Origin of the sequence: Pseudomonas sp. 5C2, from assembly GCF_034314155.1 — a bacterium.
Taxonomy (GTDB): Bacteria; Pseudomonadota; Gammaproteobacteria; order Pseudomonadales; family Pseudomonadaceae; genus Aquipseudomonas.
In genome coordinates this window covers 519,045-576,715 of sequence record NZ_JAVIWH010000002.1, presented here as the reverse complement: position 1 = coordinate 576,715, position 57,671 = coordinate 519,045, and the positions used below count along the sequence as shown (strand labels likewise).

General features: G+C 57.9%; 49 protein-coding genes (2 of these 49 cut by a window edge). 36 read left to right on the top strand and 13 right to left on the bottom strand.

Annotated features, from left to right (window positions below):
• A protein-coding gene (locus RGU44_RS03285) for an LD-carboxypeptidase (RefSeq protein ID WP_322179847.1) crosses the window boundary here: on the bottom strand, positions 1-816 show its 5' portion. Its footprint begins 135 nt before the window's first position; 816 of the gene's 951 nt are visible here — the first part of the coding sequence; its start codon is at positions 814-816; its stop codon lies off the left edge, out of view.
• 181 nt (positions 817-997) lie between these two features.
• Here RGU44_RS03285 and RGU44_RS03280 point away from each other — a divergent pair, with 181 nt between their 5' ends.
• Entirely contained in the window at positions 998-2,212 is a 1,215-nt protein-coding gene (locus tag RGU44_RS03280; RefSeq protein ID WP_322179849.1) for an alanine--glyoxylate aminotransferase family protein, read from the top strand.
• Positions 2,213-2,297: 85 nt separating this feature from the next.
• Here RGU44_RS03280 and RGU44_RS03275 read toward each other — a convergent pair whose 3' ends face one another.
• A complete protein-coding gene (locus RGU44_RS03275) occupies positions 2,298-3,773 on the bottom strand; it encodes a mechanosensitive ion channel family protein (RefSeq protein WP_322179851.1) in 1,476 nt (491 codons plus the stop codon).
• A 92-nt stretch (positions 3,774-3,865) separates the two neighbouring features.
• Entirely contained in the window at positions 3,866-4,627 is a 762-nt protein-coding gene (locus RGU44_RS03270; RefSeq protein WP_322215600.1) for an SDR family oxidoreductase, read from the bottom strand.
• A 237-nt stretch (positions 4,628-4,864) separates the two neighbouring features.
• Here RGU44_RS03270 and RGU44_RS03265 point away from each other — a divergent pair, with 237 nt between their 5' ends.
• Positions 4,865-5,869 carry an NADP-dependent oxidoreductase gene (locus RGU44_RS03265; protein WP_322215597.1) on the top strand — a complete coding sequence of 335 codons (1,005 nt, stop codon included), beginning with the start codon at positions 4,865-4,867 and terminating at the stop codon, positions 5,867-5,869.
• A gap of 36 nt (positions 5,870-5,905) precedes the next feature.
• Here RGU44_RS03265 and pyrF read toward each other — a convergent pair whose 3' ends face one another.
• Positions 5,906-6,604: an orotidine-5'-phosphate decarboxylase gene (gene pyrF / locus RGU44_RS03260; RefSeq protein ID WP_322179855.1), complete on the bottom strand. Its 699-nt coding sequence runs from the start codon at positions 6,602-6,604 to the stop codon at positions 5,906-5,908.
• A 205-nt stretch (positions 6,605-6,809) separates the two neighbouring features.
• Between pyrF and RGU44_RS03255 the strand changes: the two genes are divergently transcribed.
• On the top strand, positions 6,810-6,977 hold the full coding sequence (locus RGU44_RS03255; protein ID WP_219060556.1) for a DUF2897 family protein: 168 nt from the start codon (positions 6,810-6,812) through the stop codon (positions 6,975-6,977).
• A 63-nt stretch (positions 6,978-7,040) separates the two neighbouring features.
• Here the strand turns inward: RGU44_RS03255 and RGU44_RS03250 are convergent, their stop codons facing one another.
• The gene (locus RGU44_RS03250) at positions 7,041-7,862 is read right to left on the bottom strand and encodes a substrate-binding periplasmic protein (RefSeq protein ID WP_322179856.1); all 822 of its coding nucleotides are present in this window, start codon (positions 7,860-7,862) and stop codon (positions 7,041-7,043) included.
• 106 nt (positions 7,863-7,968) lie between these two features.
• Positions 7,969-8,586, bottom strand: coding sequence for a TetR/AcrR family transcriptional regulator (locus RGU44_RS03245; protein WP_322179857.1), 618 nt, complete (start codon positions 8,584-8,586; stop codon positions 7,969-7,971).
• A 171-nt stretch (positions 8,587-8,757) separates the two neighbouring features.
• Here RGU44_RS03245 and RGU44_RS03240 point away from each other — a divergent pair, with 171 nt between their 5' ends.
• From RGU44_RS03240 to RGU44_RS03205, 8 genes are all read left to right on the top strand, one after another.
• Positions 8,758-10,563, top strand: a complete 1,806-nt coding sequence (locus tag RGU44_RS03240) for an acyclic terpene utilization AtuA family protein (RefSeq protein WP_322215594.1) — start codon at positions 8,758-8,760, stop codon at positions 10,561-10,563.
• Between the two features lie 34 nt (positions 10,564-10,597).
• Positions 10,598-11,467 (top strand): SDR family oxidoreductase, encoded by an 870-nt coding sequence (locus RGU44_RS03235; protein WP_322215592.1) that lies wholly within the window; start codon positions 10,598-10,600, stop codon positions 11,465-11,467.
• Between the two features lie 3 nt (positions 11,468-11,470).
• The gene (gene atuC / locus RGU44_RS03230; RefSeq protein WP_322215589.1) at positions 11,471-13,087 is read left to right on the top strand and encodes a geranyl-CoA carboxylase subunit beta; all 1,617 of its coding nucleotides are present in this window, start codon (positions 11,471-11,473) and stop codon (positions 13,085-13,087) included.
• A 40-nt stretch (positions 13,088-13,127) separates the two neighbouring features.
• Complete coding sequence (gene atuD / locus RGU44_RS03225; RefSeq protein ID WP_322215587.1) at positions 13,128-14,285, top strand: citronellyl-CoA dehydrogenase; 1,158 nt, start codon at positions 13,128-13,130, stop codon at positions 14,283-14,285.
• Complete coding sequence (locus RGU44_RS03220) at positions 14,282-15,088, top strand: enoyl-CoA hydratase/isomerase family protein (RefSeq protein WP_322179863.1); 807 nt, start codon at positions 14,282-14,284, stop codon at positions 15,086-15,088. The genes atuD and RGU44_RS03220 overlap by 4 nt, the downstream gene beginning before the upstream one ends.
• 24 nt (positions 15,089-15,112) lie before the next feature.
• Positions 15,113-17,089: an acetyl/propionyl/methylcrotonyl-CoA carboxylase subunit alpha gene (locus tag RGU44_RS03215; RefSeq protein WP_322215584.1), complete on the top strand. Its 1,977-nt coding sequence runs from the start codon at positions 15,113-15,115 to the stop codon at positions 17,087-17,089.
• A gap of 48 nt (positions 17,090-17,137) precedes the next feature.
• Positions 17,138-17,680: an exonuclease domain-containing protein gene (locus tag RGU44_RS03210; protein WP_219060547.1), complete on the top strand. Its 543-nt coding sequence runs from the start codon at positions 17,138-17,140 to the stop codon at positions 17,678-17,680.
• Positions 17,681-17,785: 105 nt separating this feature from the next.
• Positions 17,786-18,067, top strand: coding sequence for a pyrimidine/purine nucleoside phosphorylase (locus tag RGU44_RS03205; RefSeq protein ID WP_219060546.1), 282 nt, complete (start codon positions 17,786-17,788; stop codon positions 18,065-18,067).
• Positions 18,068-18,103: 36 nt separating this feature from the next.
• Here RGU44_RS03205 and RGU44_RS03200 read toward each other — a convergent pair whose 3' ends face one another.
• Positions 18,104-19,882, bottom strand: coding sequence for an ABC transporter transmembrane domain-containing protein (locus RGU44_RS03200; protein WP_322215581.1), 1,779 nt, complete (start codon positions 19,880-19,882; stop codon positions 18,104-18,106).
• Positions 19,883-20,174: 292 nt separating this feature from the next.
• On the opposite strand from RGU44_RS03200, the gene RGU44_RS03195 reads away from it, so the two are divergent.
• Positions 20,175-20,351 (top strand): PA1571 family protein, encoded by a 177-nt coding sequence (locus tag RGU44_RS03195; RefSeq protein WP_219060544.1) that lies wholly within the window; start codon positions 20,175-20,177, stop codon positions 20,349-20,351.
• A gap of 81 nt (positions 20,352-20,432) precedes the next feature.
• Here RGU44_RS03195 and pdxB read toward each other — a convergent pair whose 3' ends face one another.
• Entirely contained in the window at positions 20,433-21,575 is a 1,143-nt protein-coding gene (gene pdxB / locus RGU44_RS03190) for a 4-phosphoerythronate dehydrogenase PdxB (RefSeq protein ID WP_322215578.1), read from the bottom strand.
• A gap of 139 nt (positions 21,576-21,714) precedes the next feature.
• Here pdxB and RGU44_RS03185 point away from each other — a divergent pair, with 139 nt between their 5' ends.
• Entirely contained in the window at positions 21,715-23,115 is a 1,401-nt protein-coding gene (locus RGU44_RS03185) for an MATE family efflux transporter (RefSeq protein ID WP_322179867.1), read from the top strand.
• A 36-nt stretch (positions 23,116-23,151) separates the two neighbouring features.
• On the opposite strand, the gene tusA is transcribed toward RGU44_RS03185, so the two are convergent.
• Together tusA and rlmM are read right to left on the bottom strand one after the other, a co-directional pair.
• Positions 23,152-23,406: a sulfurtransferase TusA gene (gene tusA, locus RGU44_RS03180; RefSeq protein ID WP_219060542.1), complete on the bottom strand. Its 255-nt coding sequence runs from the start codon at positions 23,404-23,406 to the stop codon at positions 23,152-23,154.
• Between the two features lie 80 nt (positions 23,407-23,486).
• Positions 23,487-24,551 carry a 23S rRNA (cytidine(2498)-2'-O)-methyltransferase RlmM gene (gene rlmM / locus RGU44_RS03175; RefSeq protein ID WP_322179868.1) on the bottom strand — a complete coding sequence of 355 codons (1,065 nt, stop codon included), beginning with the start codon at positions 24,549-24,551 and terminating at the stop codon, positions 23,487-23,489.
• Positions 24,552-24,773: 222 nt separating this feature from the next.
• On the opposite strand from rlmM, the gene acnA reads away from it, so the two are divergent.
• The 4 genes from acnA to RGU44_RS03155 all read left to right on the top strand — a co-directional run bounded on the left by acnA (position 24,774) and on the right by RGU44_RS03155 (position 31,661).
• Positions 24,774-27,515, top strand: coding sequence for an aconitate hydratase AcnA (gene acnA, locus RGU44_RS03170; protein WP_322215575.1), 2,742 nt, complete (start codon positions 24,774-24,776; stop codon positions 27,513-27,515).
• A gap of 256 nt (positions 27,516-27,771) precedes the next feature.
• Positions 27,772-28,563: a CPBP family intramembrane glutamic endopeptidase gene (locus tag RGU44_RS03165; protein ID WP_322215573.1), complete on the top strand. Its 792-nt coding sequence runs from the start codon at positions 27,772-27,774 to the stop codon at positions 28,561-28,563.
• 124 nt (positions 28,564-28,687) lie between these two features.
• On the top strand, positions 28,688-30,253 hold the full coding sequence (locus RGU44_RS03160; RefSeq protein WP_322215571.1) for a PAS domain-containing methyl-accepting chemotaxis protein: 1,566 nt from the start codon (positions 28,688-28,690) through the stop codon (positions 30,251-30,253).
• 757 nt (positions 30,254-31,010) lie between these two features.
• The gene (locus RGU44_RS03155) at positions 31,011-31,661 is read left to right on the top strand and encodes a hypothetical protein (RefSeq protein ID WP_322179872.1); all 651 of its coding nucleotides are present in this window, start codon (positions 31,011-31,013) and stop codon (positions 31,659-31,661) included.
• A gap of 86 nt (positions 31,662-31,747) precedes the next feature.
• On the opposite strand, the gene RGU44_RS03150 is transcribed toward RGU44_RS03155, so the two are convergent.
• Entirely contained in the window at positions 31,748-33,733 is a 1,986-nt protein-coding gene (locus RGU44_RS03150; RefSeq protein WP_416194627.1) for an autotransporter outer membrane beta-barrel domain-containing protein, read from the bottom strand.
• Between the two features lie 673 nt (positions 33,734-34,406).
• On the opposite strand from RGU44_RS03150, the gene RGU44_RS03145 reads away from it, so the two are divergent.
• The 4 genes from RGU44_RS03145 to RGU44_RS03130 all read left to right on the top strand — a co-directional run bounded on the left by RGU44_RS03145 (position 34,407) and on the right by RGU44_RS03130 (position 41,469).
• Positions 34,407-35,297, top strand: coding sequence for a hypothetical protein (locus RGU44_RS03145; protein ID WP_322215567.1), 891 nt, complete (start codon positions 34,407-34,409; stop codon positions 35,295-35,297).
• Positions 35,182-36,258, top strand: a complete 1,077-nt coding sequence (locus RGU44_RS03140; RefSeq protein WP_322215565.1) for a hypothetical protein — start codon at positions 35,182-35,184, stop codon at positions 36,256-36,258. Before RGU44_RS03145 ends, RGU44_RS03140 begins: the two co-directional genes overlap by 116 nt.
• 261 nt (positions 36,259-36,519) lie before the next feature.
• Positions 36,520-38,379, top strand: coding sequence for an addiction module component (locus RGU44_RS03135; RefSeq protein WP_322215562.1), 1,860 nt, complete (start codon positions 36,520-36,522; stop codon positions 38,377-38,379).
• A 69-nt stretch (positions 38,380-38,448) separates the two neighbouring features.
• Positions 38,449-41,469, top strand: coding sequence for a hypothetical protein (locus tag RGU44_RS03130; RefSeq protein WP_322215560.1), 3,021 nt, complete (start codon positions 38,449-38,451; stop codon positions 41,467-41,469).
• Between the two features lie 61 nt (positions 41,470-41,530).
• On the opposite strand, the gene RGU44_RS03125 is transcribed toward RGU44_RS03130, so the two are convergent.
• Positions 41,531-42,220, bottom strand: coding sequence for an alpha/beta family hydrolase (locus RGU44_RS03125; protein WP_322215558.1), 690 nt, complete (start codon positions 42,218-42,220; stop codon positions 41,531-41,533).
• An 89-nt stretch (positions 42,221-42,309) separates the two neighbouring features.
• Here RGU44_RS03125 and ccoN (RGU44_RS03120) point away from each other — a divergent pair, with 89 nt between their 5' ends.
• The 14 genes from ccoN (RGU44_RS03120) (at position 42,310) to hemN (ending at position 56,495) form a co-directional block, all read left to right on the top strand.
• The gene (gene ccoN / locus RGU44_RS03120) at positions 42,310-43,734 is read left to right on the top strand and encodes a cytochrome-c oxidase, cbb3-type subunit I (RefSeq protein ID WP_322179879.1); all 1,425 of its coding nucleotides are present in this window, start codon (positions 42,310-42,312) and stop codon (positions 43,732-43,734) included.
• A gap of 10 nt (positions 43,735-43,744) precedes the next feature.
• Complete coding sequence (ccoO, locus tag RGU44_RS03115; protein ID WP_322179880.1) at positions 43,745-44,353, top strand: cytochrome-c oxidase, cbb3-type subunit II; 609 nt, start codon at positions 43,745-43,747, stop codon at positions 44,351-44,353.
• 3 nt (positions 44,354-44,356) lie between these two features.
• Positions 44,357-44,560, top strand: coding sequence for a cbb3-type cytochrome c oxidase subunit 3 (locus tag RGU44_RS03110; RefSeq protein WP_322179881.1), 204 nt, complete (start codon positions 44,357-44,359; stop codon positions 44,558-44,560).
• Positions 44,557-45,507 (top strand): cytochrome-c oxidase, cbb3-type subunit III, encoded by a 951-nt coding sequence (ccoP, locus tag RGU44_RS03105; RefSeq protein ID WP_322215556.1) that lies wholly within the window; start codon positions 44,557-44,559, stop codon positions 45,505-45,507. Before RGU44_RS03110 ends, ccoP (RGU44_RS03105) begins: the two co-directional genes overlap by 4 nt.
• Before the next feature lie 505 nt (positions 45,508-46,012).
• A complete protein-coding gene (gene ccoN, locus RGU44_RS03100; protein WP_322179887.1) occupies positions 46,013-47,455 on the top strand; it encodes a cytochrome-c oxidase, cbb3-type subunit I in 1,443 nt (480 codons plus the stop codon).
• Complete coding sequence (ccoO, locus tag RGU44_RS03095) at positions 47,455-48,063, top strand: cytochrome-c oxidase, cbb3-type subunit II (RefSeq protein WP_322179888.1); 609 nt, start codon at positions 47,455-47,457, stop codon at positions 48,061-48,063. The genes ccoN (RGU44_RS03100) and ccoO (RGU44_RS03095) overlap by 1 nt, the downstream gene beginning before the upstream one ends.
• A gap of 5 nt (positions 48,064-48,068) precedes the next feature.
• The gene (locus tag RGU44_RS03090; protein WP_219060523.1) at positions 48,069-48,260 is read left to right on the top strand and encodes a cbb3-type cytochrome oxidase subunit 3; all 192 of its coding nucleotides are present in this window, start codon (positions 48,069-48,071) and stop codon (positions 48,258-48,260) included.
• Entirely contained in the window at positions 48,257-49,234 is a 978-nt protein-coding gene (ccoP, locus tag RGU44_RS03085) for a cytochrome-c oxidase, cbb3-type subunit III (protein WP_322179890.1), read from the top strand. Before RGU44_RS03090 ends, ccoP (RGU44_RS03085) begins: the two co-directional genes overlap by 4 nt.
• A gap of 383 nt (positions 49,235-49,617) precedes the next feature.
• A complete protein-coding gene (gene ccoG, locus RGU44_RS03080) occupies positions 49,618-51,033 on the top strand; it encodes a cytochrome c oxidase accessory protein CcoG (RefSeq protein ID WP_322215554.1) in 1,416 nt (471 codons plus the stop codon).
• 12 nt (positions 51,034-51,045) lie between these two features.
• Positions 51,046-51,585 carry a FixH family protein gene (locus RGU44_RS03075; RefSeq protein ID WP_322179892.1) on the top strand — a complete coding sequence of 180 codons (540 nt, stop codon included), beginning with the start codon at positions 51,046-51,048 and terminating at the stop codon, positions 51,583-51,585.
• 9 nt (positions 51,586-51,594) lie between these two features.
• Positions 51,595-54,042, top strand: a complete 2,448-nt coding sequence (locus tag RGU44_RS03070; protein WP_322215552.1) for a heavy metal translocating P-type ATPase — start codon at positions 51,595-51,597, stop codon at positions 54,040-54,042.
• A gap of 25 nt (positions 54,043-54,067) precedes the next feature.
• Positions 54,068-54,298 (top strand): cbb3-type cytochrome oxidase assembly protein CcoS, encoded by a 231-nt coding sequence (gene ccoS / locus RGU44_RS03065; protein WP_322215549.1) that lies wholly within the window; start codon positions 54,068-54,070, stop codon positions 54,296-54,298.
• Positions 54,291-54,974 carry a sulfite exporter TauE/SafE family protein gene (locus tag RGU44_RS03060; protein WP_219060517.1) on the top strand — a complete coding sequence of 228 codons (684 nt, stop codon included), beginning with the start codon at positions 54,291-54,293 and terminating at the stop codon, positions 54,972-54,974. Before ccoS ends, RGU44_RS03060 begins: the two co-directional genes overlap by 8 nt.
• A gap of 138 nt (positions 54,975-55,112) precedes the next feature.
• Positions 55,113-56,495: an oxygen-independent coproporphyrinogen III oxidase gene (gene hemN / locus RGU44_RS03055; protein ID WP_322215547.1), complete on the top strand. Its 1,383-nt coding sequence runs from the start codon at positions 55,113-55,115 to the stop codon at positions 56,493-56,495.
• Positions 56,496-56,543: 48 nt separating this feature from the next.
• Here the strand turns inward: hemN and RGU44_RS03050 are convergent, their stop codons facing one another.
• Positions 56,544-56,969, bottom strand: coding sequence for a hypothetical protein (locus RGU44_RS03050; RefSeq protein WP_322179896.1), 426 nt, complete (start codon positions 56,967-56,969; stop codon positions 56,544-56,546).
• Between the two features lie 155 nt (positions 56,970-57,124).
• Between RGU44_RS03050 and fnr the strand changes: the two genes are divergently transcribed.
• A protein-coding gene (fnr, locus tag RGU44_RS03045) for a fumarate/nitrate reduction transcriptional regulator Fnr (RefSeq protein WP_219060514.1) crosses the window boundary here: on the top strand, positions 57,125-57,671 show its 5' portion. 188 nt of this gene lie beyond the right edge of the window; 547 of the gene's 735 nt are visible here — the first part of the coding sequence; its start codon is at positions 57,125-57,127; its stop codon lies beyond the right edge, outside the window.

Here is a 57,671-nt window from a genome sequence, read left to right as displayed (position 1 = left end):
CAGACGTTCGTTGAGCACGTCCGCCAGACTGATCTGCCCTGCCGCGCCTGCGGGCTCGCTGAACTGCCCCACCGCCACGCCCGCCAAGCGCTGCAGGATGCCGCAATTGCGCAGGTGCGTGAGCATTCGATCGACACGGTACGCGGCTTCGGCCACGTCCTCGATCAGCAGGATCGCGCCGTTCAGGTCGGGCATAAATGGCGTGCCAATGGAGGTACTGAGCATGCTCAGGTTTCCGCCCAACAGAATCCCTTGGGCAACACCCGTGCTGCGCACACTCACCGTCGCTTCTGCGGGGTCGGCCCTGATCAGCACCGGTTCGGCGCTCATCAACGCGTGTTTTACGCTGCTATTCGTCAGGCCGCCCCGCTCAAGCTGCGCGGCCACCGGACCGTGGATACTGGCCAACCGTGCGTTGCGCCAGAGCGCTGCATGCAAGGCCGTGATATCGGAAAATCCCAGCACCAGCTTGGGGTCTCGCCTTACTGCATCAAAGTCCAGGTGTTCAATAATGCGCTGCACACCATAACCACCGCGGTTGCAGATGACCGCACGGATCTCGGGATCGGCCAACGCGTCGTTCAGGTCCGCAGCACGATGCTCATCCCTGCCCGCATGAAACGAGTTTTTATCCAGCGCATGGGGATAGATACGTGGTCGCAGGCCCCAATCGCTGAGCACCTTGACCGCGACCTCGACGCGCGCCTGAGCCACGGGCCCGGCAGGCGACACCAGCGCAACCGCATCTCCGACTCGAAGCCGTTGCGGGTGCAGTGTCGGTAAACCGCTGTGTTCTTGAGTGTGATAAAAATCCATCGTTACTCGCCGCCCCCTGGTTTTGATAAAACAGTTAACCACAAATCGAACCGCCGTTTATTGTCACCCAAAACCCAAGGCATGAACTCACTGCCCTCGTTGAGGTATGCTCAGCGGCGTCCGATACAGCGCTAGGTTGCTTAGGTAGCGCTCCTATTTCATCGACCCATAAAGAACGTTCATGAACATTAAAATCCCGGCTTCCATCATCGCGCTTGATCAAATTCTGCCTCAGGAACCGTTGCTGATGATGGGCGCGGGCCCCGTACCGCTGCCGCACAAAGTGGCCTATGCGAACTCCATCGTCATCAATCACCTGGGCGATGTGATGAACCAGGTGATCGACCAGGTCAAGGACATGGGCGCCTACGTCTTTCAGACCGCATCCAAGCATGTATTGGGTGTAGCCGGTCCCGGTTCAGCGGCGATGGAAATGGCGATCTGCAACCTTGTGACCCCAGACAGCAAGGTCCTGTCGATCTGCAACGGTTACTTCAGTCGTCGTATGGCCGAGATGGCGTCGCGTGTCGGCGGTGCAGTCACCATTATGGAGGTCCCGGACAATCAGGCGGCCGACCCCGATATCGTTGAGCACTACTTGAAGCAGGGTAATTTCCGCACCCTGACCATTGTTCAGGGCGAGACCTCGAATACCGTTTATAACCGCCATCTGGAAACGATTTCGCGACTGGCGCATTCCTATGACTGCGCAGTGATTGTCGATGCGGTTTGCACCTTGAGCACCATGCCGTTCGACATGGATGAGTGGCAAGTCGACGCGGTCATCACCGGCGGACAAAAAGGCTTATCGTCCATTCCCGGCGTTTCGCTGCTGGCCTTTTCCGATTACGCATGGGCACGAATCGAGGCGCGCAAACAGCCTATCGCCCACTGGTGCCTGGACGCACTGTTGGCAGACAAGTTCTGGAACCAGCGCTCCTATCACTACACCGCACCGGTCTCCGGCATTCTGGCGCTGCATGAAGCGTTGCACTTGGTGTGCGAAGAAACCCTGCCACGTCGATTCCACCGGCATGAGCTGTGCTCAAAAGCCCTGCAAAGAGGGATGGAAGCCATGGGCCTGGAACTTCTGGTCCCGGAAGAAGTGCGCCTCAACTCGGTGATCGGCATCAACGTTCCCAAAGGTGTATCCGCTGACCTGGTCAGAAGCCATATGACAGCCGTACACAGGGTCGAAATCTCCGGTTCGTTCGGCCTCAATATCGTGCGTATCGGTCAGATGGGTGAGCAAAGCCGCGTGCACAACCTGTTCCGCACCTTGCACGCTCTGGGGTCGAGCATGCGCCATGCCGGCGCTTCTCTGGACCTGCCAACCGGAATCTCCGAACTGGAACGGTATGTGTCTCGTGATACAGCCTCGGCCGCTGCCAGCTAAAGCCCCATCAAAGGCGCATGCGACACCAGCCGCTTGGTGTCGCATGCGCCCGTGATGAAAACGTTTGTGTTCGTGCTGTGGCGACTCAACTGAGTTTGTCCGTCGGCCCGCGTTCGTTACCCGGCTGAAAGCGAGTGACGCTTTTGCGCAACCATTGCAGGAAACCGTTCTGGCCCACATCCAAGGGCTTATGCTGAATCATCGTCGCCCGAGCCTGCGCGCGGAAGCGTACCAACCCTGCCAGAGCCCCACGCAATTCACCGTGTTCTTCCAGCCAAGGCTCAAGGTCTTTGCTTTCGATGCGATAGACCATGCAGTCGGTCATCGCACTGAAACGAGCGAGGCTGGCCGACTGGTCGACAATACCGGTTTCGCCAATCAGTTCGCCCGGCCCCATGCGCCCGACCTCAAGCCAGCCATCAGGCCGTTCAACAGCCGCCGTCACCACCCCAGACTCAATGATCAACAGCGCATCGGGAACGACACCTTGAGCGAGAATCACCGCGCCAACAGGGTACGAGCGCAAGTGCATGTGACGCTCGAGTTCGGCACGATCTTCATCGCTGAGCATGCGCAGCACCCCTACCGTGTTGAGTACTGCTGACTGCCGCGTCGCAGGCTTGATCTGATCCTGACGCAGGGTTTCGGACGCCGCCAGCTGGCGATAGATCAAGTCATAGAGCTGGTTACTCACCGCGCTACAACGGTCCCTGGATTTGATGTAGCCGGTGATCTCATACTGCACGGAGCGTAAACCGGAGGCTTTGACCACGGCCCCGGCTTTGGGTTTTGCCAGCAGCTCACGGCAGCCCTGCAAGGCTTTCTCCAGCGAGTCCAGCACCAGGCTGGGACGCAAGCGTACTGGCAGCTCGACGGTCAGGGTCACGGAATGAAAGTGATCGGGGCGGCTGAAATTGACGATCCGGGTCTTGGCCGCCATCGCGTTGGGAATCACCGCCATGCTGCCTTCGGACGTCAGCAGATGGGTTGAGCGCCAATCAATTTCGATCACCTTACCTTCTATGTCGTCGACGCGAATCCAGTCATCGACCCTAAAGGGCTTGGTTGCGTTGAGCACGATCCCTGAAAATACGTCGCCCAGCGTGCTCTGCACTGCCAGACCTAGGATGATCGCCACCGCGCCCGACGTCGCCAGCAAGCCTTTGACTGGCAAATCGAGGATGTACGCGGCGGCAGCGACGACGGCGACCAGAAAGATGATCGCGCCCATCAGGTCTTGGAGCAAATGCCCCTTGCCACCGATCCGCGGTTCCAGAATCACCACCGCCAATACGGTCAGGGTTCGTGCGCCGTACAACCACCAGACAATAGCCAGTACGGTCGCCAGCGTGTGGCGCGGTGGCAGGACCGCATCGGGCACCGGAAACAGAGGGCTCAACCCGGCATCCAGCAATGCCATGCTGAACAACAGAAACAGGCCCAGCCGCACCGCCATCTTCCAGCGCACATGCCGTGGATCAACCCACTGCCAAAGGGTCAGGTCGATAATGATCAGCACCAAGGCACTGACCAGTGGGTAGGCAAACCACATGAAATCCATCGACTCACTCCTGACACATAGACCACTACAGGAGGCGAGCTTAGCCGATCGGTGTGTGCAGGGTAAGCACGTACTGCAGGCGCTGGCGGGCCTTAAATCGCGGTCACCCCGCCGTCCACCGCCAGCGCGTGGCCGGTGGTGAAGCTGGCGCCATCGCTGCACAGATAAAGCACGGCGCTGGCGATTTCTTCGACGGTGCCGACACGACCGACTGGGTGCATGACGGCCACGTATTCGGCTTTTTTCGGGTCGGCTTCATAGGCGCGACGGTACATGTCGGTGTCGATCACTGCAGGACAGACGGCGTTGACGCGAATTTTCTTCTTCGCATATTCAATCGCGGCTGATTTGGTCAGACCGATCACGGCATGCTTCGACGCACTGTAGATACTCATCTTTGGTGCAGCGCCAAGGCCAGCCACTGATGCGGTGTTGACGATGGCCCCACCGCCTTGGGCGAGCATCAGCGGCAATTGGTACTTCATGCACAACCAGACGCCTTTGACGTTGACGCCCATGATTGCATCGAACTCGGCTTCGCTGCCCTCGGCCAAGCGACCCTTTTCGATCTCGATGCCAGCATTATTGAAGGCATAGTCGACGCGGCCATACGTGCTCACTGCCTGCTCCATCAACTGGCGCACTTCAGCTTCCTTCGTGACGTTGCAGCGCACAAACACTGCATCGCCGCCCGCTGCACGAATCAATTCAACTGTGCCTTCCCCGCCTTCACTGTCCAGGTCTGCCACCACCACTTTCAGGCCCTGCTCAGCGAAGGCCAATGCGGTCGCGCGACCAATACCCGCAGCAGCGCCCGTGACCAAAGCCACCTGACCGGAAAAAGTCATGCTCATGTAATTGTCCCCTGACGGTTGAATAGTGATGCAGTCTAGCCATCCCCCACAGGCGTACGTCAGCACTATCAGAGACCCGGTTATGCACGTATGCGCCAGAGTGATTAAGCCCGTGGAGGCTCATCACCCAACTGGATCAGCCTGCATTCGCCAGACGGACAAACCTTGCCGGAACGGCGGCCAACGACTATCACGTAGGCTTGTTCTCCCTCCTTCCTGTCTAAAAGAGTGCCTGCCATGACTGCCCAGACCAACCGTCAATTCCTGCTCGCCAAGCGCCCTTCAGGGGCCGCGAGCCGCGACGACTTTACCTTCCAGCAAGTGCCTGTCGGCGAAGTGGCGGCAGGTCAGGTTATGGTCGAGAACGAATACCTGTCGCTGGACCCGGCCATGCGCGGCTGGATGAACGAAGGCAAGTCCTACATTGCGCCCGTCAATCTGGGTGACGTGATGCGCGCGTTGGGTGTAGGCAAAGTCATCGCCTCACAGGTCCCTGAATTTGCCGTCGGTGATTACGTGCAGGGCGCACTGGGGGTGCAGGATTATTTTCTCGGTGAGCCCAAGGGTTTCTACAAAGTCGACCCGAAACTGGCACCACTGCCGCGTTATCTGTCCGCACTGGGCATGACCGGCATGACCGCTTATTTTGCCCTGCTGGACGTCGGCGCGCCGAAAGCCGGTGAGACTGTGGTGATTTCCGGGGCCGCAGGTGCAGTGGGCAGCGTTGCCGGGCAGATCGCCAAAATCAAAGGCTGCCGCGTAATCGGCATCGCCGGGGGCAAAGAAAAATGCCAGTCGCTGATTGATGAACTGGGTTTCGACGGCGCCATCGACTACAAGAATGAAGACGTCCACGCGGGCCTCAAACGTGAATGTCCGAAAGGCGTTGACGTGTATTTCGACAACGTCGGTGGCGATATCCTCGACGCCGTTCTTTCCCGCCTGGCGCCCAAAGCACGGGTGATCATCTGTGGCGCCATCAGCCAGTACAACAACAAGGAAGCGGTCAAAGGCCCGACCAACTACCTGTCATTGTTGGTGAACCGTGCGCGCATGGAAGGCTTCGTGGTCATGGACTACGCCCCCAAATTCGCCGCAGCCGGTCAGGAAATCGCCGGCTGGCTCGCTTCAGGCAAACTCAAAAGCAAGGAAGACATCGTCGAGGGTCTGGAGACTTTCCCCGAAACCCTGATGAAGCTGTTCAAGGGTGAAAACTTCGGGAAACTGGTGTTAAAGGTGTGATCGGAGGCGCCTGAACCGACGCCTCGCGAATAGCTTTTACGCCAACTCAGCCACGACCGCTGCCAGCGCTTTTGCCGGGTCGGCGGCCTGGCTGATGGGACGGCCGATGACCAGATAGTCGGAGCCGGCGTCCAGCGCCTGACGCGGTGTCAGGATGCGGCGTTGATCGTCCTGGGCGCTGCCTGCCGGACGAATGCCAGGGGTGACCAGTTTCAACGACGGATGGGCGGTCTTCAGGGCACGGGCTTCGAGTGCCGAGCACACCAGACCGTCCATACCGGCTTTTTCCGCCAACGCAGCCAGGCGCAGCACCTGCACCTGCGGTTCGACGTCCAGACCAATAGCCGCCAGATCTTCACGTTCCATGCTGGTCAGCACAGTGACCCCTATGAGCAACGGTTTTGGCCCGCTACGCTGATCAAGCACTTCACGGCAGGCTGCCATCATGCGCAAACCGCCGGAGCAATGGACATTGACCATCCACACGCCCATTTCCGCAGCGGCCTTTACCGCCATCGCCGTGGTGTTGGGGATGTCGTGGAATTTCAGGTCAAGAAACACCTCGAAGCCCTTGTTGCGCAGGGTTTCGACGATGTCCGACGCACAGCTGGTAAACAATTCCTTACCGACTTTGACCCGGCACAGCTTCGGGTCCAACTGATCGGCCAGTTTCAACGCGGCGTCGCGGTTAGGGAAATCCAGGGCGACGATGATAGGAGTCTGGCAGGCGGACATGAGTAGGCTCTCAGGCAAGTCGAAATCGGCGCGTATTGTAGCCGAACCGACCCATTTTCGGGACCCAGTGATCGATAATTGATCCAGATCGCGCGCCCAGCCCTGAACAAACAGCATGCCGCTAACAAACCGGGCACAGGGCGCCTAGAATTGAACCACTGGCAATATAGATTGCTCAAAGTGATATCACTTCAAGGAGAGCCCTATGCCCTGGTATGCCTGGTTAATTCTGATAGTTGCAATTGGCTCGATCGTTGGCGGTCTGTTGATGTTGCGCGATACCGCTACAAAGGTTGATTTGACCGATGAGCAACTCAAGCGCGTTCATGAACGCAACGCCGAGATGGATGCCAAAGACGCGAAGGACCGTTGACCCACGTGATTGTTTTCGCGGGTTTGCCTGCGAAAACAATGCGTCTCCTGTCTGATAGCGGGATTAGTGCGTTCCATACGCAGTCATCGAGTGATTGTTCTGTAGCGATGTGACCGCGATTCGATACGGCTGAAAAATCCTGAACATCTGCCCGTTATCACGAAGTTGCTGCAATAACTGGCTGAACTGCTCCCCCGTAATAGGTGCCTGCGGACGCAGCAAGGCGTAATGCCGATAAATCTGATCGACCCGCTCGGACACCAAAAACTGGCGGGCTTCATCATGATTACGCGCCATGAAATCGCTCAGGTACGAGCGCGTCACCAGAGCAATGTCAGCCCGTTCGCGCAGCACCATCAGCAAGTTGCTGTCATGGGAATACGTCAGCGTTGCGTTGTAGTGTTCGGCCAGGAATTTGGGTTCGGCATTGAAGTGGGCAAACGCATAGTGATAGCCACTGAACAAGGCCAGACGCTTGCCCTGCAAGTCATCGAAGTAGTTTTGTGTGCGCCCTTCTTCGCGCTTGGCGACGAAGATTTCAGCGTCTTCAAGGCCCATGTCGACATTGACGTGGGCAATATTCTTCCAGCCCCAATCCGGATTTTCGAAGATAGCCATGTCGAACCGGCCGTCCTGAAAATCACGAAAGCGACGTGGAATGGAGGTCGGCACGAGCAAAAACTGAAAGTCGCTTTGCGCCGCATTCAAGGCAATGACCAACTGCGGCAACAAACCGGTGTCTTCGCCTTTTTCGGGGTGAACAGTGTAAGGCGGAAAATGCGCCGCACCGATACGCACCAGCTGCACGGCACATGCCTCACTAGCCCATAACGTACTGATAGCCAAGAACAAAATTCGGTAAGCCGTCCGCAAAGGCAAAGACATCGACACAGCACACCTCAGGTAACCGGATGTGGATAAGCTATGCGTTTTCGGCCTGTTAGACAATATCAAAGTGATGTCAGTTCGAACGTGCCGGCAGGCTTCAACGTTATTTTAAAACCATGATCAGTGCTTCATCCGCCAACTGATCGAGGGTCATGCTGCCTTCAGCGCGAAACCAGGTCGTGGTCCACGACAAGGCGCCCGTTAGAAAACGCCGCGTGATAAATACATCGCCCTTGATATAGCCGGCCTCTTTTGCCTCTCCCAATACTTGCAGCCAGAGCTGCTCGTAGAGGTCGCGCAAGGCCAGTACGTGAACCTGTCCTTCTTCCGACAACGATCTCCATTCGTAGACCAGTACTGCCATGGCCTCGCCACTGCCACCCATAATCGATTGCAGCTCACAGCGAATCAGCGCTAGCACCCGCTCGCGCACAGTGTCCGCGTCGGCGAGCGCCGCGTGCATCAAAGCGGTGTTATAGCGGATGGTCTCTTCCATCACTGAGCGCAGGATTTCGTCCTTGCTTTTGAAGTGATGAAAGATACTTCCGGACTGAATGCCCACCGCGCCAGCCAAGTCCCGCACGGTGGTGCGTTCGTAGCCTTTGTTGCGAAACAGGTGAGCGGCCACCTGCAGTAGTTTGCCGCGAGCGCTGTCGGGATCGGTGATCTGCCCACCGTCCACCAACTCGCGCATCACCTTCAAAGCTTTTTGCTCGTCCACGGTGAGGTTCCTTTTGGAAGTTGGCATATGGCGCGCGCAATTTATGCCTGTGCGGCACACCAAGCAAGCGCTCGGGCGCCACGCAAAGCAATTATTTTAAACGAGGGCTTTCAAAACCAAGCGCTTGCTTGGTAGTCTCTGATGCACAGTCAATCGCCTACGAGGTCTGTCATGTCCAAAACCGTGCGCATCGGTTGCGCCAGCGCATTCTGGGGGGATACCTGCACGGCGGCCGCGCAACTGGTGGACGGCGGCGGACTGGACTATCTGGTGTTCGACTACCTGGCCGAGATCACCATGTCGCTGCTGGCCGGGGCCAGGATGAAAAATCCGGACGCGGGTTTCGCCACCGACTTCGTTGAAGTGCTCGCTCCACTGCTGCCAAAAATCGCTGAGCAGAAGATCAGGATCATCAGCAACGCGGGCGGGGTCAATCCCCTCGCCTGTGCCGCGGCCTTGCAAGCGGCCTGTCTGCACGCGGGGGTCAACCTGAAGATCGCTGTCCTGCTCGGCGATAATTTGCAGCCGCAGTTCAAGCACTTGAGCAGCGCGGGCGTTCACGAAATGTTCACTGGCGCGCCCCTGCCGCCGATGTGCGTGTCCATCAATGCGTATCTCGGTGCACCCGGCATTGTCGAAGCGCTGCGACTGGGCGCTGATATCGTCATCACCGGCAGAGTGGTCGACAGCGCAGTGGTCAGTGCAGCGCTGGTTCACGAGTTCGGCTGGTCCTGGCAAGATCACGACAAACTGGCCCAAGCCGCCCTCGCCGGCCACATCATCGAGTGCGGCGCACAGTGCACCGGCGGCAACTTCACTGATTGGCAGGACGTGCCAGACTACGAACATATCGGCTTTCCGATCATTGAAGTCAGGGCTGACAGCCACTTCATTGTCAGTAAACCTGCCGGCTCCGGGGGGTTGATCTCACCGTTGAGCGTCGGCGAACAGTTGCTCTACGAAATCGGCGACCCCCGGGCCTACCTGTTGCCTGATGTGGTATGCGACTTCACCCACGTCCGACTCAAGCAAGTAGGCGACAACCAGGTCAGCGTCGAGGGTGCTCGCGGCTTCGCGCCCAGCGGCCAATACAAGGTCAGCGCAACGTACCCGGACGGTTTCCGCTGCACTGCCAGTTGCCTGATCGCCGGAATCGACGCGGTAAAAAAAGCCGAGCGCGTCGGCCAGGCGATTATCAACAAAACCAAAGAGTTGTTCAGCCAGCGCGGCTGGCCACCCTACAGCGAAGTGAACATCGAACTGCTGGGCAGCGAAGCCACCTACGGCCCCCACGGCCAACGGCACGACACTCGCGAAGTGGTGATCAAACTGGCGGTGCGTCACCCCGAAAAACAAGCGTTGATCCTGTTCTCCCGCGAGATCGCACAGGCCGCCACAGGCATGGCGCCGGGGCTCACAGGCATCGTTGGCGGTCGGCCCACGGTCTATCCGGTCATTCGCCTGTTCTCATTCCTGATCGACAAGTCCGCCTGCCGCCTGGAAATCGACATCGACGGCCAGCGCAGTCTTTTCGAGCTGCCGCCCCAGCAGAGGTTCGACCCAAGCGCACTGCCCCTGGACCTGCAACCACCACAACCTCATGGGCGTGCCGATGCCAGTGTTCCCTTGGTGAAACTGGCGGTGGCGCGCTCCGGTGACAAAGGCAACCACAGTAATATCGGGGTCATGGCGCGACGCCCGGAGTTCCTGCCGTGGATCGCCGAAACCCTGAGCAGCGCAGTGGTCGTGGACTGGATGAGCCATGTCCTCGACCCGGTTCATGGTCGGGTCGAGCGCTGGTATCTCCCCGGCAGCCACAGCCTGAATTTCCTCCTGGAAAACGCCCTCGGCGGTGGCGGAGTCGCCAGCCTGCGTATCGACCCACAGGGCAAAGCGTTCGCTCAGCAACTGCTGGAAATCCAGATCCCGGTGCCGCAAAGCATTGCCGATCAGGTCAATGGCCAGCAACGCCCGTAAACCGATCCGAACTCAAAATAAGAAGGGGTGATACATGGCATACGATTCGGTCTTCAGACCCGACTTGTTCCGCGGGCAGACTCATATCGTCACCGGTGGTGGCAGCGGTATCGGCCGTTGCACCGCCCATGAGTTGGCAGCCCTTGGCGCCCATGTGGTGTTGGTCGGGCGCAAGCAGGCGAAACTCGAGCAGGTGAGCGCCGAGATCACCGAAGACGGAGGCCAGGTCAGTTGGCAGGTGTGCGACATCCGCGAAGAAGATCGGGTCAAGGCGCTGATCACTCAGGTGGTTGCCGAGCACGGGCCGATTCATGGGCTGGTCAACAACGCCGGCGGCCAATACCCCGCCCCACTGGCCTCGATCAATCAGAAGGGTTTCGAAACCGTGATGCGCACCAATCTGGTCGGTGGTTTCCTGATGGCGCGCGAGGTATTCAATCAATCCATGAGCCGGCACGGTGGCGCCATCGTCAACATGCTCGCCGACATGTGGGGCGGAATGCCCGGCATGGGCCATTCCGGTGCCGCCCGTTCAGGCATGGAAAACCTCACCAAAACCGCTGCGGTTGAATGGGCTTATGCAGGAGTCCGCGTCAACGCCGTGGCCCCAGGGTGGATAGCATCCAGCGGCATGGATACGTATGAAGGTGCGTTCAAGGCAGTAATTCCCACCTTGCGCGAGCATGTACCGCTCAAGCGCATTGGCACCGAATCCGAGGTCAGCGCGGCGATTGTTTTTTTGCTCAGCCCCGGGGCGGCGTTCATCAGCGGCAGCACCCTGCGCATTGATGGTGCCGCCAGCCTTGGCAGTCGCGCCTGGCCATTGCACAAGGCGCAGAACAGCGAGTCGTATAACGGCTTTCATCGCGCCTATCTGCCCGATGTCTTGAAGGACAAGGAGTAGCGCATGCCGATGATTGAATCGCAGCTCGATTGCCACAGCACGAGCTTTGCTCAGAACCGCGAGGCCATGCTGGCGAGTATCGCGCAGGTGCGCCAACTTGAACGGGTGCTGTTGGATAAAGCCCTTGAAGCCAAGCCCAAGTTCGACAAGCGAGGTCAGCTGTTGCCCCGCGAACGCCTGAACCTGTTGCTTGATCCCGGCGCGCCGTTTCTCGAACTGGCTTCACTCGCTGGCTACAAACTGCATGACGACAAGGACGGCAGTCAGGCCGGTGGCGGGCTGATTGCCGGCATCGGTTATGTGTCCGGGGTGCGTGTGCTGGTGGTCACCAATAACAGCGCTATCCGGGGGGGCACGATTTCCCCCAGCGGCCTGAAAAAATCCCTGCGCCTGCAACAGATCGCCATGGAAAACAAACTGCCGGTGGTGACCCTGGCCGAAAGCGGCGGCGCCAATCTCAACTATGCGGCGGAAATTTTCGTCGAGGGTGCGCGAGGGTTTGCCAATCAGGCGCGAATGTCGGCCATGGGCTTGCCGCAAATCACCGTGGTGCATGGTTCCTCCACGGCTGGCGGCGCTTATCAGCCAGGACTGTCGGATTACGTGGTGGTGGTGCGCGGCAAGGCCAAACTGTTTCTCGCCGGTCCGCCGTTGCTCAAGGCGGCGACCGGAGAAATTGCGACTGATGAAGAGCTGGGCGGTGCAGAGATGCACGCGCAAATTGCCGGCACCGCAGAGTACTTGGCGGAAAACGACGCCGATGGCCTGCGCATCGTGCGCGAAATCATCGCCCTGCTGCCGTGGAATGCCCAGTTGCCGATGCGTGCGCGTCCGGCTTATCAAGCACCGCGCTACCCCATTGACGAGCTGCTTGGGCTGATCCCCCACGACCCGAAAAAGCCCTATGACGTGCGTGAAATCATTGCCCGCCTGGCCGATGGTTCGGTATTCCTCGAATTCAAAGGCGAATACGACCAGCAAACCGTCTGCGGTCATTTGCAGATTGAAGGCCAGCCCTGCGGGTTTATCGGCAACAACGGGCCGATCACGCCCAAAGGCGCGAGCAAGGCCGCACAATTCATTCAGCTGTGCGACCAAAGCCAGACACCGCTACTGTTCTTCCACAACACCACCGGTTTCATGGTCGGTACCGAGTCCGAACAACACGGCGTGATCAAGCATGGGGCGAAGATGATTCAGGCCGTGGCGAATGCCAGGGTGCCGAAACTGACCATCGTGGTCGGTGGCTCCTACGGCGCAGGCAACTACGCCATGTGCGGCCGAGGACTGGACCCGCGCTTTATCTTTGCCTGGCCCAACAGCCGAACCGCAGTGATGGGCGGAGCCCAGGCCGGCAAGGTGTTGCGCATCGTCACCGAGGCCAAACACATCAAAGCCGGACTCGACCCGGACCCGAAGATGCTCGACATGCTGGAACAGGTGACCGCACAGAAGCTCGACAGTCAGTCCGGGGCGCTGTACGGCACGGCCAGCCTGTGGGATGACGGCCTGATCGACCCTCGCGATACCCGAACCTTGCTCGGTTATCTGCTGGATATTTGTCAGGAAGCGGCGGTGAGACCGCTGCAACCGAATAGTTTCGGCGTGGCGCGATTCTGATGTTGAACCCGTAGGCGATTTCCAAAGGAGAACAATAAAAATGATCTTCACCCAGGAACACGAAGCACTGCGGCGCACCGTGCGTAATTTTGTCGACAAGGAGATCAATCCGCACGTCGATGAATGGGAAAAAGCGGGCCGTTTCCCGATCCATGAGCTGTTCAAGAAAGCCGGCGAACTGGGTCTATTGGGCATTTCCAAACCCGAACAGTTTGGTGGTATGGGCCTGGATTACAGCTACTCCATCGTCGCCGCCGAAGAGTTTGGCACCATCCACTGCGGCGGCATCCCGATGTCCATCGGCGTGCAGACCGACATGTGCACCCCTGCGCTGGCGCGCTTCGGCTCCGATGAGTTGCGCGAAGAATTCCTGCGCCCGGCCATCTCCGGCGAACAGGTCGGCTGTATTGGCGTATCCGAAGTCGGCGCTGGCTCCGATGTCGCAGGGCTCAAGACCAGCGCGAAGAAAGACGGCACCGACTACGTGATCAATGGCAGCAAAATGTGGATCACCAACGCTCCGAGCGCGGACTTCATTTGCTTGCTGGCCAACACTTCGGACGACAAAGCCCATGTAAACAAGTCACTGATCATGGTGCCTATGAACAGCCCCGGCATCAGCCTCAGCCCACACCTGGACAAGCTCGGCATGCGCAGCTCGGAAACCGCCCAGGTGTTTTTCGATAACGTACGCGTCCCCCAACGCAACCGCATCGGTCACGAAGGTGCAGGGTTCATGATGCAAATGCTGCAGTTCCAAGAAGAGCGTCTATTCGGTGCCGCCAACATGATCAAGGGCCTGGAATACTGCGTCGACAGCACCATCGAGTACTGTCGCGAGCGCAAAACGTTCGGCAACGCGCTGATCGACAATCAGGTGATCCACTTCCGCCTGGCCGAACTGCAAACCGAAATCGAATGCCTGCGAGCCCTGGCCTATCAGGCGACCGAGCAGTACGTGAAGGGCCGCGACGTGACCAAACTGGCATCGATGGCCAAACTCAAGGCCGGACGACTGGGCCGCGAAGTCAGCGACAGTTGCCTTCAATATTGGGGCGGCATGGGTTTCATGTGGGACAACCCTGTTTCTCGCGCTTATCGCGATGTGCGCCTGGTGTCGATTGGCGGCGGCGCCGACGAAATCATGCTCGGGATTATCTGCAAACTGATGAACATCCTGCCCGGTAAAAAAGCATGAGCCTGTTACCCGCGTGCCACACGCTGCTGCTGAACAGCCACGGTGGCGTGCTGCACATCACCCTTAATCGGCCCGAGAGCCGCAACGCCATGAGCCTGCAAATGGTCGGTGAACTGCGCGCCGTGCTGGCCGGGGTGCGTGAAGACCCGCAAGTGCGGGCGCTGGTGCTGTGCGGTGCCGGCGGGCATTTCTGCGCCGGTGGCGACATCAGGGACATGGCCAACGCCCGAGGCCAAGGCGCCGAGGCTTACAAGGCATTGAGTCGCGCATTTGGCGCGCTGCTGGAAGAAGCGGAAAAAGCCCCGCAGGTGGTGGTCGCGGTGCTGGAAGGCGCGGTGCTGGGTGGCGGCTTTGGCCTGGCCTGCGTCAGCGACGTCGCCATTGCCCATCATCAGGCGCAATTCGGTCTGCCAGAAACCAGCCTCGGCCTGATCCCGGCGCAAATCGCCCCGTTCGTGGTCAAGCGCATCGGCCTGACTCAGACCCGGCGCCTGGCGCTGACCGCCGCACGCTTTGATGGCGAAGAAGCCGGACGCCTGGGGCTGGTGCACTTTGTCGAGCGCGACGCGCACGCCATGGCCGAACGCTTGAGCGATGTGTTGGAGCAGGTCTTGCGCTGTGCACCCGGCGCGAATGCCACGACCAAAGCCTTGTTGCTGGCCACCGCGGATGTGCCGCTCGGCGCCCTGCTGGATCAGGCGGCCGAAGCGTTCAGCACTGCAATCGTCGGCACCGAAGGTGTAGAAGGCACGCTGGCTTTCGTGCAAAAACGCGAACCCGTATGGGCGAAAAGCAGCTTTTAGCCCCCAGAACAAAGGATGCCACGAATGCCAGCCTTCAACAAAATCCTCATCGCCAACCGCGGCGAAATTGCCTGCCGTGTTTTGCACACGGCACACCGTCTGGGCTATCGCACCGTGGCCGTGTTCAGCGAAGCGGATGCGCACGCACGCCACGTGCAGCTGGCGGACGAAGCAGTGTGCATCGGCCCGGCACAGGTGCAGCAGTCGTACCTGAACATCGAAGCGATCATCGACGCAGCCAGACGCACGGGCGCCGATGCAATTCATCCCGGTTATGGTTTTTTGTCAGAGAACGCTGATTTTGCCCTGGCCTGCGCAGCGGCGAGTCTGGTCTTCATCGGTCCCAGCGCGGAAGCGATCGAGCTTATGGGCAGCAAGCGCCTGTCCAAACTGGCGATGATCGAGGCCGGAGTGCCGTGTATCGCTGGCTATCAAGGCGCTGAGCAGGATGATGCCAGCCTCGGCCGCGAAGCTGAACGGATTGGCTACCCACTGATGATCAAAGCCAGCGCCGGTGGCGGTGGCCGGGGCATGCGCCTGGTGGAAAAGGCCCAACACCTGCTCGAACACCTGCGCACCGCACGGTCGGAAGCGCAAAACGCTTTCGGCTCCAGCGAACTGATTCTCGAGCAGGCGCTGATCAGACCGCGTCACGTGGAAATGCAGATCTTCGGCGACAGCCACGGCAATCTGGTTTACCTCGGCGAACGTGACTGCTCGGTGCAACGTCGGCATCAGAAGATCATCGAAGAAGCACCCTGCCCGATCATGACCCCGGAGCTGCGCGCCGCCATGGGCGCCGCAGCGTTACAGGCCGCCAGCGCAGTACATTACGTCGGCGCGGGCACCGTCGAGTTTCTGCTTGATCAGCGTGGGCGGTTCTACTTTCTGGAAATGAACACGCGCTTGCAGGTCGAACACCCGGTGACCGAAATGATCACCGGCCAAGATCTGGTCGCCTGGCAGATTCAAGTGGCGGCAGGCGATCCCTTACCGCTGCGTCAGGAGCAGATCCAACCCCTGGGTCACGCGATGGAAGTGCGGCTTTACGCCGAGGACCCGGCGCAGGGTTTCATGCCGCAGACCGGCCAGATCGTGCACTGGCAACCCGCGCTGTGTGACGGTGTACGTGTCGATCATGGGGTACTGGAAGGTCAGCACGTCAGCCCGTTCTATGACCCGATGCTGGGCAAAATCATCGCCCACGGCGCCACACGTGAAGAGGCCCGACGCAAGCTGTTGCGAGCCGTGGAAGATTGCGTACTGTTGGGCATCAACAGCAACCAGCAATTGCTGGCCTCTCTGCTGAAACACCCGCAGTTCGTCGCGGGCGCTGTCAGCACCGGTTTTATCGGCGATCACTTCACCGACGCTCCTTGCCTGCACCCTCATTCGCCCACCGCCATTGAACTGGCGATGGCTGCGGCCTTGTTTTATCTCGCCTCGGCCAAGACACATCCCGCCCAGCGTACAGGCTGGGGCAATAGCGCCACAGGCCCGTCACACTATCGATTGGGACATGGCGAACACACATTCGCCGTGGAGTTGAGCCCGAACGCTGAGCGCCTGGACGTGCTGGTGGCGGAAACGCTGATCAGCCTGCACGTGCTTGATACCGACGGCCGCCGGGCGAATGTCGAGGTCGAGGGTGTGCGTCGTCGGTATGCCTATCATCTGGACGCCGACGCGCTCTGGCTGCACAGCAACTCAGGCAATCTACACGTACTCGACCTGACCCACGCCCTTGTCAAAGGCCAGATCAGCGTTCACTCAGGCACCCTGAAAGCGCCCATGGACGGTGCGATTGTCGATGTACTGGTCAGCGAAGGGGCGACCGTCAGCCGTGGCCAATTGTTGCTGGTGCTCGAAGCCATGAAGATGGAACACCCGCTCAAGGCCGGAATCGACGGGGTCATTCGTCGTCTGCACGTGATTCAAGGTGATCAGGTAAAAAACCGCCAGGTGTTGCTGGAGGTCGCGCCATTGGACGTAGCAGGCTGATTGTGTCTACGCTCAACTCACCTTAGCGCTGTTTGATCGGAGTTTGATATGCCGCACTGGCTGGTGATTGATCTGGAAGCCACAACAGAGGACGGCGGCTGGCCATTGGCCGAGATGGAGATCATTGAGATCGGCGTGAGCTTGGTCAATCAGGACGGCCGGGAGCTGGATCACTTCGAGCGCTTCGTGCGGCCTTTGCGCCGTCCGCAGCTGACCCGCTTTTGCCGGGAGCTGACGCACATCAGCCAGGTCAATATCGACAATGCTGCGCCGTTGACCAGCGTCTGGCCGCAGTTCGAACGCTGGCTCAGCCATCACCTGCCACGCCTGGAAGGGTGGGCCAGTTGGGGTGAGTATGATCGCCGGCAACTGGAGCAGGAATGGCAGCAGCAACAACTGACCAGCGCCTTGAGCACCCTGCCCCACATCAACCTCAAACAACGTTTTATCGAGGCCCGCAAACTGCAACGTCCACTGGGCTTGAACGGCGCGTTACAACTGGCCGGCATGCAGTTCAACGGGCAACAGCACCGGGCGCTGGTCGACGCACGCAATACAGCGCGACTCCTGCCACTGATACTTCCGACGTGATGAGTAGCCTGCCAACATGACGCCTTTTTTAAAGCGGATGACGGCCTTTTATACGTTCGGCATACTGAGCGATCTTTTGTAACCCTTATCTTCGAGGAATCGCCCATGTTTAAAGTCAACGAATACTTCGACGGCACCGTAAAATCGATTGCGTTCCGTCAGGCGGAAGGCGATGCCACGATCGGCGTCATGGCGGCGGGCAAATACGAATTCGGTACCAGCAAGCGTGAAATCATGCACGTCATCTCCGGCGCCTTGAAAGTCAAACTGCCGGACAGCGACGTGTGGGAAACCTTCACGTCCGGCAGCCAGTTCAATGTACCGGCCAACAGCAAATTCAATCTGGAAGTGCTGGAAGACAGCGCTTATCTGTGTGAATACCGCTGAGTCACGCGTGATCGAGTGATGCTCCGCGTCACCTTTTCAAACCACCGCCTCCTGATGTGCATTGAACTGCAACGCTGCTAGCCGTGCATACAGCGGGCTGCTCGCGATCAGTTGGTGGTGGGTGCCGACCGCAATCAAACGCCCCTGATCGATCACCGCAATACGGTCGGCGTTTTGTACCGTGGCCAGGCGGTGGGCAATCACCAGCGTCGTGCGGCCTTTCATCAAACTCGGCAGGGCTTGCTGAATCAGGTGCTCGCTCTGAGCATCCAGCGCGCTGGTCGCCTCATCTAACAACAGAATCGGCGCATCGACCAACAACGCTCGGGCAATGGCCAGACGTTGACGCTGGCCGCCAGACAGCCCAAGCCCGCCATCGCCCAGATGGGTCTGATAGCCTTCGGGCATCTGCAAAATGAATTCATGAGCATGGGCGATCCTCGCGGCGGCCTGAACTTGCTCGTCAGTTGCGTCGGGATTGCCGTAGCGGATGTTCTCTTCGACACTGCCAAAAAACAGCGCGGGTGTTTGCGAAACCATGGCAAAACAGCGTCGCAAGTCCAGTGGATCAAGCTGGGTAATCGGCAACCCTTCGACCAGAATACGCCCCGTTTGCGGGTCGTAAAAACGCAGCAGCAGATCGAACAATGTCGACTTTCCCGCACCTGAAGGCCCCACCAGTGCCAGGGTTTCGCCCGGTTCGATGCTCAAGCTAAAACCATCGATAGCGTTACGCTCTGGCCGTGACGGGTACGCAAAACTTACGTCTTCGAGGGTCAGGCGCCCACTGACCCGCTCCGGCAGATGCAGCAGATCACTGACCGGCGGCTCGATCTCACTGGGCGCCTGCAGCAGCTCGGCAATCCGCTCAGCCGCACCCGCCGCGCGCTGCAACTCGCCAATGACTTCACTCAGGGTGCCAAAGGCGCTGCCAACGATCAGGCTATAGAAAACGAACGCTGCCAGCTCTCCCCCTGAAATACGCCCGGCAATCACGTCCATACCGCCCACCCACAGCATCACCCCCACGGCGCCCAATACCAGAACGATGACCAGGGTGATCAGCCATGAACGCTGCAAAATGCGTTTGCGGGCGGTGTCGAACGCCTCTTCCGCGGTCACCGCGAAACGTTGTTTGTCCTGCTGCTGATGGTTGTAGGCCTGCACGGTTTTGATCTGGCCCAATGCTTCTGCGACATAACTGCCGACATCGGCAATCCGGTCCTGGCTCAAGCGCGACAGGCTGCGCACCCGACGGCCGAAAATCAGAATCGGGGCAACCACCAGCGGCAGGGCCACGACCACGATGCTGGTGAGCTTGGGGTTGGTGAAAAACAACAAAAAAATGCCGCCGATGACCATCAGCAGGTTGCGCAGGAACATCGATAACGACGAACCAATCACCGACTGCAATAACGTGGTGTCGGCGGTCAACCGCGACTGAATTTCCGAGCTACGGTTGTTTTCATAAAAGCCTGGATGCAGGTTGATCAGGTGATTGAACACCTGCTTGCGGATATCGGCCACCACCCGTTCGCCAATCCATGACACCAGGTAGAACCGGGCAAAAGTGCCAACCGCGAGCCCCACCACCAGCAGCAGAAAGAACTCAATCGAACGGTTGAGCAACTGCGGCGACTGGGTCATGAACCCCTGATCCACCAACAGACGAATGCCTTGGCCCATGGACAAGGTGATGCCAGCAGTCACGATCAAGGCCAGCAAAGCGCCCAGTGACTGCCAGCTATACGGCGCGATAAAACGCACGGCCAGACGAATGGCATTGCGCTGGCGACTGGAAAACACTGAAACCATGGAGGTGACCTGCCTGCCGAAAAGACTTGAGTCAAAGAGCCTACACCTGCGGCGCGGGCGAATCCCTCGATAACGTTGCCTGCGCTGAAATGAACCAGGGCAGTGACGCCGGGTCAGCGTTGATATGTCGTCGTTCTATAAGGGTTAGACAGTTTTGATCTAACGCCATGCTGGCAGTTTTTAATCATTTCTGCTGGACTTGGGCTGCCGTTTGAATGCGCTGAAGGAATGTCACGGCGCGGTCATCAAGCGGGTTTACTTTGAAGCGCACAACCTGATGAGGAGACAGGCCATGAGCTTGCAAAACAGCACCAATCACGTACCGGTCGTTCGAGCTACCCCAACCTTGCCTGTCGGGGGCGCGATTCTTGATAAGGATGGACGCGAGATCCTGATCACCGAAGAGATGGTTCAGGTCGCGTGTCAAGAATGCGACAAACATTGGGTCAAACCCGTAAAACAAGATTGATGCTGCACAGTTTTTTTAAACCCGGCCTTGGTGCCGGGTTTTTTCTGCCTGCGATATCGATGTTTCCACAGGGTTTGTGATTTAAACCAATACCGCACCCAATGCCGTCACGACCCGCTGCAATTGCGGCGACTCACCCAGGATATTCACGGCCAGCCCTTCGATTTCACGACGAGCAGGGTAGTGTTTGCGTAACGCATCAAACGCCAGACGACGACTGTTTGTATCGCCAATCAGGCTGCGGCGAAAGTCTGCGTCGTCGCGGCGCAGGTCATAGACCCCACGGCACAGCATCGCCAGTGCCCAGGCTGGATCACTGTTGGCATTCAGGCTGACCTGCGCCAGCCAAGGTTTTGGCAACAAGCTGTCCAGGCTGATACGCGGTGTTTGCCCCAGGTATGCGCAAAACGCCTGATAGATCTGCGCCGTTCCGCGCTGCCTGCCATCAAGGCTGTAACCGGCGATGTGCGGCGTGGCCAGGACACACAAGTCAGCCAGCGCGACATCCACCTGCGGCTCGCCTTCCCAGACATCAAGCACCGCTTGCAGGTCTTCGCGCTCAAGCAACACCTCACGCAAGGCCGCGTTATCGACGACCGCACCCCGGCTGGCGTTGATCAACCAACTGCCGGGCTTGAGCTGCTGCAAACGCGAATGATCGAACAGATGCCAGGTCGGTTGATCACCCGCCTTGCTCAGCGGCGTGTGCAGGCTGATCACATCGCAGTGCTCGAGCACCTGTTCAAGGCTGACAAAGTCGCCGCCTTCTGCCGCCTGACGGGGCGGATCGCAGACCCGCACATTCCAGCCTAGCCCGCGCAACACCTTGACCAGTCGCCCGCCTACCTCACCGGCACCAACCACGCCATAGGTGCGCTGAGTCAGATCAACGCCTTCGATCTCCGCCAGGGTCAGCAAACTGCCCAGCACGTAGTCGACTACCCCACGCGCGTTGCAACCGGGGGCGCTGGACCATTGAATTCCGGCCTCCTGAAAGTAATCCAGATCCAGGTGATCGGTGCCGATGGTACACGTCCCGACGAAACGCACCGGGCTGCCCTCGAGCAGTGCCCGATCAACCCGGGTCACCGAGCGCACCAGCAATACGTCGGCATCCGCAACGGCGGCGCGGTCGAGCGAGCGTCCTGGCAGACGGCGGATGTCACCGTACTGGGCAAAAAAGGCATCGAGCAGCGGTATATTTTCGTCGGCAACAATTCGCATGATGAGCTCCTGAGGTCGGCGGCAGTGTAGGCGCTAGGCCCCTCACTAGGCCAGTCATGGTCTTGCACAACTTCGATTCCTGACTCTTGTGTCAAGAGTGTAGAATGGCCGGCTTTCTGCGTCAGCTTCTGGATTTATTGTGAACTCTGCAACAACACGCTCCCCCGCCTTGACCCGTCCGGCGAGGGTACGCCTGGAACTGCGCACGCTGCTGGCGTTGGCGCTACCGATCATGATCGGGCAGTTGGCCTACACCGCCATGGGCTTCGTCGATGCCGTGATGGCCGGCAGTGTCGGCCCGCGAGATCTGGCCGCCGTGGCCTTGGGCAACTCGATCTGGGTCCCGGTTTACCTGTTGATGACCGGGATCCTGTTGGCAACCACGCCCAAGGTTGCACAGCATCATGGTGCGGGTCATACCGCAGAAATCGGCGCGTTGGTGCGTCAGGCATTGTGGCTGGCGTTGGCGGTCGGACTGATCGCGTCGGCGTTATTGCTGAGCGCCGAACCGGTACTGCACCTGATGAAAGTCGACCCGGTGTTGATCGAACCCTGCATGCAATACCTGCGAGGGATTGCCAGCGGTCTGCCCGCTACAGCACTGTTCTACGTGCTTCGCTGCTTCAGCGACGGCCTGGGCCGAACCCGACCAAGCATGGTGCTCGGCCTGTGCGGTCTGGCACTGAATATTCCGCTGAATTACATCTTCATCTATGGTCATTTCGGCATGCCAGCCTTGGGCGGTGTCGGTTGTGGCTGGGCCACGGCCATTGTGATGTGGGCCATTTTACTGGGCATGACCGGCTGGGTGCGGCGCGCAGTGGTATACAAAGCCAGCGAAGTGTTCAGCCGTTTCGAGTGGCCGCAATGGGCCGCGATCAAGCGCCTGGTCGATATCGGCCTGCCCATCGGCATCGCCGTGTTCGCGGAGTCGAGCATTTTTGCAGTGATTGCACTGCTGATCGGCAGCCTCGGTTCCAACGTGGTGGCAGGGCATCAAATCGCCCTGAACTTCAGCTCGCTGGTGTTCATGATCCCCTTCTCGCTGGGCATGGCCGTGACCGTGCGCGTCGGCCAGGCATTAGGGCGTAACCAGCCTCGGGAAGCGCGCTTCACGGCCGGGGTCGGGATGGCGACAGCCTTGGCCTATGCGTGCTTTTCGGCCAGCTTGATGATGCTCTCGCGTGAGTACATCGCGACGATCTATACGGCCGACCCGGTGGTGATCAAGATGGCTGCGTCGCTGATTGTGTTTGCTGCTTTGTTCCAGTTTTCGGACGCAATCCAAGTCACCGCCGCGGGTGCCCTGCGTGGTTATCAAGACACTCGCGTGACGATGATCCTGACCTTGTTCGCGTACTGGGGGATTGGTCTGCCCGTGGGCTATGCCTTGGGCCTGACCGACCTGCTCGGTGCCGCCAGTGGCCCAGCCGGCCTGTGGCAAGGGCTGATCGTCGGCCTGACCTGCGCAGCACTGATGCTCTCGATCCGCCTGACCGGCAGCGCGCGCAAGCGGATTCGGATCAGTTCAAACGCTTGAAAGCCGGCCGAATTTGTAATCGCAGGCGGTTACACATCAATCGAGCTTTTTGCGAATCCAGTACAGGTAAGTGCCGCCGTCTGCCTGTTGCTCGACCAGTTCATGCCCGAGAAACACGCAAAACTTGGGGATATCGCGACGGGTCGACGGATCCGTGGCGATGACTTTGAGCAAACCACCCGCCTGCAGGTCCCGAACCTTTTGGTGCAACATCATCACCGGTTCCGGGCAATTAAGGCCGCTGGCGTCGAGGATAGCGTCAACCGGCAAGGTATCGATGGGTTCAGACATAAAACACTCCAAAAACAGGCGGCCATTGTCGCTCAATTCATTTGATTCAGCCAAACCCTGTGGAAACCCACAGGGCTAATTCAACGCCGCTTGCCATCCAGACGCCGCAGATGGCACGTCACTTCTTCACGGTCGTGGTACAGCTGCTTGCAGCCGATTTCGACCCTGATGCCCCGCGCCTCGAAGCCTTCTTCAATGCGCAGCAGCAAGCGCCGCACTTCGGCATAACGCTGCTTCATCGGCAACTTCAAGTTAACCACAGCCTCGCGACACAAGCCTTCGCCCAGCCAGGTCTCCAGCAACGCAGCGTTGCGCGCAGGCTTCTCGACAATATCGCAGACCATCCAGTCCACCGGATGACGCGGTTTGAAGGTAAAACCGTCCGCCATCAAATGCTGCACGAGCCCGGTGTCCATCAAGCTTTCGGCCATGGGACCGTTGTCGATGGCCGTTACCAGCATGCCGCGCCGGACCAATTGATAGGTCCAGCCACCCGGTGCGGCCCCCAGATCGACGGCGGTCATCTCGCCAGACAAGCGCTCATCCCACTGATCGCGGGGGATGAAGTGGTGCCAGGCTTCTTCCAGTTTCAAGGTCGAACGGCTAGGCGACTCCCGGGGGAACTTCAGGCGCGGAATACCCATGGGCCACATCGCCGAGTTGTCCGCGTCGGCCATCCCGAGAAATACTTCGCGTCCACTTTTGAAGGTCAGCAGCAGTCGCGGTTTATTCGCGTCTTCCACCAGCTTGCCGGCTTGGGTCAACGCCTTGCGCAAAGGTGCTTCGAATTTGCGACAGAAATTCGACAACTCTTTGCCATCATTGGTATCGACCACCTCCAGCCACAGACTGCCACAGGTCGGGAAGTTCGCGAGCTGAGCCAGAATCACGCTGATGCGGTCGGTTTCCGGCAAATCGAGAAAAACGCCACGCGCCCATTGCCGGGGAAAGATCAACTGAGCGAAGCGCTGCCCTTTCATCAAGCGCTCGGCGCCATCGTCTTCGGTACAGACGAACTCGGCACAGGCGGCGTTGGTTTTGGCTTTGGCGTAACCCGCCACGTTCAGACGGGCAGCGTGCTCGGCGATCTCGGAACAGACTTCACCTTCGAAGCCTGGCCGGCAGTGCATAAACAGGGTGTTCATTCAATTCTCCTGGGCAGCGGCGAGACATTCAGCCACTGCGCGGCGCTCGGGGTCAGCCCCAACGCTTAAAACCAGCGCATGATAGCGGAATCAGGAACCACTGGCTCCGCTCTGCGGTCCAGTAATACTCATGTCATTAGCCAGAACCACCAATCAGAGCTAGTTTTAGATTCTGCTCGATTCCCTGGTCCGTACCGTGCGGACTCGTAAAGGAGTTATTTCATGCCCTCCCTCGATAGCCTGAAAAGCCTCAAAACACTAGAAGTCGACACTAAGACCTACCACTATTTCAGCTTGCCGGAAGCCGCTAAATCCCTCGGCGACCTGAGCAAGCTGCCGATGTCGCTCAAGGTGCTGCTGGAAAACCTGCTGCGCTGGGAAGACAACAAGACTGTCACCGGCGCCGACCTCAAGGCCATGGCTGCCTGGCTCACCGCGCGACGCTCGGATCGCGAGATTCAATACCGCCCGGCGCGGGTGCTGATGCAAGACTTTACCGGCGTGCCAGCAGTGGTCGATCTGGCCGCGATGCGCGCGGCCGTCGCCAAGGCCGGTGGAGACCCTCAGCGCATCAACCCGCTGTCCCCGGTGGACCTGGTGATTGACCACTCGGTAATGGTCGACAAATTCGGCGATGCCAGCGCTTTTGGCCAGAACGTCGACATCGAAATGCAGCGCAACGGCGAGCGTTATGCCTTTCTACGGTGGGGCCAGAACGCGTTCGACAACTTCAGCGTGGTGCCGCCGGGCACCGGAATCTGTCACCAGGTCAACTTGGAATACCTCGGACGCACGGTCTGGACCAAGGATGAAGATGGCCGCACCTACGCCTTCCCCGACACCCTGGTTGGGACCGACTCCCACACCACCATGATCAACGGCCTCGGCATACTTGGCTGGGGCGTCGGCGGGATCGAGGCGGAGGCCGCGATGCTCGGCCAACCGGTGTCAATGCTGATTCCTGAAGTGATCGGCTTCAAGCTGATCGGCAAGCTCAAAGAAGGCATCACCGCCACCGATCTGGTGCTGACCGTCACCCAAATGCTGCGTAAAAAAGGTGTAGTCGGTAAGTTCGTCGAGTTTTATGGCGACGGACTGGCGGACCTGCCATTGGCTGACCGCGCCACCATCGCCAACATGGCCCCGGAATATGGCGCCACCTGCGGCTTCTTCCCCGTAGACGATGTAACCCTGGATTACTTGCGCCTGTCCGGCCGCCCGACCGAGACCGTGAAACTGGTGGAGGCCTACAGCAAAGCGCAAGGCTTGTGGCGCCTGGCCGGTCAAGAACCGGTATTCACCGACAGCCTGGAATTGGATATGGGCAGCGTCGAAGCCAGTCTCGCCGGGCCGAAGCGTCCACAGGACCGAGTCTCACTGCCGAATGTTGCTCAAGCATTCACCGATTTCCTCGGCCTGCAAATCAAACCCAACGGCAAGGAAGAAGGCCGCCTGGAAAGCGAGGGCGGCGGCGGTGTTGCCGTTGGCAGCGCGGACCTGATCGGTGAAGCGGACTACGAACACGAAGGTCAGACCTATCGGCTAAAAAATGGCGCAGTGGTAATCGCCGCGATTACCTCCTGCACCAATACATCCAACCCCAGCGTGATGATGGCTGCCGGGCTGGTGGCGAAAAAAGCGGTAGAAAAAGGACTGACCTGCAAGCCTTGGGTCAAGACCTCGCTGGCACCCGGCTCGAAAGTGGTCACCGACTACTACAAGGCCGCAGGTTTGAACCAGTACCTCGATAAACTGGGCTTTGATCTGGTCGGTTATGGTTGCACCACCTGTATCGGTAACTCCGGGCCACTGCGCGAGCCTATCGAGAAAGCCATTCAACAGTCAGACCTGACCGTCGCGTCAGTCCTGTCCGGCAACCGCAACTTCGAGGGCCGTGTGCATCCGCTAGTAAAAACCAACTGGCTGGCCTCCCCGCCGCTGGTAGTGGCTTACGCCTTGGCCGGCACCGTACGTATCGATATCAGCAGCGAGCCGCTGGGCAACGGCTCGGATGGCAAGCCGGTTTACTTGCGCGATATCTGGCCCAGCCAGAAGGAAATCGCCAAGGCGGTGGAAAACGTCAACACCAGCATGTTTCACAAAGAATATGCCGAGGTATTCGCCGGTGACGCGCAATGGCAAGCCATTGCAGTACCGCAGGCAGCAACGTATGTCTGGCAGTCTGACTCCACCTACATCAAGCACCCGCCTTTTTTTGACGGTATCGACGGCCCTCCGCCCGTGGTCGAGGATGTAGCTGGCGCACGCATCCTGGCGCTACTCGGCGACTCGGTGACCACCGACCACATCTCCCCCGCAGGCAATATCAAGGCCGATAGCCCCGCAGGCCACTACTTGAGCGAAAAAGGCGTAGAGCCAAGGGACTACAACTCCTACGGCTCTCGTCGCGGCAACCATGAAGTCATGATGCGCGGCACCTTCGCCAACATCCGCATCCACAACGAAATGCTCGGAGGCGAAGAAGGAGGCAACACCCTCTATGTGCCGACCGGCGAAAAACTGTCGATTTACGATGCGGCCATGCGTTATCAAGCCGACGGCACGCCGCTGGTGGTGATCGCAGGGCAAGAATATGGCACGGGCTCAAGCCGTGACTGGGCGGCCAAAGGCACCAACCTGTTGGGGGTCAAAGCCGTGATTGCCGAAAGCTTCGAGCGGATTCACCGCTCCAATCTGGTGGGCATGGGCGTATTGCCGCTGCAGTTCAAGAACGGTCAGAGCCGCAAAACGATGAAGCTGACCGGCAACGAAAAAATCGACATCACTGGCCTGACCAAGACCGAACTGCAACCGGGAATGAGTTTGAAACTGAACATCACCCGTAACGACGGCAGCCAGGAAACCCTCGACGTGCTTTGCCGGATCGACACGCTGAATGAGGTTGAATACTTCAAGGCTGGAGGGATTTTGCACTACGTGCTGCGCCAGATGATTGCTTCGTAGCTGAACAGTCCTATTAGCAGGAAGACGCCTGGCGGTAACCCTGCTTTATAGAACACATCACGTGACTGATTGCGCTCCGTCTTCAATGGGGCGCAATCGCTCGGTAATCCTTCTTTCAGAAGCTCCTTACGGAAAAACTGGAATCCCCCTCCCCTAATCATCAGAAATATCCTTGCTGCGTCTGACAGGCTTGCGCACCATTCAGCGGTAGAATCCGCGCCTAAACGGATTTTGAGTGGTCACAAGGAGCTTCCCCATGCCTGCATTGCGCTGGACAGGATTAACGTTACTCACCCTCGGATATGGCATGGCGCTGGCATACGGTTATCTGAACCTGTTTGCCTCGCTGTCAATCGCCCTGCTGATCATGGCCGGCCTGTGCGTCTCGCAGTTCAGCGACACCTATGTCCGCGCGTTCGGCCACGGGCTATTTCTCCTGCTGGCGTTGGCGCTGGCCACCCATTGGTTGCCGGGTTTTTACAGCGCGCGCGTGATCGCCGGTGTGCGGTTCACGCCCGAGGCAGCACCCTTTTCGATGTACCTGAACCTCGACAAGCCGCTCATCGGCTTCTGGATTCTATGGATATGCCCGTGGGTGCTGACCCGCACAGGTTTCACCCGATCAGCCATCGTCAGTACCATCGCGCTGGTTGCCACCAGCACCGCTTGCATGCTGGCCGCCGTGTCATTGGGCATGATCACGTGGGCACCGAAATGGCCGGCGCAAAGCGGGCTGTGGATAGTCAATAACCTGTTGTTGGTGACCTTGACCGAAGAACTGCTGTTTCGCGGCTATATCCAGGGCGGCTTTCACCGTCTATTCAAACAATTGCCCTACGGCAGTGGGCTGGCCATCGCCGCAGCAGCGACAGTATTTGGTCTGGCTCACATGGGCGCGGGTTGGCAATGGGTGCTACTGTCAGGGTTTGCTGGCATAGGCTATGGTCTGGCCTACCGCTTTGGCGGTTTCCAGGCAGCGGTCATCACTCACTTTGGTTTGAATCTGGTGCATTTCAGCCTGTTTACCTACCCCATGTTTGATCGATAATGACGGCCGCTATCAAAGACCGGCTCATGTCAAAACCTGCGACTCGTCGGTCATTAAAGAAACCTGCTCAATTTATCAATGCCTTGGCCGATACCCCGTCAAAGCCCAGCGGACTCGAAAGCTCATGCGTAATAACCAGCCCATCACCCAGCGCGAACGGACGTTTCCCGCTCAACAGCGGTTGATCTCCACCACCGACGCCAAGGGCGTGATCACCTATTGCAACGACGCCTTCGTTGAAATTAGTGGTTACACCTCAGAGGAACTGGTTAGAGCGCCGCACAATATCGTCCGCCACCCTGACGTGCCCTCGGCGGTTTTCGCCCACATGTGGAACACCCTCAAGCAGGGTCAGCCATGGATGGGAATTGTCAAAAACCGCAGCAAAAACGGCGACCACTACTGGGTTAACGCCTATGTAACACCCATATTTGAAAACGATCAGGTGGTGGGCTATGAATCGGTGCGGGTCAAACCGACCGCCGAGCAGATCCGTCGCGCTGAAGCCTTGTACACCCGTATCAATAACGGAAAATCGGCGATTCCTCGTCGGGACAAATGGCTACCCGTCCTACAGGACTGGATACCGTTCATCCTGGTCAGCCAATTAAGCTTCATGATCGGCGCTTGGCTTAACCCCAATTGGGGCTTCGCCCTCGCCGCTGCATTGTCAGTCCCCTTGGGGTTGCTCGGCTTGAGCTGGCAGCAACGTGGTATCAAGCGATTGTTGAAGCTGGCCGAACAAACCACCTCCGACCCGCTGATCGCCCAAATGTATACCGATAGCCGTGGGCCGCAAGCGCGCCTGGAAATGTCGATCCTCAGCCAACAGGCTCGCCTGAAAACCTGCCTGACCCGCTTGCAGGCTTCCGCCGAAGACCTGAACGACCAGGCCCGCCGATCCGACACCCTCGCCCACGCCAGCTCCGATGGACTTGAGCGTCAGCGTGTCGAGACCGAGCAAGTGGCCACCGCCGTCAACCAGATGGCCGCCACCACTCAGGAAGTCGCCAGCCACGTGCAACGCACGGCCGATGCCACCCAACAAGCCAACGAACTGACCCGTCGCGGCCGTGATATCGCAGGTGAAACCCGCGAAGCGATTCAGCGCCTGTCCACCGCCGTCGGTGAAACCGGCCTGACCGTGACGCAACTGGCCAAAGACAGCAACGAAATCGGCAGCGTCGTCGACGTCATCAAAGGCATCGCCGACCAGACCAACCTGCTCGCGCTCAACGCCGCCATTGAAGCGGCACGCGCCGGGGAAATGGGCCGGGGCTTTGCGGTGGTCGCCGATGAAGTCCGCCAACTGGCACAACGCACCACCGAGTCCACCGGGCAGATTCATGGCCTGATCGCCAAACTGCAAAAAACCGCCAACAATGCCGTGCAAACCATGGACGCCGGGCATCGCCAGGCCGAAGAAGGCGTCGCCCGGGTTATGGAAGCCGACAAAGCGCTGGTGGGCATCAGCGACGCAGTGGCCAACATCACTGACATGACCACCCAAATCGCCGCCGCCACCGAAGAGCAAAGCGCCGTCGCCGAGGAAATCAGCCGCAAGATCACCACCATCGCCGAACTGGCCGATAAAACCTCAGACGAAGCCCGCCGCTCGGCCGTACTGAGCGAAGAGCTGACCAGCACCGCGCGGTCTCAGTATTCGCTGGTGGAGCGTTTTAATCGGTAATAGGTAATTTGTTGTAAAAAGACCCTGACAGACTTTGTTTGTCGGGGTTTTTTATTGGGTGGCGTTTGGGAAATGTAGGATGCTTCTGAAATACGGCATTTGAACGGATTGCAGACCACAACAACACGACAGGCCCACCCTAACAGCTTGACAGAACCTTGCCACCTCTATTAGTTGATTTGAAGGCAGCGAAAACAATAACTAATTACCACCCAATAATGATAATAAAACAACAATTGACTACTTCGTCACTGACCGCGCAGGCAACACATCCATCGCCTCGCACTGTGTAACCTTAACGCTGCAACTACAAGACACTCCTTCTCCCTCCATTTCCTCCACGCACCAAAAAAACCCAGGCGGATTATCCGCCTGGGTTTTGTTTATTATAAAAAATAAGTACTCTCCTTTAAATATGTAGGAATTAATCCATACCTGTAGGTTGCATCCTACATTCCTTGCGCCTTCCCATCTAATTGACTGTCCGAACGGGCCACTCTGATTGACAACCCGGCGAATACCCTATTACGTCGACATGCACCTAGTTAACACTAACGAGTCACACACAGCATCAATTGCTCACAACATGAAATCAATGGCAGAAAACCAAGCAACAACCGTGTAGTCTTCCGACCAACCCCGAGCCTCGTTACACGAAGCAATGTAATTGCTCCAGGAATAAATCGCCATTGCAGCTTATAAATATTGTGTCGCCGCACTATCAACATTTATGTCCGCACTGTAAGGAGTATTGAATATGGATGATCAAAAGCCGCCTGGCTCTCCTCCCTTCAAGCCTGAAAAGCCTACGACGCAGGTTACGCGTCCGGCTCGGCGAGACAGCCCCACCAAACCGGGCGCTCCTCTGGGAACGCACTTGCTGGCAGAACGTTCGGACGGCGCTCCGAAGACCTCGTCAACCGGGGAAATGGCCTTTACCTACGCCCGCGTACTACGGGCTGAAGATAACTCGTCGGGCGAGCTTACCATCCTCATTTCCACCCACCTGGAGCCACCCTCCCTGGAAGGGATCAACCCCAAGTCAGTCTCGGAAGCGCAGATGAAAGCCGGGATCAACGTACTGATACCTGGCTCGTCCTATTTGCAACCCGGGGATGAATTCCACCTGCTGTGGGGCAGCAGAACCTACCCTATCCAGACGCTGGATGAAGAACACATCAACGATCCGATCATTGGGATGCAATGGGTCTCGTACAGTACAGATAATGTTGCCCCGCAGGGCAAAGTCGAAGTGTGTTACGACATCAATCGCGACGGACAACGGATTGGCACCTCCGCGATCCTCTATCTGAACGTGCATAGCTGTTACCGATCCAGCGCCAAACAACGCAACCGAGGACGATCCATCAGACGCAAACAGCAGCGACGCCCACCGCCGCAGCATTGAGGGTGTAAAGAAAAACCCCCGATGAGTGATCACCGGGGGTTTTTCTACGCTGGCTTCAGAACCCCGAAGCGCTTGGACTCACCTCATCAAAAAGCATACCGCACACCCACGTTTGCCCCCCACGGCTGCTCGACGTTATTGCCCTTCATGTAGTCGAAGTCCGCGTGCACTTGCAGGCGCTTCGACAGCGATACCGCCACCCCTGCACCCAACTCTGCACGCGAGCCAAATAGCTCATTGTTGAAACGGGTGTCGTTGACCGTCACCTCGTTGCTGCGCGCAAATTCGTGAGCGACAGCGACACGCACATAGGGCTGGAGTACACCGCCATCCTTAAGCGCGATGTTACGGCCGACCGAAGTACCCACCTTGCCCAGTACCGACTGAGTGCGGTTGTTCTTCGCTTCCAGGCCGTTGTCCAGAGTGTAATGGTCGCCCTGAATCACCACCGCCGCCATCTGCGCAAAGGGTTCAAGGAAGAAGTCATCGGCCAACTTGATGTGCTTGCCGACCTCCACCGAACCACCGATACCCGTGTTTTTATAACTGCCCTTGGCTTGAGTCTGGTCGCTCATCGCCACCTCCGACTCGTTGTTGAAGGTGTTGAGCTTGAGCACACCATCAACGTAATAGCCCTCCTCCGACAGCCAAGTACCGTAAGCGCCGACGTAATAGCTGTCGACATTGCCCGAGGTGCCGCGACTCAAGTCCAGATCGGACTTGCTATACCCACCGAGCAACCCTATCAGCAACTGACCGTTACTCACCGGAACCGGCGCATCCGCACCGAACGACATACCGCTCTGTCGCTGCTCATAATCGACACCTGCGCCGGTCGTGGCGTTGAAGCGATTGCCATACGCCCGAATCCAGCCGCCACCCTCGCCGCTGGTGCGCACTTCACCCATGCGACTGCGCAACGTCGACAGCTCGCTCATCCAGATATTGGGTGCAGCATTGAACAAGGCCAGCACACTCTGCGTCGAGGGGCTGATGGTTTTGCCCGAACCGACGATGAACCAGTCGGTGCCCTGCTCTTCCAGTTCGTAGGAATAGACGCCCAAATCCACCCGATTGCCCAGCAGGATGAACTGCGCATCGCCACCTTCGGTGTGGACCACCTGCAATGGCTGAATGTCGGGCGACACCGGTTCAACGCCCGTGTTCTTCACTTTGAGCGTGAAGTCGCCATTGGCCTCGCCGTTGACCTCCAATAAGTCACCGACACCAGCATCCAGATCAATGTTCATGGCAAATGCACCGCTACCGGACAACTCACCCAGCGACAGCGTATGAAACCCGTCCGCACCAAAGTTCACCCCGCCGCCGTTGAGGTTCAGCGTCTTGACTGCGTTATCACCCACCATCTGCCACTGCGCACCGGAATTGATCGACAAATTGTTGCCGTTGATCACATCGCCGGTGAGCTGCGCGTTGTTTTGCAGGGTGACATTCAGCGTGCTGGTGTCATCGGCGACCAGATTGCCAGTAAGGGTACTGTCGTCGACGGTGAATTTTACGGTGCTGTCGCCGTCGACTTCCAACAGATTGCCGTTACCGGACAAAAGGGTTGAGTGGTTTTGAAAGGTGATGTCGGCGACGGCACCAATAGGCTCGCTCACCATAGAGGGCGGTGTTGCTGTGACCTTGATTGCGGGACCGTTCAAACCCTGAACTTCAGACCCATCTATAACGACTACACTATTGATCGATTTAGGCACATCCGTAGCATTTCCCACATCAATGGAAATCAATAGGCCATTATTACTGCCCACAATTAAACTACCATTCGATGCGTTTACTGTAGCACCTGCAAGCACTACACCCAATCCACCAAAACTACCCCCACCAACCCCTGCCAATTGACTATTACTAACATTCAGTTCACTTCTACCACCAACATTGGCGCCAACCCCACCAGAAAGTGAACTATTGCTCACATTTGCCACGGAAATCGCATTACCCCCCCTAATCACGGTCAACGCTTCTCTATCGCTGACAACAACGGATTGATTAATATTTACCACCCCACCAAAAGATTTAACGTCACCGCGGGCAGTGCTTGACTCCATATTAAGCGTACTGCCGTTAATATTAATATAACCAGTAGTAGCACCGCTAACGTTCAACACACCGCCATTCTGGACATTATATGAATCTTGCGGCGTCGCCCCATCCACATTCCATACAATGCCATCAACTAAGAGCCTCGATGTTTTAGGGTCTCTCGCCAACACTTGATTTCCATTAGGCGCACTGGGAAAACGGACTAACGCAGCATCAGCCATAGCGTCCTCAGCGACAGCGTACAGGCTCAACGAAGCGCCCAATGAAACGCCTACCGCCCCCAGCCCTATCCGAAAAATCGGGCGGCACGAACCAATCCTTTTCAATATGCAACTCCTTCATAAAATGAACTGACCCTATTTTAGAGTTCGCATTCAGTCCTGAAGAGCGTTATGGATATTATCCTTGTAGGACGCATCTGAAGAATTTGAAATATGAGTCTTACAGACAGCGGGTATTCCGTTTGGGCGCCTGAGACGAGCTCTATTAAATAAAATTCGAGCGATTGACAATCACATTCAATTGCTATTGGTTCGATTTTAGACAGCACCCCCATAACTATGTACCACCCGATGGCTGTGGGGCCTGTTTCCAACGCAATGCTTTCAGACGAACGCTTATGAGCCGCTATCGATGACGCGACAGCGACAGGTGTCTCAAACCATCAGGAGAGTCAACATGCAAAACTACGACAACCAAACAGCTGGCACTAGAGAAACTTCCATGGAGCTGCCCACCATTTCAATTGCTGACCCTGTGGATGGACTTTTACAGCGTCGGGATTTAGAGAGCACTATCACTGTCAGCTTTCCAACTTGGCCGGATGCGATGGAGGGTGATTATTACCAACTGCTCATTAATAATGCTCTGAAGGGGGAACAAAAGCAGCTAGGGAGCAATCCGACGCCCGGTGAAATACTGACGTTTGAAATTTTTATTTCTGATCGCTGGGAAGAGGGTGCTCATACGCTGGCTTACCACACCAAGCGCTTCATCGGCGGCACCCCCAATGTATCTGCCTCCACCCCCGTCATCATTGACCGTACCCCTCCCGGCGGCGGCACACTCGCACCGCTGATGTTCCCGAGCGAAAGTGAAAACGGCCTGACCTCCGCCGAACTGTCGGCCATGGGCAACGTGCTGGTGGCGAACGTGCCGGGGTATTTCGACATGAAATGGGGGGATGTGATTCGCAGCTATTGGGCGGGCCAGCCAGGACCGGTCCATACGGTGCTGGCGGAAGAACTGACCGACCCGGCCATCAGCCTGAGCTTCGACCGCACCTATCTGGAGTCGCTGGAGGATGGCGAGGTCGCAGTGACCTACACCGTGACCGACCGCGCAGGCAATACCTCGGTGGTGTCGCAAGCGGCCAGCGTTGTGCTGCGCATCAAAAATACCCCGACCGATCTGCTGCCACCCATGGTGCCGCAGGCCGACGATGGGCTGATCGATGACACCGATGGTGCGGGTGGATATTCCGGCGTACACCCATGCCGAGGCCGGGGACGCCATAACCCTGCTATGGGGCAGCGTAGCCTTACCCGAGTATCGGCTGACTGCCGCTGAGCTCGGCCAAGCGGTGCTGTTCTCCATGGCGGTGGCCTATCCGAGTCTGGTGCAGGCCGGCGATGGCAAGATCGAGGTTCGCTATGAAGTACGCCGCGAAGGGCAATTGCTCGCTACCTCGCCGAGCCTGGAGGTGCAGGTGTTTCTGACAGTGCCGGGCCCGCAGGACGACTCGCCGCACACCTTGATCAACGAAGCGCTGGCCGCGCCGGTCATTAAAGGCAGAAGCGATAACGCCAATCGACAGGACAACGTCCTTGATGAAGACGATTACCTGCTCAGCGCCGACACGGTGATTGCCTGGCGTGGGGGGTTCAAGCGCTGCGACCTGATCAATCTGTTCTGGGGCGCCTCGACCGTGCCGGTGGTTCGGCCAATCAATCAGAACGACGTTGATACAGCAACCGATCTGCTGATCTGCCTGCCCAATCGGGTCATCACCGCTGAAGGCGTGTGCAAGCCGGTTTCAGTGCGTTACACCTTGACGCATGCGGGCAACCCCAACACCTCATATTCGCCAAGCCAACCGGTGAAGCTGGTGTCGAAAGGACAATTGCCGGGCGGTGAAACCGGCCTCGGTGCGCCGCTGTTTATCCAGGCCAATGCGTATTGCACGCTGGAACCGGCAGGCAGCCCGGACGGCAGCCCGAACGGCACCGCAGTGCACATCAACCCCTACCGGAACATGCAGGTCGGCGATGTTATTCAATTGTCGTTCACCGGGTTCGACGCCATGAGTGGCGGTGATCCGGTGGTGGCCGCGTCGGACCGTCAGGAACAGGTGGTGAGCGACAATGACCTGCTCAAAGGCTGCCGGTTCATGATTGCCCACACCTGTTTGATGGCCATCCAGCGGGGTCGAGCGGAAGCGCGCTACGAGGTGATCAATACCCATGGGCAGGCGAGTTCATTAAAGGCAGGCACTTATGTCGATATGCGCACGCCTGCGCCGGGGTGCTGAACGCGCTTGCTCGTTCAACAGATAAGAAAAAACTATTTATTTACCACCCACTGTTGACAGGTCACGAAAATCTCTATTAGTTCAATGACAGATAAAGCCTTTACACCGTTTATCTAACCGCCATTATCCCGCGTGATAACGGGCCCTATACATCGTTAACCACGCAACTTTAACCCTAAAAGTTGTCGGGCTTTTATTGCCAAAAAAACGCGGAAAACTGCTCTTCAGCAGAATACCGCGCATTCACTCAGGAGAATAACCATGTGTACTTCAAATGCTTTGATTCGCCGTCATTCACATCGCGCACCGCGTGCATTAGTTCCACCGGTACTGCCCACTGCATTGGTCGACGGTCTTTTACCGGCTGCACTATTGACCGCACCAATCCCTGTAACATTCCCTGTATGGGACGATGCTGTCGAGGGTGACTACTACCAATTGCTGCTGGATAACGTACTTGTCGGCGTGCAAGGACAACTTCCGGCGAACCCGATCCCGGGCACTGAACTGACCCTGGATATTCCAGTTGATAGTTTGACCGGCGCGCAGGACGGTAACCACACGCTGGCGTACCTCTCTCGGCGTTTTATTGGTGGTACGCCCAATGTGTCGGCAGCAACTCCGATCGTGTTCGACCGACAGGCGCCAGGCGGTTCGCTGCTGTCGCCGCTGATTTTCCCGAGGGTCGTCAATGATGGCCTGACCTCGGACGAACTGACCGCGATGGCGGATGTGTTGGTCGGTGAAGTACCGGCCTACTTCGACATCAAACTGGGTGATGTCATCCAGACTTACTGGGCTGGCCAGAAAGGTCCGGAACATACCGTGCAACAGGCCGAAGTACCCGGCGGTGGCACGCAGCCTGAGCGGATCATGATCGGGTTTACCCGCGTATATCTGGAAGCATTGGGCGATATCAAAGATGACGTGTACTACGTCATCACTGATCGTGCCGGTAACATTTCAGTGGATTCAGAACCGGTGGCGTTCCAACTTGCACTGCATGAATCCGCAGTCGATCTGCCCGCGCCGATTATCGCTCAAGCCGATGACCGTGTTATCAGCGATGCCGACGCGAAGCAGTCTGTGAGCGTAGACATTCCTGCGTACGACGGTGTGCAACCGGGTGATGAGGTCACGCTGTATTGGGGTGCCAATAGCCTGCCGATGCAGTCTGTTGAGGCAGGAGACGAAAACGAAGACCCTATTTTCACCCTGCTGGTGAACTACGCCACCGTCGCATTAACACCTGATGGCGACGTAGACGTGTACTACGAAGTGCGTCGCAACACCCTGTTGTTTGGCACTTCCGCAGTGAAGACCGTCAATGTCGTGCTGGATCTTCCAGGTCCTGTGAGTCCTGAAAAACCGATCATCCGTGGGGCCAGCACCAACCCCGACGATACCGACAACGTAATCGACGAAAACGATTACCTGCAACCGGCCACTGCCATCATCGCCTGGAAAAGCGGGTTTATTGAGGACGATCAAATCAGCCTGTTCTGGGGGCAGCAGCCGGTGCCGGTGCTATATCGGATCAAGCTTTCCGATGTCACGGCAGCAGCAGACCTGTCGTTGACGGTTCCTAACGCGTTGATCTCTAACGAAGGCACCGGCACGGACATTCGGGTCAATTACACCGTGACGCATACGGGTAATCCCAACACAACCTACTCGGCGTCTCAAAGCGTGATTGTGAGACGCAAGGGCGAGTTGCCAGGCGGCGAAAACGGTCTGCAGCCACCGGAATTCCAGCGAGTGACTGAAAACGGCGGTATTGGGGCGATCCTCAACCCCGATGGTGCCACTTTATTGGTCAAGCCTTACGAGAATATTAAAACGGGCGACGTATTGAACTTTACATTCCTGGGATGGAAAGGTTTGTTCGAAGGCCCGCAAGTTCCAGAAGCAACGTACACCTTTACCACTGAGCCACTGACCGAACAACAAACTCGCGAAGATTACGAGTTCACCGTGCCGGATGCGAACCTGCGTCTGATTTGTTTCGGTCGCGCCGAAGCCATGTTTAAAATCAACAGTATTACCGGCCCTGCTACTTCCGGTATTGCAAAAGTCTTTATTGACATGGTCACCCCTGGCGAAGGCTGTGCAAAGCCTTGATCTCGCGTGTGGGCCGCCGAACAGCGGCCCACTTTCATTGTGACTAATACTGACCCTGTGAGTAACGACATGGATTCTTTAAAACAGACAACATTGCTGGCAAAACCAAAGCTGCACAGCACTAACGACCCCAGTGGCATCGGTCACCTCGATACGCTAGATCCTTCGGTCCCTGTACTGATCCGGATCGGTCCCTATATTGGCATGATGGACAGTGACTACATCGAGTTGTTTTGGGGCGACCAGGAAGGATCGATTGCTAATTACACAGTTAAACCTGGCGATACTGCCGAAGGGACGGGCTCTTTTGTCACGCTGCCGGTGGATCAACGGTACATCGTGCCACCTGCGGACATTAATCCACACTATCGGGTAGACACTTGGTATACGGTAAAAAGACTGGTGGGCGGCACGTTCAATAAATCCGAACGCCTGCCAATAACCGTAAAACTGACGGTCCCCGGCGGCATTGATAACACGCCTGACACGCCTTATATCAATGAGAACCTGAGCCTGTGCACGATAACGCCCGAGGGCACTATCGGTAACGGAGACCTCGATCAGGTGACGGTCAATATCGCAGCCTATCAAAACATGGAGATCAACGATGCGATCACCGTTTTCTGGCACGGAACACCCGTGAGGCACTCGCTGGATGAGCTTCCAGCGGCGGATCAACTCATTAGCGTGTCGATCCCCCGAGAAACCATTATTGGCGCGGGTGACTCCGACACACTGGTGGGAATGTACGAAGTTCGTGACACCGTAAACAACTGGTCGCGCTTTTCCCTCCCCACGTATGTCGAAGTCGAAGCTGGCAACTCCACCCTTCCCGCCCCGGTCGCCCCACAAGCGGCCAATATGGAGCTGAACCTGGAGACCCTCGCCGGTGCCGATGTGCAGGCGTTGGTGTTGTCTTATCCGGGGATCAATGCCACAGACGAAATCACTTTCACCGTCGAGCGCAACACGGCGGAAGGGTTGGGGCTGGACCCTTATATCGAGATGAAACCGGTGGGCACGTCCATCGGGTTTGTGCAGTTCCTGATTCCCAATGAACAATTCGAGCCGATTGCCCAAGGCCGGGCGCGGCTCAAGTACAAGGTCAGGAAAGTGTCCGGCGAGGAGCAGCGCTCCAAGAGCCTGCCGCTGACCATCGTGGGTGAGGCTCAGGTGCTGGCGCCACCGAAGTTGCCTGCTGCGGAGGAGAATAACGGTGTGCTCGACCCGACGGCGCACAATGTCATCGCCCAAGTGCCAGCGTATTACTTCATGGCCGATGGCAATGACGTCACTCTGGTGTGGATGGGCAAGACCGCCAGCGGTGCCAATGTGATTCATGAAGAGGTGAAAAACCTCAACAGTGATGACGTTGGGCAAACGGTGGCGTTCTTGATCCCTGACGATAAAGTCAGTGCGCTGGCGGGCGGTACGCTTGAACTTTATTACACGGTGACTACATTCGCCCGGGCGTTTTTCAAATCGCCTTCGCTGCAGGTGCAAGTCGGCACTGACGGGGGCGCATTGTTACCGTCCCCCTCTGTCGATGGCGCAAGTGCAGATGCTGTGCTTGATCCGGCGGACATCGTGCTAGAGGCCGTGGTTCGTGTCAGGCCATACGCGGGCATGGCGCCGCTGGACAAGGTCACGTTGCATTGGGATGGCAGCACGCCGGACGCCAGCTACAGCACTAGCACAACACTCAACAGCGGCATGTTGGGCAAGGACGTCATTTTCCGGGTCAAAAAGCACTATGTGGACGCCAACCTCGATGGCAGCGTTGCTGTGCGGTATGAGGTGGTGCGTGGTAATCGCACGCTTGCCTCGGAAACGCTGCTACTCAAAATCGGCGCCACGGTCATCACTCCCCTGCCCGATCCAACGGTCAAGGAAGCCAAAGAAGATGGCACCCTTGACCCTGTCGATACGTTCAATGGAGCAACAGTGGTCATTGACGCCAGCGCGAATCTGAAGGAAGGCGACTTCGTGACCGTGTCATGGCAATCGCCGGGCGGGAGGTACGCTAAAGATAAAGCCATCTCCGCCAGTCAAGCAGGACAAGAGTTGTTGGTGATTTTTTCGGGAACGATAGTTGCCAATGACCTCGGCAATAAGGTGCAGATTTATTATGTAGTCACCCGCGTCGACGGCACGATTGAACAGTCAAACGTCCTTGATCTGCTGATCGACACAGCCCTCTCTCACCTTCCCAAGCCGGCTGTCGCAGGTGTAGACGTTAATAACATCATGACCCTGGAAAACGTACCTGGTTATGGCGTATTGATAACAGTCCCCCGTTACACCGGCATCGATGAAAAAGACAGCATCGTCGTTAAATGGGACGGACCTCAAAACCACGTAACCCCTGCGAAGGAGGCTGGCACTGCGGCTAATATTGAATTCGTCGTGCCCAAATCCGTTGTGATCGGCAGCGCCGATGGTGCCGTTCAGGTCACTTACGAGGTGACTCGTAATAATGCTTTGCCGCTGGTTTCGCCGGCGACTGCGTTCAAGGTCGTGGCCGGTGCCAAGCCTCCGTTGATCATCGACACCTCTGAACTGGTGCTGAGCGCTCGGCACTTGCGAGCAGCGTCCACGCCTAAGTTTCCACCTGCCGGAGCGTTCGCGCAGCGAGTGGCCTCGGGTGGGGTCGCACCTTACCGTTACGAGTCCAGCGCACCAACGATTGCGGAGGTCGACGCAACGGGACGAGTCATCTCGGTCAGCAATGGCGCTGCCGCCATCATCGTCACTGACAGCGCGGGTCAACGCGTCAGCTATAACGTAAAAACCTCAAATGTCCTGACGTTTGTGTATTTCATCTTCCACACCTACACCGAAGCTATGAAACCGGTAAACAGCGCGGGTGCGCACATGCCTTCGTTGGCCGACTGGAATACATTACGTGCCAATTACGGCGGTGATCCGGGACTCAGCTACGAAGCAGGCCGAGATAGCCGCGCTTGGGCTGCGGACGTTGCCGGTTTAGGTAAACGCTGGGCGATTTTTCCCCGGGATGGCCGAACGTTAGCACTCAAAGACGTCGGTTTTGGCGGGGAAGCGGCTCACGCGTTCGGCATGAAGGGCTGATTGAACGACTAAGTTCCAAGTACTAAGCCTGCGATGCCGCAGGCTTAGTACTTTAAACGGACTACTTCATCAAAAAATCTACCAGCCTTTCGGCCGCTTGATCCAACACCGCATCGCTACTCACACCCGCCGACTTCAACGGTTTCAGGTCGTGATTGCCTGTCGGCACCCAATAAATATCGATAGCGCTGGATAATTCATACCCGTCTACCGCCTCCCGATTCCCCAACGCGTCCCTTTCCCCCTGCACGATCAAGGTTGACGTCTTCAATTCAGCCAAATGCGCCACCCGAGGTTTTTCCGGTTTGCCCACGGCATAGAACGGGTAACCCAGACACACCAGCGCATCTGCGCCCAGCTCATCAGCCACCAGACTGGCCATTCGTCCGCCCATGGACTTACCCCCGACAGCCAGGCGTCCAGCGACGTGTGGTCGCACCTGGGCATAGACCTGCCGCCAGCAGTCGAGCAATTGCGCTTGCGGGTTGGGGGGACGTTTGCGGCCGTCGAGGCGTCGTTGAGCCATGTAGGGAAACTCGAAGCGCATCACGTTGACACCCCGCACGGCAAGGCGTGCAGCCATGTCGGTCATAAATTCGCTGTCCATGGGTGCGCCTGCGCCATGGGCCAGGATCAGGGTCGGCGACGTGTCAAAAACCCTCTTCGGAGCCAGACTCCACAACCAGCCATTAGTTCGCGCCAGTAGTTCACATTGATCCCCGTCAATACCGGCACTTAGCCCTTCTCTCATGCTTACCTCGCTTTTGATTAGTCTGCCTATAACTCGGTGCTATGACTCGGACCTCTGATCCGGACCAAAGAAGATGGGAACACACCTAAATGAACACAACTAACAGTACCGCCTACAACTATAAGGTGGTCCGCCAATTTGCCATTATGACGGTGGTGTGGGGCATCGTCGGAATGGGGCTCGGCGTTTTTATCGCCGCGCAATTGGTTTGGCCTGAACTCAACTTCAACTTGCCCTGGACTACGTTCGGTCGTTTGCGTCCACTGCACACCAATGCGGTGATTTTCGCGTTCGGCGGCTGTGCGCTGTTTGCCAGCTCCTACTACTCGGTGCAACGCACCTGCCAGACCCAACTGTTCGCGCCCCGACTGGCGGCGTTTACGTTCTGGGGTTGGCAACTGGTGATTCTGTTGGCCGCCATTACCTTGCCGCTGGGTTATACCAGCTCCAAGGAATACGCCGAACTGGAATGGCCGATCGATATTCTGATCACCATCGTCTGGGTCAGCTACGCCATCGTCTTCTTCGGCACGCTGAAGAAGCGCAACACCAAGCACATCTATGTCGGTAACTGGTTCTTCGGCGCCTTTATCATCACTGTGGCGATTCTGCACCTCGTCAACAACATGGAGATACCCATCAGCCTGACCAAGTCCTACTCCGTGTATGGCGGGGCGACTGATGCGATGGTGCAGTGGTGGTACGGACACAACGCCGTAGGCTTTTTCCTGACCGCAGGCTTTTTGGGGATGATGTACTACTTCGTTCCTAAGCAAGCTGAACGGCCGGTGTATTCCTATCGCCTGTCGATCGTGCACTTCTGGGCGCTGATCACCCTGTATATCTGGGCTGGCCCGCACCACCTGCACTACACCGCGCTGCCGGACTGGGCTCAGTCACTGGGTATGGTTATGTCACTGATTCTGCTGGCACCAAGCTGGGGCGGCATGATCAACGGCATGATGACGCTCTCGGGCGCCTGGCATAAATTGCGCGACGACGCGATCCTGCGCTTCCTGGTCGTGTCACTGGCGTTCTACGGCATGTCGACCTTTGAAGGTCCGATGATGGCGATCAAGACCGTCAACGCCCTCTCCCACTACACCGACTGGACCATCGGTCACGTGCACGCGGGCGCTCTGGGTTGGGTGGCGATGATTTCCATCGGTGCGCTGTACCACATGATCCCGAAAATCTTCGGCCGGCCACGTATGCACAGCGTCGGCTTGATCAACGCCCACTTCTGGCTGGCAACTATCGGCACCGTGCTGTACATCGCCTCGATGTGGGTCAACGGTATCGCTCAGGGCCTTATGTGGCGCGCAGTCAACGAAGACGGCACGCTGACTTACTCGTTCGTCGAAACCCTGGTGGCCAGCCATCCTGGCTTTATCGTGCGGCTGGTGGGCGGCGCGATCTTCTTCAGCGGTATGTTGCTGATGGCCTACAACACCTGGCGCACCGTACGGGCCTGCGTGCCTGCCGAAGCTGCCGCCGCAGCGCAGATGGCCTGAGGAGTTCGCCATGAAACACGAAACAATCGAGAAAAACGTCGGCCTGCTGATGTTGTTGATGGTCTTGGCTGTGAGCATCGGTGGCCTGACACAAATCGTCCCGCTGTTCTTTCAGGACGTGACCAATAAGCCGGTTGAAGGCATGAAGCCCTACACCGCGCTGCAGCTGGAAGGTCGCGATGTCTACATCGCCAACGGCTGTGTGGGTTGTCACTCGCAGATGATCCGTCCGTTCCGTGCTGAAACAGAACGCTACGGGCACTACTCGGTCGCCGGTGAAAGCGTCTGGGACCATCCGTTCCTGTGGGGCTCCAAGCGTACCGGGCCTGATCTGGCACGGGTCGGCGGGCGTTACTCCGATGACTGGCAGCGCGCGCACTTGTACAACCCGCGCAACGTGGTGCCTGAGTCGAAAATGCCTGGCTATCCATGGATGGTGAACGAACCTGTCGACAGCAGCCACACCGTAACCAAGCTCAAAACCATGCGCAGCCTCGGCGTGCCTTACACCGACGCCGACATCGCCGGGGCCGTTGAAACGCTCAAAGGCAAAACCCAGATGGATGCACTGATTGCCTACTTGCAGGTACTCGGCACCTCGATCAAGAGCAAGAGGTAAGCCATGGATATCGGAGACTTACGCGGTCTTGGCACGCTGGTGGTGGCAATCGCATTTATCGGGTTGGCCTTTTGGGTCTTCAACAGTAAACGCAATCCGGAGTTCGCTGAAGCGCGCATGGCGCCTTTCGCGGACGAACCGCTGCCATCTCACGCTGAAGAACAATCTGTTGTAGAGCACCCTGTTGAGCGGAGTACCCAGCCATGACCACATTTTGGAGTACCTACATCTGTGTACTGACCATCGGCAGCCTGATCGGCCTTACGTGGCTGCTGATCGGCACCCGTAAGGGCGAAACCAAAGGCAGTACCGATCAGACCATGGGGCACAGCTTCGACGGCATTGAGGAGTACGACAACCCACTGCCCCAATGGTGGTTCATGTTGTTTGCCGCAACTCTGGTGTTCGCGGTCGGCTACCTGATCCTCTACCCAGGCCTGGGCAACTGGAAAGGCATTCTCCCCGGCTATGCGAATGGCTGGACCAGTGTCAATGAGTGGCAAAAGGAAATGGACAAGGCTGACACCAAGTTTGGGCCTATTTTCGCCAAATTTGCTGCCATGCCCGTGGAAGCAGTCGCCAAAGACCCACAAGCGCTGAAGATGGGCGGACGTCTGTTCGCCTCCAACTGCGCCGTCTGCCACGGTTCGGATGCTCGGGGGGCCTATGGCTTTCCCAACCTGACAGATACCATTTGGCGATGGGGCGGCAGCGCCGACACTATCAAGACCACCATCATGGGTGGCCGTATAGCCGGCATGCCAGCCTGGGGTCCGATTCTCGGTGAGGAAGGGGTGAAAAACGTCGCAGCGTATGTACGTCACTCCCTCGCAGGACTGCCATTGCCAGCCGATGAAACCGCCAATGTCGAAGCCGGACAGCAAGTGTTCAACACCAATTGCGTAGCCTGCCACGGCGCAACAGGTCAAGGCACGCAAGCGATGGGGGCGCCGAACCTGACGCAACCGACCGGTTTCATCTACGGCAGCAGTCTGACCCAGTTGCAGCAGACTATCCGTTATGGTCGTCAAGGTCAGATGCCAGCGCAGAACGAGCAGCTGGGCAATGACAAGGTGCAGTTGTTAGCCGCCTATGTTTATAGCCTGTCACAGGGTACTGCTCAGCAAGAGGCGCCAACAGCCAAGGCACAATAACGATTCAGCAACCCGGACAATCTCTGGGCTGTGCGTGAATGCCGCTCCTGTTACAGGAGCGGCAACTCCTTTCCCTCCGCGACCAAGTGTCGCACCCGTCGTTAGTACACCTTCCCACTCCCGACATTCAGGACTAAGCTTGCCAGCATAGTGGACTGCCAACAGTGGGCCACAGGTCAAGTGATACGAATGTTTTCGGCGATTGTGCTCGATAACTTGCGCAAAAAGCTCATCTACAGCGGCTATGGTCCGCGGGTTGTTGGTTTTGCGTTTTGTTTCGTCCTTTTCCCGCTGCATTCCGCCAGCCTGGAACCCTCACTTTTTTTCGTCCACTGCGGCATTTCGTCACTGCGCCTGACAGCTCCCTGACCGTGCTGAAATGACCGCAGAATCAGCTTCAGGAAGCGGTTGCAAGGCGTTGATCGCATTGCAATGGCAACTCGCTTTCTCCATACTGCGGCCGCTTTTTTATCCCTAAAAAACACCCAAACCGTGGAACCTTAGAATGAGCACAGCAATCAGTCCGACTGCTTATAACTATAAGGTAGTCCGCCAGTTCGCCATCATGACGGTGGTCTGGGGGATCCTTGGCATGGGGCTTGGTGTCTTTATCGCCTCACAGCTTGTTTGGCCCGAGTTAAACCTCGGCCTTCCGTGGACGACTTTTGGACGCTTACGCCCGCTGCACACAAACCTGGTGATCTTCGCCTTCGGTGGTTGTGCACTGTTTGCCACTTCTTACTATGTCGTGCAGCGAACCTGCCAAACGCGACTGATCTCCGACAGCATGGCCGCCTTCCACTTCTGGGGATGGCAAGCAGTGATCGTCGGCGCAGGCATCACGTTGCCGCTGGGCTACACCACTACTAAGGAATACGCCGAACTGGAATGGCCTCTCGCCATTTTGCTGGCCATCGTCTGGGTAACCTACGCTGCGGTGTTCTTTGGCACCATCATGAAGCGCAAAACCAAGCACATTTATGTGGGCCTCTGGTTCTATGGCGCCTTCATCCTCGTGACGGCGATGCTGCATATCGTCAACCACGCGTCGCTGCCCGTGACCCTCTTCAAGTCCTACTCGGCCTACTCCGGTGCGACTGATGCGATGATCCAGTGGTGGTACGGCCACAACGCGGTAGGTTTCTTCCTGACCACCGGCTTCCTGGGGATGATGTACTACTTCGTTCCGAAGCAGGCCGAGCGTCCGATCTACTCCTATCGCCTGTCGATCGTGCACTTCTGGGCACTGATCACCCTGTACATCTGGGCAGGCCCGCACCACTTGCACTACACCGCTCTGCCAGACTGGGCTCAGTCGCTGGGCATGGCGATGTCGATGATTCTGCTGGCGCCAAGCTGGGGCGGCATGATCAACGGCATGATGACGCTGTCAGGTGCATGGCACAAACTGCGTACCGACCCGATTCTGCGCTTCCTGGTCGTATCGCTGGCGTTCTACGGCATGTCGACCTTCGAAGGCCCGATGATGGCCATCAAGACCGTCAACTCGCTGTCTCACTACACTGACTGGACCATCGGCCACGTACACGCCGGCGCTCTCGGCTGGGTAGCGATGATCTCGATCGGTTCGCTGTACCACATGATCCCGAAAATCTTCGGTCGCCCTCAGATGCACAGTGTTGGCTTGATCAACACCCACTTCTGGCTGGCTACCATCGGTACCGTTCTTTACATCGCTTCGATGTGGGTCAACGGCATCACCCAGGGTTTGATGTGGCGTGCGATCAACGACGACGGCACCCTCACTTACTCCTTCGTCGAAGCATTGCAAGCCAGCCATCCGGGCTTCATCGTCCGCGCACTGGGTGGTGCATTCTTCGCCAGCGGCATGCTGTTCATGGCTTACAACGTGTTCCGCACCGTACGCGCCTCGAACCCGGCTGAAGCTGAAGCCGCCGCTCAGATCGCTGTAGTTGGAGCTCACTGATGAGACACGAAGTAGTCGAGAAGAATATCGGCCTGCTGGCCTTCTTCATGGTTATCGCCGTCAGCATCGGCGGCCTGACCCAGATCGTCCCCCTGTTTTTTCAGGACGTGACCAACAAGCCGGTTGAAGGCATGAAGCCTCGCCCGGCGCTGGAACTCGAAGGCCGCGATGTTTTCATCGCCAACGGTTGTGTCGGCTGCCACTCGCAGATGATCCGTCCGTTCCGTGCTGAAACCGAACGCTACGGCCACTACTCGGTCGCTGGTGAAAGCGTCTGGGACCACCCGTTCCTGTGGGGTTCCAAGCGTACCGGTCCGGACCTGGCCCGCGTCGGCGGTCGTTACTCCGATGACTGGCAGCGCGCGCACTTGTACAACCCGCGCAACGTAGTGCCCGAGTCGAAAATGCCTGCCTACCCGTTCTTGGTAGAAAACAAGCTCGACGGCAAGGACACCCCGAAAAAAATGGAAGTCTTGCGTACGCTCGGCGTCCCTTACACCGACGAAGACATCGCCGGTGCAAGTGCTGCTGTGAAAGGCAAAACTGAAATGGATGCGTTGGTCGCCTACCTGCAAGGTCTGGGCACCATCATCAAAAGCAAACGGTGATATTGATGGATATGGGGATGATTCGCGGCCTGGGCACCGTCGTAGTGATGGTGGCTTTTATCGGCCTGGCATTGTGGGTATTCAGCGGACGACGCAAGGCAGAGTTCGACGAAGCAACTTTGCTGCCCTTCGCGGATGACCCCGAAGCCATCAAGCACGTTGAGCAAGAGCAAGCTTCTAGGAGTAACAAAGAATGACTACTTTCTGGAGTCTGTACGTCACAGTCCTCAGTTTGGGTACCATCTTCGCCCTGACCTGGCTGCTGCTGTCCACCCGCAAGGGCCAGCGCAGCGAAGCGACAGAAGAAAAAGTGGGCCATTCCTTCGACGGTATCGAGGAATACGACAACCCACTGCCAAAATGGTGGTTCATGCTGTTCGTGGGCACCATCATCTTCGCGCTGGGCTATCTGGTGCTTTACCCGGGTCTGGGTAACTGGAAAGGCCTGCTGCCTGGCTATTCCTACCTGGACAACGACAAGAAAACCGAATTCGCCAATGGCCAATCCGGTTGGACTGGCGTGCACGAATGGGAAAAAGAAATGGCTAAATCGGATGCTCGATTTGGTCCGATTTTTGCCAAATTCGCATCCATGCCGATCGAAGAAGTCGCCAAAGACCCGCAAGCTTTGAAGATGGGGGGCCGACTGTTCGCCTCCAACTGCTCAGTTTGCCATGGCTCCGACGCCAAAGGTGCTTACGGCTTCCCGAACCTGACCGACGAAGACTGGCGTTGGGGGGGTGAACCGGAAACCATCAAGACCACCATCATGGGTGGCCGCCATGCGGTCATGCCTGCTTGGGGTCCGGTCATTGGTGACCAGGGCGTACGCGACGTCGCAGCGTTCGTTACCACCCAACTGGATGGCCGCAAGCTGCCTGAAGACGCTAACGCCGATCCGGTTGCTGGCCAGAAACTGTTCGCTACCAACTGCGTGGCATGCCACGGTCCGGAAGGTAAAGGCACCGCTGCAATGGGCGCACCTAACCTGACTCACCCGGCGGCATTCATCTACGGTTCGAGCTTCGCGCAACTGCAGCAGACCATCCGTTACGGCCGTCAGGGCCAGATGCCTGCTCAGGCATTGCTGCAAGGCAATGACAAGGTTCACCTGCTGGCTGCTTACGTCTACAGCCTCTCCCATGGAGACAAGGCTGCTGCCGCTGAGTAAAGCGAACGCGTGACCGCAACACACAACGGCCCCGCCAGTGAAAACTGGCGGGGCCGTTGTGGTTTTAGCTGTCTGATGATTTAGCCATACAGACCCCTTCGAGAATAAATTCGCGTACGGGTGAGTAATCTGCGGGAGCGAACACATTCGCGAAATCGCGGTATATTCCCCTCTATCATTACGCCCTACCCGTCAAAACCGACCATAATCCATAAGTCAATTGATTCAGGTCATTACACCAACATTCGCTTTCACCCAACGCGACCAAAGGTCGCACCCCCGGGCCAGAGCGAGAGGCGTATCATTGGCGCCTTAGCGACACTCTTTTGACCACAGTCGGCACGCACTGGCTGAGGCTTTTTCCACTGCCGTGGGACGCACTAATGAGCAACCAGATTCCGGTACACAATGTCACTCCGCCGCCTAAAAAAGACAGCAGCGGTGTCGATCTCTATGCTTCCCGTGAAAAAATCTATACCCGTGCCTTCACCGGCCTGTTTCGCAATTTGCGGATGATGGGCGGTGCCGGGCTATTCCTGCTGTACTTCGGTACGGTCTGGCTGAACTGGGCGGGCCATCAGGCCGTCTGGTGGAACCTGCCAGAGCGTAAGTTCTACATTTTCGGCGCCACGTTCTGGCCGCAGGATTTCATCCTGCTCTCCGGCATTTTGATCGTCAGTGCCTTTGGCCTGTTCTTCATTACCGTATTCGCCGGGCGCGTGTGGTGCGGGTATACCTGCCCGCAAAGCGTCTGGACCTGGATTTTCATGTGGTGCGAGAAGGTCACCGAAGGTGATCGTAATCAGCGCATCAAGCTCGACAAAGCGCCGATGTCCGGCAACAAGTTCTTGCGCAAGCTCAGCAAGCACGGCTTGTGGCTAATCATTGGCTTCGCCACGGGCCTGACCTTCGTCGGCTATTTCGCCCCTATCCGTGACCTGACCATTGATTTTTTCACTGGGCAGGCTGATGGCTGGGCGTATTTCTGGGTCGGCTTCCTCACCCTCGCCACGTATGGCAACGCGGGCTGGCTGCGCGAACAAGTGTGCATTTACATGTGCCCGTATGCGCGTTTCCAGAGCGTGATGTTCGACAAAGACACCCTGATCGTGTCCTACGACCCACGTCGCGGCGAAAAACGTGGCACACGGAAAAAGGATATCGATTACAAAGCACAGGGTCTGGGGGATTGCATCGACTGTACGATGTGCGTACAAGTCTGCCCGACCGGCATCGACATCCGCGACGGCCTGCAGATCGAATGCATCGGTTGTGCAGCCTGTATCGATGCATGCGATACCATCATGGACAAGATGAACTACCCACGCGGGTTGATCAGCTACACCACTGAACACAACCTGTCCGGGCAGACAACGCACAAACTGCGTCCGCGCCTGATTGGTTATGCTGTGGTGCTGCTGGTGATGATGAGCTTGCTGGCGACCGCCTTTTTCATGCGTCCGCTGGTTGGTTTCGACGTCAGCAAGGACCGCGTGCTATATCGCGAGAACGCAGAAGGCCGGATCGAAAACGTTTATAGCCTCAAGGTCATGAACAAGGATCAGGTCGATCACACCTACACTCTCGATGCCTCTGGCTTGCCTGACCTGAAACTGCAAGGTCGTCGCGAATTCAAGGTGCAAGCGGGTGAGATCATCAGCGTGCCGGTCGAATTATCGAGCGCACCGGAGCAACTGCCGTCGAGTACCAACGAGGTGACTTTCACCCTCAAGGATACTGACAACAGTGGCACCCACGTTCAAGCCAAGAGCCGTTTCATCGGCCCGCAAATTCGCTAAGAGAAGTTAGTCATGTCCGTAGCAAACGCCTCTAGCCCTTGGTACAAGCACCTTTGGCCATGGATAATCATCGGCATCCTCGCCTGTTCGGTGACGCTGACCTTGTCGATGGTGACGATCGCCATCAATAACCCGGATAACCTGGTCAACGATAATTATTACGAGGCTGGCAAAGGCATCAATCGCTCGCTGGACCGTGAACTGTTAGCCAAGAGCCTCAACTTGCGCGCCGCGGTGCACCTGGATGAGCTGACAGGTGAAACCGAGCTGCGGCTGACGGGTGACAGCCAGCCGGAAACCGTGGAACTCAACCTGATCTCGCCGACGCAACCGGAAAAGGATCGCAAGATCATCCTGGCCCGCAGTGCGTCCGAGCCTGGCCGCTACATCGGCCAATTGAGCGACAAGGTCGAAGGTCGGCGCTTTGTCGAACTCCTCGGCGTGCAGAATGGCCAAACCTGGCGCATGTTCGAAGAAGAGCAAGTGCTCAACGGGAAACAGCTGTTGCTGGGCGACGAGCCACTCCAGGGCGCGGAAGACCTGAAAAACTGATCTGACGCAATGACCACGCCAACCCCCTGCTACCATTGCGCGCTGCCGGTTCCTGCTGGCAGCCGCTTCACGGCTGTCGTGCTCGGGGAAACCCGCGAGCTATGCTGCCCAGGTTGTCAGGCAGTGGCAGAGGCTATTGTCGCTGGCGGCCTGGAAAGCTATTACAGCCATCGCAGTGAAGCGTCGGCCAACCCGGAAACGTTGCCCGTGCAATTGGTCGACGAACTGGCCCTGTACGATCGCCCTGACGTACAGGCACCCTTTGTGCGCCATGAAGGCGAACAGGCCGAAGCGACTTTGCTCATGGAAGGTATCAGCTGTGCCGCCTGTGGCTGGCTGATCGAGCGTCATCTGCGCAGTTTACCTGCCGTGGCCGAAGCCCGACTGAACCTGTCCAACCATCGCTTGCATGTGCGATGGGCCGATAGCCAGCTGGCGCTGAGCCAGGTACTCAGCGAATTACGCAGCATCGGCTATGCCGCACACCCTTATCAGTCCGACCGCGCCACCGAGCAACTGGCCAGCGAAAACCGTCTGGCCTTGCGCCAACTCGGCGTTGCCGGGTTGCTATGGTTCCAGGCGATGATGGCAACCATGGCCACCTGGCCGGAATTCAATATCGACCTCAGCCCGCAGATGCACACCATCCTGCGCTGGGTCGCGATGTTCCTCACCACGCCTATCGTGTTTTACAGCTGTACACCGTTCTTTAAGGGTGCCGTGCGCGATCTACGTACGCGCCACTTGACCATGGATGTTTCGGTTTCCCTCGCCATCGGCAGCGCCTATATCGCCGGTATCTGGACGTCGATCACTGGCGTTGGCGAACTGTACTTCGATGCAGTCGGCATGTTCGCCCTTTTCCTCTTGGCCGGCCGCTACCTGGAACGCCGCGCACGCGAACGCACGGCGGCAGCCACGGCACAGCTGGTCAATTTACTGCCCGCCTCTTGCCTGAGGCTCAGCGCCGACGGTCAAAGCGAGCGAATCCTGCTCAGCGAACTGCGCCTGACCGACCGGGTGCTGGTGCATCCCGGCGCCATATTGCCAGCTGATGGCAAGATTCTCGAGGGCCAGTCCAGCATCGATGAATCACTGCTGACCGGCGAATACCTGCCGCAGCCGCGAACCGTAGGCGACGCGGTCACCGCAGGCACACTCAATGTCGAAGGCGCGCTGACCGTGCAAGTTCTGGCCTTGGGTCACGACACACGCCTGTCAGCCATTGTCCGCCTGCTGGAACGCGCCCAAGCTGAAAAACCCCGTTTAGCGGAAATTGCCGACCGCGCCGCCCAATGGTTTCTGCTGCTGTCGCTGATTGCCGCCGCCGTTATCGGTCTGATCTGGTGGGAACTCGACTCATCTCGGGCCTTCTGGATCGTGCTAGCCATGCTGGTCGCTACCTGTCCGTGCGCGCTGTCGCTGGCAACGCCCACGGCGCTGACCGCCGCCACCGGCACTCTGCACAAACTGGGCCTATTGTTAACCCGCGGTCATGTGCTGGAAGGTCTGAACCAGATCGACACCGTGATTTTCGACAAGACCGGTACGCTCACCGAAGGTCGATTGGCACTGCGCACCATCCGCCCTCTGGGGGAACTGGATGCGGATCGTTGCCTGAGCCTGGCCGCAGCCCTGGAAAATCGCTCCGAACACCCTATTGCACGGGCATTTGGGCGCGCGCCGGTGGCCGCTGAAGATGTCCACAGCACGCCGGGCCTTGGCCTGGAAGGCCTGGTCGGCGAACAGCGCTTGCGCATCGGCCAGCCGGGATTTGTCTGCGAGCTCAGCGCCTGCGCACTGCCATCGACGCCCGACGAAGCCGGCCAGTGGCTACTGCTTGGCGACACTCAGGGTGCCCTGGCATGGTTCGTCCTCGATGATCGCCTGCGTGCCGATGCTCCCGCACTGCTGCAAGCGTGCAAGGCGCGCGGCTGGAAGACCCTGCTGCTCTCCGGCGACACGTCTCCGATGGTCGCCAGCGTAGCAGCCGAGCTGGGAATCGACGAAGCCCGTGGCGGTCTGCGCCCGGACGATAAACTTCAGGTGCTGCAAGCGCTGCACCAGCAAGGTCGCAAAGTGTTGATGCTCGGTGACGGGGTCAACGACGTACCGGTACTGGCCGCAGCAGATATCAGTGTCGCCATGGGTTCAGCCACCGACCTGGCCAAGACCACCGCCGACGCAGTGCTGCTGTCCAACCGCTTGCAAGCGCTGGTGCACGCGTTCAGCCTGGCGCGGCGCACCCGCCGGGTAATCATTGAGAACCTGCTGTGGGCAGGCCTGTACAATGGCCTCATGCTGCCCTTCGCAGCGCTCGGCTGGATCACCCCCATCTGGGCAGCGATCGGCATGTCCATCAGTTCGTTGACTGTGGTACTGAACGCCTTGCGTCTGACCCGCATGAAAGGCCTGCAAGACGCCACCCTTCTCAACACCCGCCCGCTGCCAACATGAATCGGCGGCCGGCTTCGGAGGCTCCATGCCGGCTCTATACATAATGATTCCAGCGGCGCTGTTGATCGTCACAATCGCCATCTACATATTCTTCTGGGCGGTGGACAGCGGCCAGTACGATGACCTCGACGGTCCGGCACACAGCGTTCTGTTCGACGATCAGGACCCTCAACATCTGGCCGCCATGGAAGAAGCCACCGGCCACAAACCGGTACCTCAGGCCGAAAACAAAGACCAGGCCCCGCCCCATGCTTGAACTGGCCCCCCTGCTGGTGTCGGCAATCATCCTCGGTCTGCTTGGCGGCGGCCATTGCCTGGGCATGTGCGGCGGCTTGATGGGCGCGCTGACCCTGGCAATCCCCAAAGAACAACGTAGCCGGCGCTTTCGCCTGCTGCTGGCGTACAACCTGGGGCGAATTCTCAGCTACGCCACCGCTGGCTTGCTGATTGGCCTCGCGGGCTGGGCAGTGGCCAACAGTCCAGGCGCGATGATCATGCGCGTGATCGCGTCGCTGCTATTAATTGCGATGGGTCTGTATCTCGCAGGATGGTGGAGCGGCCTGACCCGCATCGAAAGCCTGGGGCGCGGCCTGTGGCGGCATATACAGCCGTTTGCCAGCCGCTTGCTTCCGGTGTCGAGCATGCCTCGCGCATTACTGCTTGGGGCGCTCTGGGGTTGGCTGCCCTGCGGCCTGGTCTACAGCACCCTGCTGTGGTCGGCCAGCCAAGGCAACGCCCTCGACAGCGCGCTGCTGATGCTCGCCTTTGGCTTGGGCACCTGGCCTGTGCTACTCGCCACCGGGCTTGCTGCCGAGCGCACCACTGCCCTGCTGCGCAAACGCGGTGTGCGCATGGCCGGCGGCCTGCTGGTTATCCTGTTCGGTATCTGGACGATGCCTGGTCCTCACCAGCATTGGTTGATGGGTCACTAAGCCCTCATCACCAGGAATAAACCGACCCTCCGTCAACGATTTGCCGCCAGAACGCAGGCCGTTGACGCAAATCAACACCGCCCTGAGCACACCTCCCTAGACTCAACGACATTGCCAGCCTATTCGGGAAATACCCGCATGCTCGACGCCATTCGTTGGGATTCCGATCTCATCCGCCGCTATGACCTGGCGGGGCCACGCTACACTTCATACCCCACTGCGGTGCAATTCCAGACCAAGGTAGGGGCATTTGACCTGCTGCATGCTCTGCGCGACAGCCGCAAGGCTCTACGGCCTCTATCACTGTATGTGCACATACCGTTCTGCGCGAACATTTGCTATTACTGCGCGTGCAATAAGGTCATCACCAAGGATCGAGGGCGGGCTCTGCCCTACCTGCAACGTCTGGAGCAAGAAATCCAGATGATTGCCTGCCACCTCGACCCGAAGCAACAGGTCGAACAGTTGCACCTGGGCGGCGGCACCCCGACGTTCCTGAGTCATGACGAATTGCGCCAGTTGATGGCGCATCTGCGCAAGCATTTCAATTTGCTCGACGACGACTCCGGTGACTACGGCATCGAGATCGATCCTCGCGAAGCCGACTGGTCGACCATGGGCCTGCTTCGCGAACTGGGCTTCAATCGGGTCAGCATCGGTGTCCAGGATCTCGACCCGCAGGTACAGCGCGCCGTCAATCGCCTGCAAAGCCTTGAAGAGACCCGCGCCATCATCGAAGCGGCACACACCCTGCAATTTCGCTCGGTGAATATCGACCTGATCTACGGCCTGCCCAAGCAAACGCCTGAGTCCTTCGCCCGCACCGTCGATGAAATCATCACGCTGCAACCGGATCGCCTGTCCGTGTTCAACTACGCCCACCTGCCGGAGCGCTTCATGCCCCAGCGGCGGATCAATGCGGATGAACTGCCGGCGCCAGAGCAAAAACTTGAAATGCTCGAACGGACCATCGAACAGCTGACGGATGCCGGTTACCGCTACATCGGAATGGACCACTTTGCCCTGCCCGATGACGAACTGGCCATCGCCCAGGAAGAGTCAACGTTGCAACGCAATTTCCAGGGCTATACCACCCACGGCCATTGCGATCTGATCGGGCTCGGCGTCTCGGCAATCAGCCAGATTGGCGACCTGTACAGCCAGAACAGCAGCGACCTGAATGATTACCAGACCTTGCTGGCCGGCGACCAACTTGCCACCAAACGCGGCCTGCTATGCAATGCCGACGACCGCGTGCGCCGAGCAGTGATCCAGCAACTGATCTGCCATTTCAGCCTGAACTTTGCTGGTATCGAATACGCGTTCAATATTGATTTCAGGGGCTATTTCAAAGAGGAATGGCCGCAACTCCTGACGATGGTCAACGACGGCCTGATCGAAATCGATGAGACGGGGATAACCGTGCTACCAGCGGGTCGTCTGCTGGTGCGCTCAGTGTGCATGGTGTTTGATGCCTACCTGAACCACCAAAATCGCCAACGCTTTTCACGGGTGATCTAACCCGATATAGCCCCCCTTTACCGATTGAAGGAGGGCAATACACATCGGTTACTTTGCAGCGGTTTTGGCGTTTTTCTCGATAAGCTTGATCAAGCTGGCGGAGGCCGTAAACAGTGCTGCAGTCAATTGCGCCAACTCCGACTGAATACTGCTCGCCTGTGTCTGCTTCTGCTCCGGGCTCAGGCTTTTGTTCGACATCACCGCCTGCAATCGTGCCTGCGCCTCGGCGATCTGCTTTTGCAGTTCTTTGATCCGTTTTTGGAGCATTTTGATGGGGTCGGTGCTGTCAGCGCTGTCGCTAGCTGCGGCCTTGGCCTTTTCTATTGCAGCGGTGGACAGCTCGACCTTCACGCTTACCGGCGCTTTGCCGGTACCCTCTTCGTCGGTCGACGCGGCTGCAGCAACCGCTCTGGTTTGCGGGGTTGTGGCTTGAAAGCCAGTGCTGCTGGACGCACTGAGGTTGACGGACAACATGAACGGCGCTCCTGAGTCAGTTAGGCCACCACTTGTTATCGGCAGTCGTGCGAAGAGCTTTATCGTCTTGCGTTAAATCTGCTGGCACTGGCCGGAACAGCTTGCGCTGGGTTACCCTTATGTCTTCTGTGTGTTTTCCCACAAGGATTGAAGTCATGTCTGAGCCAGTCAAACTGCGCGCACCTAACCAGGCCCATTGCAAGGATTGCAGTTTGGCCCCGCTGTGCCTGCCGCTTTCTTTGAATCTGGAAGACATGGATGCACTCGATGACATCGTCAAGCGCGGTCGTCCACTGAAAAAAGGCGAGTTTCTGTTTCGACAGGGCGATGCATTTGGTTCGGTGTATGCGGTGCGCTCCGGTGCGCTGAAAACCTTCAATCTCAGCGATGGCGGTGAAGAACAGCTCACCGGTTTCCATCTGCCGAGCGAGTTGGTGGGTCTGTCCGGCATGGACAGCGAAGCCTACCCGGTATCGGCTCAGGCACTGGAAACCACATCCGTGTGTGAAATCCCGTTTGAGCGCCTTGATGACCTGTCGGTTCAACTCCCACAACTGCGTCGGCAATTGATGCGGATCATGAGCCGGGAAATTCGTGACGATCAGCAAATGATGCTGCTGCTCTCGAAAAAAACTGCCGACGAACGCATCGCCACGTTTCTGGTCAACCTGTCGGCCCGTTTCCGCGCTCGCGGTTTTTCGG

What these genes read in the sequence shown, in the direction of transcription:
- RGU44_RS03280 (WP_322179849.1), top strand. Translation starts at nt 998, where the DNA reads ATGAACATTAAAATCCCGGCTTCCATCATCGCGCTTGATCAAATTCTG.
- RGU44_RS03275 (WP_322179851.1), bottom strand. Translation starts at nt 3,773, where the DNA reads ATGGATTTCATGTGGTTTGCCTACCCACTGGTCAGTGCCTTGGTGCTG.
- RGU44_RS03270 (WP_322215600.1), bottom strand. Translation starts at nt 4,627, where the DNA reads ATGAGCATGACTTTTTCCGGTCAGGTGGCTTTGGTCACGGGCGCTGCT.
- RGU44_RS03265 (WP_322215597.1), top strand. Translation starts at nt 4,865, where the DNA reads ATGACTGCCCAGACCAACCGTCAATTCCTGCTCGCCAAGCGCCCTTCA.
- pyrF (WP_322179855.1), bottom strand. Translation starts at nt 6,604, where the DNA reads ATGTCCGCCTGCCAGACTCCTATCATCGTCGCCCTGGATTTCCCTAAC.
- RGU44_RS03255 (WP_219060556.1), top strand. Translation starts at nt 6,810, where the DNA reads ATGCCCTGGTATGCCTGGTTAATTCTGATAGTTGCAATTGGCTCGATC.
- RGU44_RS03250 (WP_322179856.1), bottom strand. Translation starts at nt 7,862, where the DNA reads ATGTCTTTGCCTTTGCGGACGGCTTACCGAATTTTGTTCTTGGCTATC.
- RGU44_RS03240 (WP_322215594.1), top strand. Translation starts at nt 8,758, where the DNA reads ATGTCCAAAACCGTGCGCATCGGTTGCGCCAGCGCATTCTGGGGGGAT.
- RGU44_RS03235 (WP_322215592.1), top strand. Translation starts at nt 10,598, where the DNA reads ATGGCATACGATTCGGTCTTCAGACCCGACTTGTTCCGCGGGCAGACT.
- atuC (WP_322215589.1), top strand. Translation starts at nt 11,471, where the DNA reads ATGCCGATGATTGAATCGCAGCTCGATTGCCACAGCACGAGCTTTGCT.
- atuD (WP_322215587.1), top strand. Translation starts at nt 13,128, where the DNA reads ATGATCTTCACCCAGGAACACGAAGCACTGCGGCGCACCGTGCGTAAT.
- RGU44_RS03220 (WP_322179863.1), top strand. Translation starts at nt 14,282, where the DNA reads ATGAGCCTGTTACCCGCGTGCCACACGCTGCTGCTGAACAGCCACGGT.
- RGU44_RS03215 (WP_322215584.1), top strand. Translation starts at nt 15,113, where the DNA reads ATGCCAGCCTTCAACAAAATCCTCATCGCCAACCGCGGCGAAATTGCC.
- RGU44_RS03210 (WP_219060547.1), top strand. Translation starts at nt 17,138, where the DNA reads ATGCCGCACTGGCTGGTGATTGATCTGGAAGCCACAACAGAGGACGGC.
- RGU44_RS03205 (WP_219060546.1), top strand. Translation starts at nt 17,786, where the DNA reads ATGTTTAAAGTCAACGAATACTTCGACGGCACCGTAAAATCGATTGCG.
- RGU44_RS03200 (WP_322215581.1), bottom strand. Translation starts at nt 19,882, where the DNA reads ATGGTTTCAGTGTTTTCCAGTCGCCAGCGCAATGCCATTCGTCTGGCC.
- RGU44_RS03195 (WP_219060544.1), top strand. Translation starts at nt 20,175, where the DNA reads ATGAGCTTGCAAAACAGCACCAATCACGTACCGGTCGTTCGAGCTACC.
- pdxB (WP_322215578.1), bottom strand. Translation starts at nt 21,575, where the DNA reads ATGCGAATTGTTGCCGACGAAAATATACCGCTGCTCGATGCCTTTTTT.
- tusA (WP_219060542.1), bottom strand. Translation starts at nt 23,406, where the DNA reads ATGTCTGAACCCATCGATACCTTGCCGGTTGACGCTATCCTCGACGCC.
- rlmM (WP_322179868.1), bottom strand. Translation starts at nt 24,551, where the DNA reads ATGAACACCCTGTTTATGCACTGCCGGCCAGGCTTCGAAGGTGAAGTC.
- acnA (WP_322215575.1), top strand. Translation starts at nt 24,774, where the DNA reads ATGCCCTCCCTCGATAGCCTGAAAAGCCTCAAAACACTAGAAGTCGAC.
- RGU44_RS03165 (WP_322215573.1), top strand. Translation starts at nt 27,772, where the DNA reads ATGCCTGCATTGCGCTGGACAGGATTAACGTTACTCACCCTCGGATAT.
- RGU44_RS03160 (WP_322215571.1), top strand. Translation starts at nt 28,688, where the DNA reads ATGCGTAATAACCAGCCCATCACCCAGCGCGAACGGACGTTTCCCGCT.
- RGU44_RS03155 (WP_322179872.1), top strand. Translation starts at nt 31,011, where the DNA reads ATGGATGATCAAAAGCCGCCTGGCTCTCCTCCCTTCAAGCCTGAAAAG.
- RGU44_RS03150 (WP_416194627.1), bottom strand. Translation starts at nt 33,733, where the DNA reads ATGGAGTCAAGCACTGCCCGCGGTGACGTTAAATCTTTTGGTGGGGTG.
- RGU44_RS03145 (WP_322215567.1), top strand. Translation starts at nt 34,407, where the DNA reads ATGCAAAACTACGACAACCAAACAGCTGGCACTAGAGAAACTTCCATG.
- RGU44_RS03140 (WP_322215565.1), top strand. Translation starts at nt 35,182, where the DNA reads ATGACACCGATGGTGCGGGTGGATATTCCGGCGTACACCCATGCCGAG.
- RGU44_RS03135 (WP_322215562.1), top strand. Translation starts at nt 36,520, where the DNA reads ATGTGTACTTCAAATGCTTTGATTCGCCGTCATTCACATCGCGCACCG.
- RGU44_RS03130 (WP_322215560.1), top strand. Translation starts at nt 38,449, where the DNA reads ATGGATTCTTTAAAACAGACAACATTGCTGGCAAAACCAAAGCTGCAC.
- RGU44_RS03125 (WP_322215558.1), bottom strand. Translation starts at nt 42,220, where the DNA reads ATGAGAGAAGGGCTAAGTGCCGGTATTGACGGGGATCAATGTGAACTA.
- ccoN (WP_322179879.1), top strand. Translation starts at nt 42,310, where the DNA reads ATGAACACAACTAACAGTACCGCCTACAACTATAAGGTGGTCCGCCAA.
- ccoO (WP_322179880.1), top strand. Translation starts at nt 43,745, where the DNA reads ATGAAACACGAAACAATCGAGAAAAACGTCGGCCTGCTGATGTTGTTG.
- RGU44_RS03110 (WP_322179881.1), top strand. Translation starts at nt 44,357, where the DNA reads ATGGATATCGGAGACTTACGCGGTCTTGGCACGCTGGTGGTGGCAATC.
- ccoP (WP_322215556.1), top strand. Translation starts at nt 44,557, where the DNA reads ATGACCACATTTTGGAGTACCTACATCTGTGTACTGACCATCGGCAGC.
- ccoN (WP_322179887.1), top strand. Translation starts at nt 46,013, where the DNA reads ATGAGCACAGCAATCAGTCCGACTGCTTATAACTATAAGGTAGTCCGC.
- ccoO (WP_322179888.1), top strand. Translation starts at nt 47,455, where the DNA reads ATGAGACACGAAGTAGTCGAGAAGAATATCGGCCTGCTGGCCTTCTTC.
- RGU44_RS03090 (WP_219060523.1), top strand. Translation starts at nt 48,069, where the DNA reads ATGGATATGGGGATGATTCGCGGCCTGGGCACCGTCGTAGTGATGGTG.
- ccoP (WP_322179890.1), top strand. Translation starts at nt 48,257, where the DNA reads ATGACTACTTTCTGGAGTCTGTACGTCACAGTCCTCAGTTTGGGTACC.
- ccoG (WP_322215554.1), top strand. Translation starts at nt 49,618, where the DNA reads ATGAGCAACCAGATTCCGGTACACAATGTCACTCCGCCGCCTAAAAAA.
- RGU44_RS03075 (WP_322179892.1), top strand. Translation starts at nt 51,046, where the DNA reads ATGTCCGTAGCAAACGCCTCTAGCCCTTGGTACAAGCACCTTTGGCCA.
- RGU44_RS03070 (WP_322215552.1), top strand. Translation starts at nt 51,595, where the DNA reads ATGACCACGCCAACCCCCTGCTACCATTGCGCGCTGCCGGTTCCTGCT.
- ccoS (WP_322215549.1), top strand. Translation starts at nt 54,068, where the DNA reads ATGCCGGCTCTATACATAATGATTCCAGCGGCGCTGTTGATCGTCACA.
- RGU44_RS03060 (WP_219060517.1), top strand. Translation starts at nt 54,291, where the DNA reads ATGCTTGAACTGGCCCCCCTGCTGGTGTCGGCAATCATCCTCGGTCTG.
- hemN (WP_322215547.1), top strand. Translation starts at nt 55,113, where the DNA reads ATGCTCGACGCCATTCGTTGGGATTCCGATCTCATCCGCCGCTATGAC.
- RGU44_RS03050 (WP_322179896.1), bottom strand. Translation starts at nt 56,969, where the DNA reads ATGTTGTCCGTCAACCTCAGTGCGTCCAGCAGCACTGGCTTTCAAGCC.